The 54204-nt window shown below is 71.6% G+C and carries 59 protein-coding genes, 1 tRNA gene and 2 riboswitches (1 of these 62 only partly in view); of the genes, 24 read left to right on the top strand and 36 right to left on the bottom strand.

Annotated elements, in window-relative coordinates:
* A protein-coding gene (locus ADL08_RS22290) for an ROK family transcriptional regulator (protein ID WP_234352226.1) crosses the window boundary here: on the bottom strand, positions 1 to 937 show its 5' portion. Its footprint begins 131 nt before the window's first position; 937 of the gene's 1068 nt are visible here — the first part of the coding sequence; its start codon is at positions 935 to 937; the stop codon falls past the left edge of the window.
* 56 nt (positions 938 to 993) lie between these two features.
* Between ADL08_RS22290 and ADL08_RS22285 the strand changes: the two genes are divergently transcribed.
* Both ADL08_RS22285 and ADL08_RS22280 read left to right on the top strand, forming a co-directional pair.
* Complete coding sequence (locus ADL08_RS22285) at positions 994 to 2088, top strand: Gfo/Idh/MocA family oxidoreductase (RefSeq protein ID WP_053645721.1); 1095 nt, start codon at positions 994 to 996, stop codon at positions 2086 to 2088.
* Positions 2085 to 2567 (top strand): heme-degrading domain-containing protein, encoded by a 483-nt coding sequence (locus ADL08_RS22280; protein ID WP_053645719.1) that lies wholly within the window; start codon positions 2085 to 2087, stop codon positions 2565 to 2567. Before ADL08_RS22285 ends, ADL08_RS22280 begins: the two co-directional genes overlap by 4 nt.
* Here the strand turns inward: ADL08_RS22280 and ADL08_RS22275 are convergent.
* From ADL08_RS22275 to ADL08_RS22255, 5 genes are all read right to left on the bottom strand, one after another.
* Positions 2539 to 4299, bottom strand: a complete 1761-nt coding sequence (locus ADL08_RS22275; protein ID WP_053645717.1) for a choice-of-anchor A family protein — start codon at positions 4297 to 4299, stop codon at positions 2539 to 2541. The genes ADL08_RS22280 and ADL08_RS22275 overlap by 29 nt on opposite strands.
* Positions 4300 to 4452: 153 nt before the next feature.
* Positions 4453 to 5310 (bottom strand): fumarylacetoacetate hydrolase family protein, encoded by an 858-nt coding sequence (locus ADL08_RS22270; RefSeq protein ID WP_053645715.1) that lies wholly within the window; start codon positions 5308 to 5310, stop codon positions 4453 to 4455.
* A gap of 137 nt (positions 5311 to 5447) precedes the next feature.
* The gene (locus ADL08_RS22265) at positions 5448 to 6188 is read right to left on the bottom strand and encodes a YidC/Oxa1 family membrane protein insertase (RefSeq protein WP_053645713.1); all 741 of its coding nucleotides are present in this window, start codon (positions 6186 to 6188) and stop codon (positions 5448 to 5450) included.
* A gap of 98 nt (positions 6189 to 6286) precedes the next feature.
* The gene (locus ADL08_RS22260) at positions 6287 to 6601 is read right to left on the bottom strand and encodes a DUF6412 domain-containing protein (RefSeq protein ID WP_053645711.1); all 315 of its coding nucleotides are present in this window, start codon (positions 6599 to 6601) and stop codon (positions 6287 to 6289) included.
* A 100-nt stretch (positions 6602 to 6701) separates the two neighbouring features.
* Positions 6702 to 7226 carry a winged helix-turn-helix transcriptional regulator gene (locus ADL08_RS22255; RefSeq protein ID WP_078968337.1) on the bottom strand — a complete coding sequence of 175 codons (525 nt, stop codon included), beginning with the start codon at positions 7224 to 7226 and terminating at the stop codon, positions 6702 to 6704.
* Between the two features lie 100 nt (positions 7227 to 7326).
* Here ADL08_RS22255 and ADL08_RS22250 point away from each other — a divergent pair, with 100 nt between their 5' ends.
* From ADL08_RS22250 to ADL08_RS22235, 4 genes are all read left to right on the top strand, one after another.
* The gene (locus ADL08_RS22250; protein WP_053645707.1) at positions 7327 to 8727 is read left to right on the top strand and encodes an MFS transporter; all 1401 of its coding nucleotides are present in this window, start codon (positions 7327 to 7329) and stop codon (positions 8725 to 8727) included.
* Positions 8728 to 8895: 168 nt separating this feature from the next.
* The gene (locus ADL08_RS22245) at positions 8896 to 9894 is read left to right on the top strand and encodes an SEC-C domain-containing protein (RefSeq protein ID WP_053645705.1); all 999 of its coding nucleotides are present in this window, start codon (positions 8896 to 8898) and stop codon (positions 9892 to 9894) included.
* 118 nt (positions 9895 to 10012) lie between these two features.
* Positions 10013 to 10969 (top strand): NaeI family type II restriction endonuclease, encoded by a 957-nt coding sequence (locus ADL08_RS22240; RefSeq protein WP_053645703.1) that lies wholly within the window; start codon positions 10013 to 10015, stop codon positions 10967 to 10969.
* A gap of 14 nt (positions 10970 to 10983) precedes the next feature.
* Positions 10984 to 11505 (top strand): very short patch repair endonuclease, encoded by a 522-nt coding sequence (locus ADL08_RS22235; protein WP_078968335.1) that lies wholly within the window; start codon positions 10984 to 10986, stop codon positions 11503 to 11505.
* On the opposite strand, the gene ADL08_RS22230 is transcribed toward ADL08_RS22235, so the two are convergent.
* The 3 genes from ADL08_RS22230 to ADL08_RS22220 form a co-directional block, all read right to left on the bottom strand.
* Complete coding sequence (locus ADL08_RS22230) at positions 11506 to 12696, bottom strand: DNA cytosine methyltransferase (RefSeq protein ID WP_053645698.1); 1191 nt, start codon at positions 12694 to 12696, stop codon at positions 11506 to 11508.
* A 189-nt stretch (positions 12697 to 12885) separates the two neighbouring features.
* A complete protein-coding gene (locus ADL08_RS22225; protein WP_053645696.1) occupies positions 12886 to 13089 on the bottom strand; it encodes a hypothetical protein in 204 nt (67 codons plus the stop codon).
* A gap of 122 nt (positions 13090 to 13211) precedes the next feature.
* The gene (locus tag ADL08_RS22220; protein ID WP_053645694.1) at positions 13212 to 14042 is read right to left on the bottom strand and encodes a hypothetical protein; all 831 of its coding nucleotides are present in this window, start codon (positions 14040 to 14042) and stop codon (positions 13212 to 13214) included.
* 292 nt (positions 14043 to 14334) lie between these two features.
* Here ADL08_RS22220 and ADL08_RS22215 point away from each other — a divergent pair, with 292 nt between their 5' ends.
* From ADL08_RS22215 to ADL08_RS22205, 3 genes are all read left to right on the top strand, one after another.
* Complete coding sequence (locus ADL08_RS22215) at positions 14335 to 15024, top strand: hypothetical protein (protein WP_420709631.1); 690 nt, start codon at positions 14335 to 14337, stop codon at positions 15022 to 15024.
* A gap of 64 nt (positions 15025 to 15088) precedes the next feature.
* On the top strand, positions 15089 to 16510 hold the full coding sequence (locus ADL08_RS22210) for a hypothetical protein (protein ID WP_053645692.1): 1422 nt from the start codon (positions 15089 to 15091) through the stop codon (positions 16508 to 16510).
* Between the two features lie 2 nt (positions 16511 to 16512).
* Complete coding sequence (locus tag ADL08_RS22205) at positions 16513 to 18342, top strand: DEAD/DEAH box helicase (RefSeq protein WP_053645690.1); 1830 nt, start codon at positions 16513 to 16515, stop codon at positions 18340 to 18342.
* Positions 18343 to 18401: 59 nt separating this feature from the next.
* Here ADL08_RS22205 and ADL08_RS22200 read toward each other — a convergent pair whose 3' ends face one another.
* Positions 18402 to 18692 (bottom strand): hypothetical protein, encoded by a 291-nt coding sequence (locus ADL08_RS22200; protein WP_053645688.1) that lies wholly within the window; start codon positions 18690 to 18692, stop codon positions 18402 to 18404.
* A 29-nt stretch (positions 18693 to 18721) separates the two neighbouring features.
* Here ADL08_RS22200 and ADL08_RS22195 point away from each other — a divergent pair, with 29 nt between their 5' ends.
* The 4 genes from ADL08_RS22195 to ADL08_RS22180 all read left to right on the top strand — a co-directional run bounded on the left by ADL08_RS22195 (position 18722) and on the right by ADL08_RS22180 (position 21205).
* Positions 18722 to 19171, top strand: a complete 450-nt coding sequence (locus tag ADL08_RS22195; protein WP_078968334.1) for a creatininase family protein — start codon at positions 18722 to 18724, stop codon at positions 19169 to 19171.
* 25 nt (positions 19172 to 19196) lie between these two features.
* The gene (locus ADL08_RS22190) at positions 19197 to 19682 is read left to right on the top strand and encodes a TrmO family methyltransferase domain-containing protein (RefSeq protein WP_053645683.1); all 486 of its coding nucleotides are present in this window, start codon (positions 19197 to 19199) and stop codon (positions 19680 to 19682) included.
* Between the two features lie 174 nt (positions 19683 to 19856).
* Entirely contained in the window at positions 19857 to 20825 is a 969-nt protein-coding gene (locus tag ADL08_RS22185) for a hypothetical protein (RefSeq protein ID WP_053645681.1), read from the top strand.
* 77 nt (positions 20826 to 20902) lie between these two features.
* Positions 20903 to 21205: a hypothetical protein gene (locus tag ADL08_RS22180; protein ID WP_053645679.1), complete on the top strand. Its 303-nt coding sequence runs from the start codon at positions 20903 to 20905 to the stop codon at positions 21203 to 21205.
* 69 nt (positions 21206 to 21274) lie between these two features.
* On the opposite strand, the gene ADL08_RS22175 is transcribed toward ADL08_RS22180, so the two are convergent.
* The 4 genes from ADL08_RS22175 to ADL08_RS22160 are packed head-to-tail and all read right to left on the bottom strand — an operon-like array spanning position 21275 to position 25214.
* Entirely contained in the window at positions 21275 to 22543 is a 1269-nt protein-coding gene (locus ADL08_RS22175) for a DUF445 domain-containing protein (protein ID WP_053645677.1), read from the bottom strand.
* Positions 22544 to 22554: 11 nt separating this feature from the next.
* Positions 22555 to 23544: an ABC transporter ATP-binding protein gene (locus tag ADL08_RS22170; RefSeq protein ID WP_053645675.1), complete on the bottom strand. Its 990-nt coding sequence runs from the start codon at positions 23542 to 23544 to the stop codon at positions 22555 to 22557.
* Between the two features lie 4 nt (positions 23545 to 23548).
* Entirely contained in the window at positions 23549 to 24421 is an 873-nt protein-coding gene (locus tag ADL08_RS22165) for an ABC transporter permease (RefSeq protein WP_420709629.1), read from the bottom strand.
* Positions 24414 to 25214 carry an ABC transporter permease gene (locus ADL08_RS22160; protein WP_053645728.1) on the bottom strand — a complete coding sequence of 267 codons (801 nt, stop codon included), beginning with the start codon at positions 25212 to 25214 and terminating at the stop codon, positions 24414 to 24416. Before ADL08_RS22160 ends, ADL08_RS22165 begins: the two co-directional genes overlap by 8 nt.
* Before the next feature lie 150 nt (positions 25215 to 25364).
* On the opposite strand from ADL08_RS22160, the gene ADL08_RS22155 reads away from it, so the two are divergent.
* Positions 25365 to 27689, top strand: coding sequence for a transglycosylase domain-containing protein (locus tag ADL08_RS22155; protein WP_078968331.1), 2325 nt, complete (start codon positions 25365 to 25367; stop codon positions 27687 to 27689).
* Here ADL08_RS22155 and ADL08_RS22150 read toward each other — a convergent pair.
* The 3 genes from ADL08_RS22150 to ADL08_RS22140 all read right to left on the bottom strand — a co-directional run bounded on the left by ADL08_RS22150 (position 27683) and on the right by ADL08_RS22140 (position 28910).
* Positions 27683 to 28003, bottom strand: coding sequence for a DMT family transporter (locus tag ADL08_RS22150; protein ID WP_053645673.1), 321 nt, complete (start codon positions 28001 to 28003; stop codon positions 27683 to 27685). The two genes, ADL08_RS22155 and ADL08_RS22150, sit on opposite strands and share 7 nt — an antisense overlap.
* Positions 28004 to 28037: 34 nt before the next feature.
* Positions 28038 to 28112: riboswitch (guanidine-III (ykkC-III) riboswitch) on the bottom strand.
* A gap of 46 nt (positions 28113 to 28158) precedes the next feature.
* Complete coding sequence (locus ADL08_RS22145; protein WP_030210124.1) at positions 28159 to 28497, bottom strand: GroES family chaperonin; 339 nt, start codon at positions 28495 to 28497, stop codon at positions 28159 to 28161.
* 92 nt (positions 28498 to 28589) lie between these two features.
* Positions 28590 to 28910 carry a DUF3618 domain-containing protein gene (locus ADL08_RS22140; protein ID WP_053645671.1) on the bottom strand — a complete coding sequence of 107 codons (321 nt, stop codon included), beginning with the start codon at positions 28908 to 28910 and terminating at the stop codon, positions 28590 to 28592.
* 141 nt (positions 28911 to 29051) lie between these two features.
* Here ADL08_RS22140 and bcp point away from each other — a divergent pair, with 141 nt between their 5' ends.
* The 4 genes from bcp (at position 29052) to ADL08_RS22120 (ending at position 32318) form a co-directional block, all read left to right on the top strand.
* Positions 29052 to 29525, top strand: a complete 474-nt coding sequence (bcp, locus tag ADL08_RS22135) for a thioredoxin-dependent thiol peroxidase (RefSeq protein ID WP_053645669.1) — start codon at positions 29052 to 29054, stop codon at positions 29523 to 29525.
* 108 nt (positions 29526 to 29633) lie between these two features.
* Positions 29634 to 31130, top strand: a complete 1497-nt coding sequence (gene proP / locus ADL08_RS22130; RefSeq protein WP_053645667.1) for a glycine betaine/L-proline transporter ProP — start codon at positions 29634 to 29636, stop codon at positions 31128 to 31130.
* 153 nt (positions 31131 to 31283) lie between these two features.
* Complete coding sequence (locus ADL08_RS22125) at positions 31284 to 32159, top strand: HNH endonuclease (protein ID WP_234352225.1); 876 nt, start codon at positions 31284 to 31286, stop codon at positions 32157 to 32159.
* 75 nt (positions 32160 to 32234) lie between these two features.
* A tRNA-Leu gene (locus ADL08_RS22120) sits at positions 32235 to 32318 on the top strand.
* 51 nt (positions 32319 to 32369) lie between these two features.
* Here ADL08_RS22120 and rdgB read toward each other — a convergent pair.
* From rdgB to ADL08_RS22100, 4 genes are all read right to left on the bottom strand, one after another.
* Entirely contained in the window at positions 32370 to 32972 is a 603-nt protein-coding gene (gene rdgB / locus ADL08_RS22115; RefSeq protein WP_053645665.1) for an RdgB/HAM1 family non-canonical purine NTP pyrophosphatase, read from the bottom strand.
* 23 nt (positions 32973 to 32995) lie between these two features.
* Entirely contained in the window at positions 32996 to 33376 is a 381-nt protein-coding gene (locus tag ADL08_RS22110; protein ID WP_053645663.1) for a hypothetical protein, read from the bottom strand.
* Between the two features lie 98 nt (positions 33377 to 33474).
* On the bottom strand, positions 33475 to 34206 hold the full coding sequence (rph, locus tag ADL08_RS22105) for a ribonuclease PH (protein WP_053645661.1): 732 nt from the start codon (positions 34204 to 34206) through the stop codon (positions 33475 to 33477).
* A gap of 133 nt (positions 34207 to 34339) precedes the next feature.
* A complete protein-coding gene (locus tag ADL08_RS22100; protein WP_267889583.1) occupies positions 34340 to 34621 on the bottom strand; it encodes a PTS glucose/sucrose transporter subunit IIB in 282 nt (93 codons plus the stop codon).
* A gap of 186 nt (positions 34622 to 34807) precedes the next feature.
* On the opposite strand from ADL08_RS22100, the gene ADL08_RS22095 reads away from it, so the two are divergent.
* Positions 34808 to 36106 carry a PTS transporter subunit EIIC gene (locus ADL08_RS22095; RefSeq protein ID WP_053645657.1) on the top strand — a complete coding sequence of 433 codons (1299 nt, stop codon included), beginning with the start codon at positions 34808 to 34810 and terminating at the stop codon, positions 36104 to 36106.
* A gap of 323 nt (positions 36107 to 36429) precedes the next feature.
* The gene (locus ADL08_RS22090; RefSeq protein WP_053645655.1) at positions 36430 to 37695 is read left to right on the top strand and encodes a PTS transporter subunit EIIC; all 1266 of its coding nucleotides are present in this window, start codon (positions 36430 to 36432) and stop codon (positions 37693 to 37695) included.
* Positions 37696 to 37771: 76 nt separating this feature from the next.
* Here the strand turns inward: ADL08_RS22090 and ADL08_RS22085 are convergent, their stop codons facing one another.
* Positions 37772 to 38524 (bottom strand): MBL fold metallo-hydrolase, encoded by a 753-nt coding sequence (locus ADL08_RS22085; protein WP_053645653.1) that lies wholly within the window; start codon positions 38522 to 38524, stop codon positions 37772 to 37774.
* A gap of 200 nt (positions 38525 to 38724) precedes the next feature.
* Between ADL08_RS22085 and ADL08_RS22080 the strand changes: the two genes are divergently transcribed.
* Positions 38725 to 39210 (top strand): type II toxin-antitoxin system PemK/MazF family toxin, encoded by a 486-nt coding sequence (locus tag ADL08_RS22080; RefSeq protein ID WP_053645651.1) that lies wholly within the window; start codon positions 38725 to 38727, stop codon positions 39208 to 39210.
* A 16-nt stretch (positions 39211 to 39226) separates the two neighbouring features.
* On the opposite strand, the gene ADL08_RS22075 is transcribed toward ADL08_RS22080, so the two are convergent.
* From ADL08_RS22075 to clpS, 10 genes are all read right to left on the bottom strand, one after another.
* Positions 39227 to 40177: a PLP-dependent cysteine synthase family protein gene (locus ADL08_RS22075; protein WP_053645649.1), complete on the bottom strand. Its 951-nt coding sequence runs from the start codon at positions 40175 to 40177 to the stop codon at positions 39227 to 39229.
* Between the two features lies 1 nt (position 40178).
* Positions 40179 to 40457 carry a MoaD/ThiS family protein gene (locus tag ADL08_RS22070; protein ID WP_053645647.1) on the bottom strand — a complete coding sequence of 93 codons (279 nt, stop codon included), beginning with the start codon at positions 40455 to 40457 and terminating at the stop codon, positions 40179 to 40181.
* 105 nt (positions 40458 to 40562) lie between these two features.
* Positions 40563 to 40700, bottom strand: a complete 138-nt coding sequence (locus tag ADL08_RS37290; protein WP_159043107.1) for a putative leader peptide — start codon at positions 40698 to 40700, stop codon at positions 40563 to 40565.
* Between the two features lie 44 nt (positions 40701 to 40744).
* Positions 40745 to 41530, bottom strand: a complete 786-nt coding sequence (locus ADL08_RS22065) for an ABC transporter ATP-binding protein (protein WP_053645645.1) — start codon at positions 41528 to 41530, stop codon at positions 40745 to 40747.
* Positions 41527 to 42621: a FecCD family ABC transporter permease gene (locus ADL08_RS22060; protein WP_078968330.1), complete on the bottom strand. Its 1095-nt coding sequence runs from the start codon at positions 42619 to 42621 to the stop codon at positions 41527 to 41529. Before ADL08_RS22060 ends, ADL08_RS22065 begins: the two co-directional genes overlap by 4 nt.
* Positions 42618 to 43595 carry an ABC transporter substrate-binding protein gene (locus tag ADL08_RS22055; RefSeq protein WP_053645643.1) on the bottom strand — a complete coding sequence of 326 codons (978 nt, stop codon included), beginning with the start codon at positions 43593 to 43595 and terminating at the stop codon, positions 42618 to 42620. Before ADL08_RS22055 ends, ADL08_RS22060 begins: the two co-directional genes overlap by 4 nt.
* A gap of 59 nt (positions 43596 to 43654) precedes the next feature.
* A riboswitch (cobalamin riboswitch) is annotated at positions 43655 to 43729 on the bottom strand.
* Positions 43730 to 43760: 31 nt separating this feature from the next.
* Entirely contained in the window at positions 43761 to 44189 is a 429-nt protein-coding gene (locus ADL08_RS22050) for a Mov34/MPN/PAD-1 family protein (protein ID WP_053645641.1), read from the bottom strand.
* An 89-nt stretch (positions 44190 to 44278) separates the two neighbouring features.
* A complete protein-coding gene (locus ADL08_RS22045; RefSeq protein ID WP_053645639.1) occupies positions 44279 to 45706 on the bottom strand; it encodes an amino acid permease in 1428 nt (475 codons plus the stop codon).
* 329 nt (positions 45707 to 46035) lie between these two features.
* Entirely contained in the window at positions 46036 to 46626 is a 591-nt protein-coding gene (locus tag ADL08_RS22040; RefSeq protein WP_053645637.1) for a DUF2017 domain-containing protein, read from the bottom strand.
* Complete coding sequence (clpS, locus tag ADL08_RS22035; protein ID WP_053645635.1) at positions 46626 to 46931, bottom strand: ATP-dependent Clp protease adapter ClpS; 306 nt, start codon at positions 46929 to 46931, stop codon at positions 46626 to 46628. The genes ADL08_RS22040 and clpS overlap by 1 nt, the downstream gene beginning before the upstream one ends.
* A gap of 193 nt (positions 46932 to 47124) precedes the next feature.
* Here clpS and ADL08_RS22030 point away from each other — a divergent pair, with 193 nt between their 5' ends.
* Together ADL08_RS22030 and ADL08_RS22025 are read left to right on the top strand one after the other, a co-directional pair.
* Positions 47125 to 48453, top strand: a complete 1329-nt coding sequence (locus ADL08_RS22030) for a nicotinate phosphoribosyltransferase (RefSeq protein ID WP_078968329.1) — start codon at positions 47125 to 47127, stop codon at positions 48451 to 48453.
* 128 nt (positions 48454 to 48581) lie between these two features.
* Complete coding sequence (locus tag ADL08_RS22025; RefSeq protein WP_053645630.1) at positions 48582 to 49178, top strand: isochorismatase family protein; 597 nt, start codon at positions 48582 to 48584, stop codon at positions 49176 to 49178.
* A 16-nt stretch (positions 49179 to 49194) separates the two neighbouring features.
* On the opposite strand, the gene ADL08_RS22020 is transcribed toward ADL08_RS22025, so the two are convergent.
* Entirely contained in the window at positions 49195 to 49548 is a 354-nt protein-coding gene (locus ADL08_RS22020) for a hypothetical protein (protein ID WP_053645628.1), read from the bottom strand.
* A gap of 120 nt (positions 49549 to 49668) precedes the next feature.
* The gene (locus ADL08_RS22015) at positions 49669 to 52113 is read right to left on the bottom strand and encodes an immune inhibitor A domain-containing protein (RefSeq protein WP_053645627.1); all 2445 of its coding nucleotides are present in this window, start codon (positions 52111 to 52113) and stop codon (positions 49669 to 49671) included.
* A 325-nt stretch (positions 52114 to 52438) separates the two neighbouring features.
* Here ADL08_RS22015 and ADL08_RS22010 point away from each other — a divergent pair, with 325 nt between their 5' ends.
* Positions 52439 to 52717 (top strand): hypothetical protein, encoded by a 279-nt coding sequence (locus tag ADL08_RS22010; RefSeq protein WP_053645625.1) that lies wholly within the window; start codon positions 52439 to 52441, stop codon positions 52715 to 52717.
* Between the two features lie 31 nt (positions 52718 to 52748).
* Here the strand turns inward: ADL08_RS22010 and ADL08_RS22005 are convergent, their stop codons facing one another.
* A complete protein-coding gene (locus ADL08_RS22005; protein ID WP_053645623.1) occupies positions 52749 to 53483 on the bottom strand; it encodes an RDD family protein in 735 nt (244 codons plus the stop codon).
* A gap of 85 nt (positions 53484 to 53568) precedes the next feature.
* Positions 53569 to 54204 (bottom strand): RDD family protein (locus ADL08_RS22000; protein WP_199837060.1); only part of this gene is annotated, 636 nt, incomplete at its 5' end.

Raw genomic sequence — 54204 nt, 5'->3', positions numbered from 1 at the left:
CCTCCGGCGCGGCGAGCACCACCCGGCCGCCCAGGAGGACCTGGTCGATGTCGAGGAGCCGTACGAGATTGGCGGCGCCCGCGCCCAGGATCCGCGCGGCCCCGGCGAGTTCGCCGCGCGCGACCGCCGCCAGGCACAGGACCTCCAGGCAGCCGCGCCCGCCGCAGCCGCACGGCGGTCCGTCGAGCTGGACGGTCTGGTGGCCCAGCTCGCCCGCCCCGGTCCTGTCCCCGCGCAGCGGCGCGCCGCCGAGGACGAGGCCGGCGCCGAGGCCCGTGCCGAGGTGGACGTAGGCGAAGGAGGCGGGGGCGCCGGGGCGCAGGGCGAGGCCGAGGGCGGCGGCGTTGGTGTCCTTGTCGAGGACGACGGGGAGCCCGAGGCGCCGGGCCAGCTCCTCGCGGACCGGGTGGCCGGCCCACTCGGGGAAGCCCGTGACCCGGCCGGGCAGCCCGGCGCGGTGGTCCAGGGGCCCCGGCATGGCGACCCCGGCGCCGAGGACGGCCCGCTCCTCCCCGCCCTCCCGCAGCAGCGCCCGCACCTCCTCCGTCACCGCGTCCAGGACCGGCCCGGTCCCCGCCCCCAGGTCCACCGGGCGGCGGCGGAGGGCCACGGTCGTGCCCGCGAGGTCGGTCAGGAGGGCCGTCAGCTCGTCGCGGTCGAGGTGGACGCCGACGGCGTGCGCGGCGGAGGGCTCCAGGCGCAGGACCGTACGGGGCTTGCCGCCGGTCGAGGCGCGGTGGCCCGCCTCCGCCGCGAGGCCCTCGGCCCGCAGCCGCGCGGTGATCTTGCTGACGGCCTGCGGGGTGAGCCCGGTCCGCTCGGCCAGCTCCAGACGGCTGATCCCGGCCTCCCCCGCCCCGCGCAGCAGATCGAGCACGAGCGCGGCGTTGTGGCTGCGCAGCGCCGGTACGTTCACTCCACCCTGGTCCTTCTTCACTCCCCCATTGTCAGGGCGGCTTGCACTTCGGCAACAGCGTTGCTTAAGTGAGGCGCATGACTGGCACCGACTCCCCCCGCACCCCCCTCCGCGTCGGACTCGTCGGCTACGGCCTGGCGGGCTCCGTCTTCCACGCCCCGCTGATCGCCGCCTCCGGGGACCTCGCCCTCGCCGCCGTCACCACCGGCAACCCCGAGCGGGCCGCCGAGGCCCGCGCCGCCCATCCGGGCGTACGGGTGGCGGCGAAGCCCGAGGAGCTGTGGGCGCCGGGCGCGGAGGAGCTGGACCTGGTCGTCGTCGCCTCCCCCAACAAGACGCACGTCGAGGTCGCCACGGCCGCCCTGGAGGCGGGCCTGCCGGTCGTCGTGGACAAGCCGCTCGCCGGGACCGCCGCCGAGGCGCGCGGCCTGGCCGCCCTCGCCGAGGAGCGGGGCCTGCTGCTCTCGGTCTTCCAGAACCGCCGCTGGGACGGCGACTTCCGCACCCTGCGCCGCCTCCTGGACGAGGACGCGCTCGGCGAGGTCCAGCGCTTCGAGTCCCGCTTCGAGCGGTGGCGGCCGAAGCCCAAGGGCGGCTGGCGCGAGTCAGGGGCGCCGGAGGAGATCGGCGGGCTCCTGTACGACCTGGGCAGCCACGTCGTGGACCAGGCCCTCGTCCTCTTCGGCCCGGTGGTCTCGGTGTACGCCGAGTCGGACGTGCGCCGGCCGGGCGCCGAGGCCGACGACGACACCTTCCTCGCGCTCACCCACGCGAACGGGGTCCGCTCCCACCTGTACGTGAGCGCCACCACCGCCCAGCTCGGCCCCCGGTTCCGGGTGCTCGGGCGGCGCGCGGGCTTCGTGAAGTACGGCCTCGACCCCCAGGAGGCCGCCCTGCGCGACGGGCTGCGGCCCGGATCCGGGGGCGCCGCCTGGGGCGCGGAGCCGGAGGAGCTGTGGGGCCGGCTCGGCGCCGGCAAGTCGCCGCTGACCGGCGGCGGGACCCCGGTCGAGTCGCTGCCCGGCGACTACCCGGCGTACTACGCGGCCGTCGCCGCCGCCCTGCGCGGCACCGGCCCGAACCCGGTCACCGCGCACGAGGCCGCCGACGCGCTCGACGTCCTGGAGGCGGCGCGGCGGTCGGCCCGCGAGGGGATCACGGTGGCGCCGTGAGCGGCTCGGAGGTGGAGGAGCTGGCGGCGCAGGAGGCCCGGCTGGTCCTCCCCCGCTTCACGTACGAGGACGCCTGGACGCTCGGGACGCTGCTCGTCTCCCTGGCCCGGGAGCGGAAGGCGCCCGTGGCGGTCGACGTGCGGCGCGGGGCGCAGCAGCTGTTCCACTGCGCGCTGCCGGGGTCCAGCGCGGACAACGACGCGTGGATCGACCGCAAGCGGCGGGTGGTCGAACGGTACGGCGAGAGCTCGTTCCTGGTCGGGGCCCGGTTCCGGGCCAAAGGGACGACGTTCGAGGCGTCCTCGCGCCTCGACCCCGACCGGTACGCCGCCCATGGCGGGTCGTTCCCGATCGGGGTCGAGGGCGCGGGGGTGATCGGCTCGGTCACGGTCTCGGGGCTGCCGCAGGCCGAGGACCACGCCCTGGTCGTCGAGGCGCTGGAGCGGCTGCTCAGTTCGTGCGGCGCCGACGCCGGCTGATCATCACGAGGACGCCGCCGCCGAGGGCGAGGACGACCGCCATGGCACCCATGACGATCTTCCCGTTGCCGGCACCGGTCTCGGAGAGCTCGCCGTTCGCACCGTGGTGGTTGCCGCCGGAGTCGCCGTAACCACCGGTGGAGCCGTGCCCGCCGGAGCTGCCGGTGCTGCCGGAACTGCCGTGCCCGCCGGTGCCGTTGGAACCGCCGGAGGCACTGTGGCCGCCGGGACCGCCAGATCCGCCTGATCCGCCGGGACCGCCGGTACCACCGGAGTCACCGTGCCCGCCGGACCCGTTGGAACCGCCGGTGTCGTCGCCGTAGCCGCCGTCACCACCACCGCTCGTGTGGTCGGTGGGGGTCGGGGTCGGGTCGGTCGGGGTGGGCGTCGGGTCCGTGGGCGTGGGAGTCGGATCCGTCGGCGTAGGCGTCGGATCCGTAGGCGTCGGGGTCGGATCCGTGGGGGTCGGCGTCGGATCCGTCGGCGTGGGAGTCGGGTCCGTCGGGGTCGGCGTCGGATCGGTCGGCGTAGGTGTGGGATCCGTCGGAGTCGGCGTCGGATCCGTGGGGGTCGGGGTCGGATCGGTCGGCGTAGGCGTCGGATCGGTCGGCGTAGGCGTCGGATCCGTCGGCGTAGGCGTAGGCGTGGGCGTCGGCGTCGGGTCCGTGCAGGACGGCAGGTCCCCGTTGAACGGGTAGGCGTGCATCTCCTGTCCACCGCCGCCGGTCGTCTCCGACGCGTGCGTCAGGTTGCCGGTGGCGAAGAAGCGGCCGTTCGTGCCCGGCATGGTCACGGTCGCCGTGCTGGCCTGGTTGCCGATCAGGACGCTGCCCGCGAACTGGGCGGTCCCCTCGAACTTCACCGCCGTGGCGTCCGGGAAGTTCCACAGGACCCGCTCGCGCAGGCCGTTCGGCAGCTGGTTGATGTACGTGTCGACGGTGCGGTCGGCGCCGTAGACGTTGACGAGGACGGTCGCCCCGGCCGGGACGCCCTCGAAGCGGATGTTCTGCTGCCCGCCGCTCGCGGACTCCAGGTCGAAGCCGACGTCGAAGACCTGGAGGTCCGAGGTGCCGTCGCCCGTGAAGAGGGTCTCCATGCCGCTGTTGGCGGCGGTGCCGGTGGTGGCGCGGTGGGCGCCGCCGACGTAGGCGTAGCACTGGCTCGCGTCGCTGAGCCGGTCGCGGAGCGAGACGTACGGGGCGGCCGCGTCGTCGTCCTGCACCGGGTCCGGGAGCACCGTGCCGGAGAGCGCGCCCCCGTAGCGCGTGACGCCGCTGACCGTGCCCTCGCTGGTGAGCAGGCGCTGCCCGGCGGCGACCGTCACGTCCTCGCCGACGGTGAGGAAGTCGGTGCCGTTGACGGGCGGGACGCGGGACCCGGCGCCCACGATCCCGACGTTGTAGACGGCGGAGGCACCCACGCGCTTGTTCATGTCGAAGCCGCCCAGGACCACGACCTTGCCCTCGGCCTCGGCCGCGGCCTCGCGGACGAGGAAGTCGCCGCCGACGAAGATGTTGATGTTGTTGTCCCGGTACTGGACGGGAGCGCTGTTGAGGTCGGGGTACGCGGCGGGGCAGTTGCCCGGCAGGCAGGGACCGAGGCCGCCCGGGAGCGGGTCGGCGTGGCCGGTGACGGCCAGGGTGCCGACGAGGGCGGTGGCCGCGACCGTGGACGCGGCGATGAGGGCGAGGCGGCGCCGATCCCGCCCTCGCGCGTGCGAAATTCGTTCCATATCGGGCAATATGCAAAATAGGTATGAAAATGGCGACGCCCCACGCGGGGCGCCGCCCATTTCACAACGGAAGGGCCCAGGCGGGGACCCTTTCTGACGGTCTCGCAGCCCCCGTCACCCCCGCGACCCCGCGGCCCCGTCGCCCCTGCGGCCTCAGGCGCTCTTGAGCTCCTGGCGCTGCCTGCCGAGCCCCTCGACCTCCAGCTCGACCACGTCGCCGGGACGCAGGTACGGCTTGGGATCCGGCTGCCCCATGGCGACGCCGGCGGGCGTGCCGGTGTTGATGACGTCGCCCGGGTGCAGGGTCATGAACCGGCTGACGTACCGGACGACTTCCGCGACCGGGAAGATCTGGTCGGAGGTGTGGCCGTCCTGCTTCAGCTCGCCGTTGACCCAGAGCCGGAGGGAGAGCGCCTGCGGGTCGGGCACCTCGTCGGCGGTGACGAGCCAGGGGCCGAGCGGGTTGAAGGTCTCGCAGTTCTTGCCCTTGTCCCAGGTGCCGCCGCGCTCGATCTGGAACTCGCGCTCGGAGACGTCGTGGGCGACGGCGTACCCGGCGACGTGCGCGAGGGCCTGCTCGTCGGTCTCCAGGTAGCGGGCGGTGCGGCCGATGACGATCGCGAGCTCCACCTCCCAGTCGGTCTTCACCGAGCCGCGCGGTACGAGCACGGTGTCGTCCGGGCCGACGACGGTGTCGGCGGCCTTGAGGAAGACGACGGGCTCGGCCGGGGTGGCCTGGCCGGTCTCGGCGGCGTGCCCGTGGTAGTTCAGCCCGATGCACACGACCTTGCCGATCCGGCCGACGGGCGGGCCGACGCGCAGCCCGGTGGCGTCGAGCGGGGGCAGCACCCCGGCACCGGCCGCGGCGCGGATCCGGTCGAGGGCCGCGGCGTCGGAGAGCAGGCCGCCGTCGACGTCGTCGACGAGGGCGGAGAGGTCGCGGAGGGTGCCGCCCTGGTCGAGGAGGGCGGGACGCTCGGCTCCGGGCGGGCCGACACGCAGCAGCTTCATGGTCTTCTCCCTGTGGTCGAGGTGGGCCCGGGAGGGGCCCTGAGGTGCCCCGGCCGATGGAGTGCGGCCATCGGAGGATTGGTCGATCCTCCAAGAGAACGGGCCGCTCTGCAAGACCCCGCCCACGCAGTGGACCCTTACGCACGAGTAGCAACGGCGCCGCCGGACGTCTCGTCGGCCCGTACGCGGAAGAGGAGGGCCCGCTCGACGACGGTCCAGGCGGTGCTGGTGACGACGTAGAGGGCGGCGGCGAGCGGGACGACGGCGACCGTGATCAGGGTGGCGAAGGAGAGCAGCGGCATCACCTTGGCGATCGCGCCCGCGCCGGGGGTGGGCTGCCCGAGGTCGAGGGGCTGGGCGGCGAGCTGCCGCCTGGTGTGGCGGTAGCCGAAGGCGGCGACGGCGGTGACGAGCGCGAACAGGACGAGGTAGACCTGCCCGGCCGGGCCGAACGGGCCGCCGTGGGAGAGGGCGTCGGCCCAGCGGTCGCCGAGCGGGGCGGCGAAGAGGGCGTGCCCGGCCATCCGGTCGCCGGCGAACAGGTGGTACATGAGGAGGAAGGCGGGGGCCTGGAGCAGGCTGGGCATGATGCCGGCGAAGGGGGAGACCTTCTCCTTCGCGTGCAGGTCGAGCATCGCCTTCTTGAGCCGCTCGGGGTTCTGGGCGTGCTTCTCGCGGAGCGCGGCGAGCTGCGGGGCGATGCGGGTGCGGGCCTTCTGGCCGCGGGCGGCGGCCCGGGAGAGCGGGTGGACGGCGAGCCGTACGAGCGCGGTGAAGAGGACGATCGCGGCGGCGGTGGCGGTGGTGGCGAAGAGCGGCTGGAGCAGCTCGGCGAGCCGCTCGACCAGGGCGGCGAAAAGGGACATGAGGTCGGACATGGGGGAGCCCTCCGTGGGGTCTCGTCGTGCCGGGGAGAGGTGCGTTTCTCGGCATGACGGATCCGCGCGGGGGATTTCCGGGGGTGTGCGGGAGCTCCCTACGCGGCCGTCGGGAGGGGACGGCCGGGAGCCCGGGGTCTGCGGCGGCCCGCGGCGTCGGGGTCGCGCTGCGGCAGGAAGGCGGTGCGCCGCTCGCGGTCGCGCAGGGCGGTGCGGACGGCGGTGGGCGGCACGGCCGGAGCCGTACGGGCGCCGGTCAGGGCGCGGACGAGGGTGGCCGCGGCCAGGGCGAAGGCGGCGGAGACACCGGCTCCGGCGAGGGCGCCGGCCCCGTCGGACAGGAGCAGTCCGGTGAGGGCGAGCAGGAAGAGCAGCGGCGCGAAGACCCGTGGGGCCGGGATCCTGCCCGTCATCCCGTCACCTCCTCCGTACCGCCGGCTTCCCTGGCATGAAGACGCACGGCGGAACGGGGAAGTTCCCGCGGTCTCCCGCCCCGTACCCGACGTCCCGCGCTCAGGCGGTCTCCAGGGGTACGAGAAGGCGCCGGGGCTTCAGGAGGGCGCGGCCGACGGGGTCGGCGGGGTCCGGGTCGAGCCCGGCGCCGGGCCGCATCTCGACGTCGGCGGGCGGGACGGGGAGGCGGCAGGCGGGGCACGCGCCGTGCGGGTCGAGTTCGGTGCCGCAGTCGGCGTGGTGGAAGCGGCGCATCGGCAGGGTGCCGGGGAGCTCGGTCCGGGCCCAGGAGCCGAGCGACCACAGGACGGGCCAGAGGGCGAGGCCGCGCCCGGTGAGGACGTACTCGTCGCGCGGGGGCGACTCCCGGTAGCGCCGCCGTTCGAGGACGCCGACCTCGACGAGGGCCTGGAGGCGGGCGGCGAGGACGGCGCGGGGGGCGCCGAGGTGGGCGAGGAAGTCGCTGTAGCGCCGGACGCCGTAGAAGGCGTCGCGCACGACGAGGAGGGTCCAGCGCTCGCCGACCACTTCGAGGGCGCGGGCGATGGAGCACTGCTGCTGGGCGTAGTCCTTGCCGAGGGCCATGGGATCCATCGTACCGAACGGGGTTCGCTGAACGAACCGACCTGATACCTTTAGTTCGTTCACCGAACCGACTGATCGGCCGACAGGTGGAGGCCCCGCCGTGCCCCGACGAACGCCCTACGCCCCCACGTCCCCTCCCTCCCCGCCCCCCGAGGGGCGGGCGGGCGCCGCCACCCTGGCCGTGACGGCGACGGCGACGGCCGTGGCGCTGATGAACTACACGGCCCCGATGCCCACCCTCCCCGCCGTGGCGGCCGCCTTCGGGACCCCTCCCTCCGCCCAGGCCTGGCTGCTCAACGGCACCCCGCTCGGCCTCGCGGCCCTCCTTCTGATGGCCGGCGGCCTCGCCGACGCGTACGGCCGGCGCCGGGTCTTCCTCCTCGGCACGCTCGCCCTCGGCCTCACCACCGCGCTCGGCGCGCTCGCCGGGTCCACGCTCGCCTTCACGGCGGCCCGGATCGCCCAGGGCGCGGCGAGCGCGGCCGTCCTGGCGGCCAGCCTGGGCCTCCTCGCCCACGCGTACCCGGCGGGCCGGGACCGGATCAGGGCGACGGGCACATGGGGCGCGTCGGTCAGCGGCGGCATCGCCCTCGGCCCCCTCCTGGCGGGCGCGCTGAGCCTGGCGGACTGGCGACTGGCGTACGGAGCACTCGGGGCGGGCGCCCTGGTGACGGCGGCGGCGGGAGCGCGATGGCTGCCGAAAACGACGACGGCGACGACGACGGCGGCCACGGGCAGGGCCGGGACCCCCCGCCCGGACGTCACGGGGGCCTTGGTCCTCGGCCTGGCCCTGGCGGCGCTGCTCACGGCGCTCACCCTGGGCAGGGACGGCTGGCTGCGCCTCCCGGTGGCCCTCCTGCTCCTGGCCTCGGCGGCCCTGACGGCCCTGTTCGCGGCGGTGGAGACCCGGCGGAAGAACCCCATGATCGACCTGGCGCTGCTGCGGCGGCCGGTGTTCCTGGCGTCGACGCTCGGGGCGCTCTTCACGGGCCTGGCGGTGATCGGCCTGTTCAGCGTGGTGCCGACGCTGCTCCAGGCCGGCGCCGGGATGACACCGCTGGGCACGGCCTGGCTGTTCCTGCTCTGGTCGGGAACGTCGTTCGTGGCGGCCCTCCAGACCCGCCGCCTGGCGGCCCGGCTCTCCGCCGCGCACCAACTGACCCTGGGGTTCACCCTGTCGGCGGTGGGAGTACTGACGTTCCTGGGGGCCCTTGAGGACCACGCGGGCGCGTGGCGCCTCCTCCCGGGCCTGCTGGTGGCGGGCGCGGGCAGCGGCCTCCTGAACGCGGCGCTCCCCCGGCTCGCGGTCGACTCCGTACCGCCGGAGCGGGCGGCGATGGGCTCGGGCGCCAACAACACCGCCCGCTACATCGGCTCCTCGGCGGGAGTGGCCCTGACGCTCGCCCTGGCGACGGCGGGCCCGGACGCGGCGCTCGTGGCGTCGGCGGCGCTGGCGCTGACGGGAGCGGCGCTGACGCTCGTCCTGGCGGGGAGGAGGTAGGCGCTCCGAAAGAGAGATCGCCCACTCCCGGCGAGGGGATACCGGCCGGAGGAGGGAAACCCCGCAGGTGAGGCCGGACGGCCGCACGGCGCCTCCCCCTCCCTCCGGGGGCACGACAAACGCCGACGCGCCAACTCTCCGGGGCCGTACAGCAGTACGGTGGGACGCATGCGCCCCGACACGCCTGCCGCCCACACCGCCGAAGCCGAGCGCCTGCTGCGCACCGCCGCGCAGTACCCGGGCGACCGGGAGCCCCTGTACCTCCGGGCGGCGGCCCACCTGGAACTGGCGGGCGACCGCCCGGGCGCGACGGCCCTCTACGACGACCTCCTGTCGTCCGAGCCCGTGGACCCGCACCTGATCAGGGCGCTGAAGGCGGCGAACCTGTGGGAGTACGGGCACGAGGCCGAGGCCCGGGCGATCATCGAGGGCCTCCGGGGCGCCCGGCCGTCGGACGCGGCGCCGTGGCAGATCGCGGCGGAGACGCTGGAGGCCCACGACGAGCTGGAGGCGGCGGAGTCGACCCTGACGGAAGCGGCGAGACTCCTGCTGACCACCCCGGACGACCTCCCCCACGCGACCCGGTCCCTGATCACGACCCGGCACCGGGTCCGCCGCATGCTGGCGCTGCCGCACGACGACTGGGACGCCCTGGCGGACCGGCTGCACACGGCGGCGGTCCCGCTGGACGAACTGCACGACCCGAAGCGCCTCTGGTCCCTCGGCTCGGAGGACCCGGCGGAGCTGCGGGCCGAGATCGCCCGCCTCCGCTCCGAACTGGGCACCTACCGCACCGCCCTCTCCCGCCCCTTCCCGGTCGCCGTCCTCCACTGGCCGGAACCGGAACTGGACGAGCTCCTCGCGGCCTACCCGGAGCTGGAGACGGAGTACCCGACGTACGAGGCACACCTGACGGACATCGAGGCGTCCCTGCGCGAACTGGCGAGCGCCGGCACCCCCAACCTGGGCATCGTCCGCGCCACGGTCCCCTCCTACGAGGCCTTCGCCGCCTCGGAATCCACCCGCCCCTCCAACGCGGACCTCCTCCCCCAGTACGCCACCACCCTGGCCGCCCGAGGCCGCGCCACGACGTGGCCGCCGGCACGGGGGGCGGAGTGCTGGTGCGGGTCGGGGGAGACGTACGGGAAGTGCCACGGGTCGGAGTGACGTCCGACCGGTCCGGCAGAATGCAGGTGCGGCTCGGAACGGGGGTACGGGGAGTGCCACAGTGCGGAGTGATCCGGGTCGCGCATCGGGCGCGGACACATCCGGGGAGCTGACAGCAGTGCAGGAATCCTTCCTTCCTTTCGACATCGCGGCCGCGCAGAACGTGGGAACCCGGCTCAGCCGCTCCTCGGAACCTGACGCCGCTGTCTCCGAGGTGGCCGCCTGGCTGGAGCAGCGCCAGGCGGCCCAGGTCATAGGAGACTCGATCCGGCAGGCATTCGACGAAGTCCTGGACGGTCAGCGCACCGGCCGCTTCGACATCGACACGCTGGAGAAGACCGAGAAGACCTACCTCGGCACCAAGGTGGAGATCATCCTGAGGAGCGCCTTCGGCCTGGGCCGCGGCCGGAGCATGGACTACGTGATCGCCGGCCATGAGGTCGACTCGAAGTTCACCGTCGGGCAGAACTGGACCATTCCGTCAGAGGCCGACCGGCACATCTGCCTTCTCGTCTCCGCCAACGACCGGAAAGGTGAATTCGCCGCGGGGGTCCTGCGCATCAGCGACGACGTGCTGAACCCCGGCAGGAACCGGGACGGCAAGCGAACGCTTTCGGCATCGGGGCGGAATGCCGTCCTCTGGATCGCCAACCGGGCGAAGCTCCCGGAGAACATCCTTCTCCACACCAGCCAGGCCGACCGGGAAGCAATCTTCGGAGCTGGCGGGGGAAGAAGCGGACAGCTGCGTACCGACGAGCTGTTCCGGCGGGTTCAGGGACGAGTCATCAACCGGAACACCGTTCTCACCGTCGCCCGACAGGACGACAGCCCCAAGCGGGTCCGCGACGCCCGGACCAAGCTGCGCTCTGAAGGCATCGCCGTCCTCGGGCACCTGAATCCGCACCCGCAGATCGCCCAGGCACTCGGCCTCGACATTCCGGGAAAGGGATCGTGGCTCTCCACGCCCCTCACTCAAGTCGGCCCCGAAAGCAGCCGGGCCAAGGCCGAAATCAACGGACTCTTCTACGCTGTCCCCCTCCCTGGGGAACAGCCGACCGTCCCCGCGCCGCTGTAGGGGCCGCCAGCACCATGGACGATCCGCGCCAGAAGGACACCCGCCCGCCGGCCGGGGAGCCGGAGCTCCCGCCGGGCTCCTGGGCCTCATCCGCCGCCCGCCGACGCAATATGCAGGCCATCCGCAGCCGCGACACGAAACCGGAGCAACTGGTCCGGAGGCTGCTGCACGCCCAGGGGCTGCGCTACCGCGTGGCCGCCAGGCCGGTGGCCGACCTGCGGCGGACGGCGGACATCGTCTTCCGGCCGGTGAGGGTCGCGGTGTTCATCGATGGGTGCTATTGGCATGGATGTCCCGAGCATTACGTGCCGCCCAAGACGAATCCTGGCTACTGGTCGGACAAGGTCGCCGGCAACATGGCCCGCGACCGGGACACGGACGCGCGGCTGCTGGAGGCGGGATGGACCGTCCTCCGCTTCTGGGAGCACGAGGCACCCGCCGAGTGCGCCCTCCGGATCGCCGCCGAAGTGGAGAAGCGCCGTGCCTGTGCCCGTGCGGAGAAAAAGGGCACGGACACAGGCATGGACACGCCTTGATCAGGACTGCTGCGCGTCCCGCTCCCGGGCGGCCTTGAGGACCTCCATGATCGAGCGGCCCACGGCCTCGGCGACCGGCGGCGGGAAGGCGTTGCCGACCTGCCGGTACTGAGCCGTCTTGCCCCCGTCGAAGATCCAGTCGTGCGGGAAGCCCTGGATGATCGCGGCCTGCTCGACCGTCAGCATCGGGCCGTCCGCGCCGAAGAGGTCACGGTCCGCCGAGTTCTTCTTCTCGGCGGTCTCGGCGTCATTGGCGACCCCGAGGCCCGACACGCCCAGCTGCTTCCAGGCCGCCTTGGCCCGGCTCGGACCGAGGTCAGCACCGCCGTGCTTCTTGGAGCCGCCCACGAGCGTGGGCGCGATGCCGGCACTGCCCTTGGCCCTGAGCTCCGCGTGCCGCTCCGACGCCTTCCGGTGCCACTTCTCCAAGGCATCCCGCGCTTGCTGCTCACGGACGCCGCCGTAGTGGGCGGCATACCGCGCCTCCATCGACGCTTTCAGCGCCTCCGCGACGCTGAACGGCTCCTCGTGCGTCGACGTGGGCCACTCGTACTTCACGTCCTTCAGGACGTCTTCCCGGATGGCGACGAGAATCGCACGCGGCCGGAGCTGCGGGACCCCGAAGTTACTGGCCTCCAGAAGACCCCAGTGACAGACCCGGTAATCCATTCCCTCGTCGGTGACGACGGTCCCATCTACCTCGCGGTATGAGCCTCCCGCGAGCCTGGCCCTAATGTAGTCCCGGTAGTCCTCGAATTTGGGGTCCAGAATGCCCCGTACGTTTTCAATCATGACCGCCCGGGGCCGGAGCTTTTCCACGAGATAGAGCATGCGAGGGAAGAGATCCCTCTCGTCGTCCCTGCCGAGCTGCTTCCCGGCGTGCGAGAACGGAGGGCACGGTACGCCGCCGGCCAGGAGGTCCAGCTCACCCGGCTGGAGCGGCACCCCGTCCCGGCTGATGGTTTCGAGAGGCTCGAAGTCCGTCACGTCCGAGTGTCGGAGGTCACAGTGGCGTAGCTCCCACGCCCAGTCCGGCCGCGTCTCGATGTTCCGCCGCAGCGTCTCCCTGGCGTGCTTGTCGATCTCCACGAGTGCGAGGTGCCGGAAACCCGCGCGGTGCAGGCCGATGGCCTGTCCGCCGGCTCCAGCACAGATCTCGATCGAGGTGAACTCCGATTCAGTGCTGGCCATGCACCCTCCTTCGTACGCGAACCCCGGCTGGCGCCTTGTGCCACCAGCCATCACAGAGGGTGACAGACCCCACTGACAATGCGCCTCACTAGCCGACAGCGCCCACATAAGTGTGCGGCATCAGGCACGGGTGTCTCACCCTGCCCAGGCGGATCGGGAGCGTACTCCTCGTGCAGCGCCCACGGTCGGCTAACCCGGCGTCCCCCTGAGCAGAGTGAGGATCAGGATGCCGAGGGTGAGCGCGCAGGCGAAGGCTCCGGCTCCCCGGCGGACCGACACGGACACCGTCTGCCCGTCACCCCTGGCGAGGGCGAAAGCGCCGGCGGCGATAGCGGCCGAGAACAAGACGGCGAAGCCGATCCCAACGATCAGGGCCAGCGAAATGTGCAGCATGAAGGGACTCCTGTACGGCGTGAGTGAGGAGGCGGTCCGGAACCGGGCGCCACAGAGACCGGAGCGGCGACTTCGCCCTACTCCGTGCTGGTGTTCTTCGGAGATGCCCCGAGGGCTGTCGGCTACCGCACCAGGCTGGCCTCCGCGGGAAGGCTGGCGCGCATGACGAGCTCGGCGGAGCTGCCGAGACCGGCGCCCATCAGGGCCAGGGCGAGCCGCATCGTGGCGTCCGGGCCGCGCTGTCCGTCGGCGAGGAGCAGCGCCTCGGCCAGGTCCGTGTCGCCGGTGGCGTGGAGCGCGGCGACGGCGGCGCAGAACTCGGCCTCGCTGAAGGTCCTGCTGGCCGACCAGGCCGTACCGACGAGGTGCCGGAGGTCCTCCGACGCCCGTGCCGCCCGCAGGATTCCCAGGGTTTCACCCACCGCGCCGCTCTCGGCGATCTCCGGCTTCTCCTGGTCCCTCCGGTCAAGCGAGTTCCCCGGCGTCTCCGGGTTCTCCCCGTTCTCCAGCGGCCCGGCGTTTCCGGTGCTCTGCCGGTCCTGCGCCGGTCCCGTTGCCGGAACGGTGCCGGGGGCCGGGGCGTCCGTACCGGACACCTGCATCCCGTCAGGCAGTCTCCAGATGACGGATGCGGCGTGGGAGTCGCGGCTGAGCCGGTTCAGCCGCGCATACGCGCGCAGCTTCTCAAGAGCGGCCAAGGTCACCGGCTCGTCACCGGCTGAGTACTTCCGTGCCGCCGCGAAGAGGGCATGAAGGCGTGCCTGCCAGGGGATACGGCGGCCGATCCAGTAGTTGGACAGGGTGCTGGGCGCGATGCCCAGCTGCCGTGCGCGGACATGCTGCTTGGGGGACGTCATCGCGTTCACCAGCGCGCGGAACTCCGTGGCGAACTTGATGTCTTCGGGCGTGCACCCTTCCCAGAACGTTTCCCGCACTTGGCCCAGAGCGGCCATCGAACCTCCAGAGACGAACGTATTTGTCGAGCATTCAGTCTGACGCGATCATGCGCAGGCACAACCAGGAAGCAGGCGTTCCGCTGATCCGGGTGTTTGCGTTGAGGCAGGCTCCGTCTTCCGGTGTTTGCGTTTTCGCCGACCCCCGACGCCACGTGTTTGCGTTGGGCCGCAAACACCCGTAACAGCTTGATCTACTGGTCGGCGCCCGCTTCCAATGGGAGGCAAACGGATCCGGGCGCCGGCGTCCGTACGCGGACGCAGACCCCTGGTCGGCCTTAAGGAGATCATCGTGGTGGACACCGACATTCCCTCGTGGCGGACCAGCACGCAGGGGACCATGGTCCGCTGCGCGCTCTGGCTCGTCACCGAGGTCGGCGTGGGTTCGGTCTTCACCAAGACCCAGCTGCGCGAGGCGTTCCCGGAGACCTCGCAGATCGACCGCCGCATGCGGGACCTCCGGGTGCACGGCTGGGTGATCGCGACCAATCGCGAGGACCCCACCCTCTCCCCGCACGAGCACCGGTTCGTCGAGCGGGGAGCCGAGGTCTGGAAGCCCGGCCAGGCGCGGGTCAAGCCGGCCGCCGCCGGCATCAGCGCTCCGCAGCGCCGTGAGATCCTCGACCGGGACGACCACCTCTGCCGGGTGTGCGGCATCGCGGCCGGCGAGGCGTACGACGGCGGAGTCGAGACCGCCCAGCTGGACATCGCCCGGCGCGAGGTGCTGAAGCCGGGCGGGAAGACCGTCGAGCTGGTCATCGAGTGCCGGCGGTGCAGGATCGGCGGCCGGGGCCGGCAGACCGACGTGACGGACATCCTCGGCCGGCTGGCGAAGATGAGCGGTGTGGAGCGCGAGCTCTTCGCGCAGTGGGTGGCGGCCGACCATCGGGACTTCAGCACCATGGAGCGGCTGTGGGGTGAGTACCGCAGTCTGCCGGCGGAGTCCCGCGAGACGGTCCGCGCGGCGGTCAGACGGCCGTAGTGCACCGTGGCGGAGAGCTGGAAGGGAAACGGGCCGAGGCCCGGAGTTGAGGAGAATCGTGGGAATGCTGGCATTCGCTCTTCCGCCGAAGGGCCCGGAGAACACCGAGTTGGTCGCACGGCGGCTCCATGAGTCCACCGAAGCGAACAAAATTAGCGAGACCGTCACCGTGGAGTGGAACGGCCGTCCGATCCACGTCGGTGTCATCGACATGCCACTGCGCGACGTCTACTACAACCCGGCGACTCACCGCATCAGGGCCCAGCGCGACCACGACCCCGACCTCGCCCGCGGGCTGGAGTCGGATCCCTGGAGCGTGGAAAGCCAGGAATACCTCGACCGGCTGCTGAGGGGAAAGCCCGCCAACCCGGACGAGACGGACCCGGACTTCGAAGCGCTGCTGGAAAGCCTGCGCTCCGTCGATCAGCAGGAACCCGGGCTCATGACGCACGAGGGCATCCTCGTGAACGGCAACACGCGTGCCGCGGCCTTGCGCCGACTGGGGCGCGCCTCGATCCGGGTCGGCGTCCTTCCCTCTTCCTTCACCTGGGACGACATCAACGCGGTCGAGCTGACCCTTCAGCTGCGCCCCGACAAGCGCCGTGACTACTCCTACATCAACCGCCTGATCGCCATGGAGGAGCAGGAGCTGATGGGCCGGGAGGAGGCCGACATCGCCCGCGACTTCCACATCCAGCTCAAGACCTTCCGGCAGGAGCGGTGGATCCTCGGAGTGATCCGGGACATGATCGAGCGCAGTGCCACGCCGGAAGGCGCCCAGCTCGGCCTCTCGGACTTCGAGGGCCACCAGGAGAACCTGAAGGAACTGCACCGTACGTACGAGAAGGTGCGGGCTTCGAGCCAGGAAAAGGCCGAGCGGGTCAAGGAGAACCGGATCGCGGCCATCATCCTGGACTTCGCCAAGACCAGGACCCGTGTCATCGGGGAGGACTTCCAGGGGACCTACCTGGAGGGAAGCCTGCCCACGCTGTTCGAGGCCGCTGGTTCCAGCGGGAAGAGCACGGCCGAACCGGCCGGAATCTCCATCCCCGGTCTGTCCGTCACCGTAGCCCCGCCCTCGGACCCGGTCATCCGGGCCCGGGCCGTGACCGACCAGATCCTCCAGGCCCGCGCCACCTGGTCCTCCCGCAACGTTCCGGACACCGTACGCGAGGCCGCCCAGCGCGAGATCGCCGAAGCCCGCAAGGGGATGCGCCGCGCGCTGGACGAGGCGGAGCGGGACGACCGGCTCAGGAAGGTCAGGCAGACCACCGCGGAGCGTCTCGACGACGCGCGCGCGTCGATCGACCAGAGCGTGAGCGATCTGGTGCAGGCGCTCGGCAGCAACAGCCTCGACGAGGCGAGTTTCGACAGCGCGCTGCTCAGGGTCCGGAGCAGTCTCGCGAAGCTGGCCCGCCAGGCCAGCCGTGGTGTCAGCACGCGCGGCGAGGGCGTCAGCTGGCTGATCAAGGCGAGCGAGGACTGAGCGTGGCCGGCACCGAAGAGCCCTCGCTCAGAATCAGCTTTGACGAGACCCGTACGAAGGTGGTGTTCCGGAGCCTCGCGGACGGCCAGGCGCATCTCGTACGGTTCATTGCCCGGTATGGCAGCGGGAGTCAGCGCGGTCCTCAGGCGGCGGAGGTGGACCTGGAGGAGTTCCTCGCCCAGCTGCCTCTGCTGACCCACTGGCACGACCCACAGGGTGTCGTCTTCTCGCCCGGTCTGAAGGCGCTTGCCGAAGGGTCGGTACGGGATTCACAGGCGGTGGAAGCCCGGCTGGAGGCGGGGCAGCGCGGCGAGCAGGTACGGGGAGAGGTCTCGGCCTCCGACGTCCCCGCGCTCCTCGGCCCGGCCTGGACGGCTCCGCTGACCAGTTTCCAGCAGCGCGACATCGCGAAGCTGCTGTCCCTCACGCACGGCGCCAACTTCAGCGTCCCCGGGGCGGGCAAGACCCGCGCCGCCCTGGCGGTATACGCGGCCCTCCGACAGGCCGGCAAGGTCCGGCGGCTTCTGGTGGTCAGCCCGAAGTCCGCGTACGAGGCGTGGACCGACGAAGCTGCCATGTGCTTCTCCGTGCCCCCCGTTCTCCGCGTCTTCCAGCGGTCGGAGGACAGCGGTGCGGAGATCCTGCTCGTCAACTACGAGCGGCTGAGCCGACAGCAGTCCCAGCTCGCCGAGTGGCTCTCGGCAGCCCCGGCGCTCATGGTCCTGGACGAGGCCCACCGGATGAAGCTGGGCGTCCGGGGCACGTACGGCGCCAGCTGCATGGCGCTGGGACCGCTGGCCGCGCACCGCCTCATCCTCACCGGGACCCCGGCGCCGAACGGTGCCAAGGACCTGGAGAGCCTCCTCTCGTTCGTCTGGCCCGGTCACGGGCGGCGAGCCGTGGACCGGGCGGTGGCGGGCGGGGACCTCGCGCACGCGAGCCGGGTGCTGAGACCGCTCTTCACCAGGACGACGAAGAACGAACTCCAGCTCCCTCCGGTGGACATACGGGTGAAGTACGTCCAGCTTCCTGAGGCGCACCGCCGCCTCTACGCCGCGCTCAAGAACCAGCTCACCGACCTCCAGGACCGCGAGCAGGAGGAGTTCGCCCGGCTGGGCAAGGTGCTCGTGTACCTGATGATGGCCAGTACGAACCCCGCCCTGCTGGAGTCCGGCTCGGACCGGTACCAGCCCCTGCCGCTGTTCGCGGCCCGGCGCCCGGCGGACCCCGGCCTCCCTCTGCTGGATCTCATGCGGGAGCTTCCGAGCTACGAGCTGTCCCCGAAGTACGAGGCCGTTCTGCGGATCGTGACGGAGAACGCCCGCGCGGGCCGCAAGACGCTCGTCTGGTCGACGTTCGTCAGGAACCTGACCACGCTCGCGGCCTCTCTCGATGCGCTCCGCCCAGCGGTGGTCCACGGCGCCACCCCGGACCGGGACGAGCAGATCCGCAGGTTCCGCGAGGACCCGGACTGCATGGTGCTGCTCTCCAACCCGGCCACGCTGGGCGAGGGGATCAGCCTCCACCACGTCTGTCACGACGCCGTCTACCTCGACCGCGACTTCGCGGCCGGCCGCTACCTCCAGAGCCTCGACCGGATCCACCGGCTCGGACTCGCCCCGGGTACGGACACCCGCGTGACGGTGCTCGTCGCCGAGGGGACGATCGACGCCGTCGTGCACGAGCGCCTCGGACGCAAGCTGGAGTTCATGGGCCAGATCCTCGACGACCCGGTCGTACGGGAACTGGCGGACCCGGAGGAGGACCTCACTCCGTGGGGAATGGACTCCGCCGACCTCCATGCGCTGCTCGGTCATCTGCAGCAGCCGTGAGCACTGGCCTCTCCCCGTGGACAGCCCGCCGCTAACCCCGTCACCCCGGCCAAGGACCCTCACGGTCCGAGGTCGAACCGCGTCTGTGCGGCGTCCAGGATGTCGTCGGCGTCGTAGCCGTGAGCGTCCGCCCACGCGAGCAGGTCGACGGTCAGCTCGATGACCGCTCTCGTCGCGGTGCCGGGGGTGAGGCGGGTCGTTCGTGCCCCGTGGGCGGACGCCGCCGCTTCGTAGAGGGAAATCATGGCCTCCGCCCGGGTCACGCGGATGCCGCCGCCATGGCCGTGGGGTGTGGTGAGGTCGGTGGCGATCTCACACCAGGTGGCCTTGAAGTCGGGGCCCTCCCGCACACCCCACCGTTCCGCGTAGCCTCTCCGGTATCCACAAGCTGGTGATCGTCAACGGCCACGGCGGGAACTACGTGCTGTCGAACCTGGCGCAGGAAGCCAACGTCGACGGCCCCGCCGTCTCGCTCTTCCCCCTCGGCGCCGACTGGGACCGGGCCAGGGACGACGGTGGCCTGGTGTCGGACCGGCACGCTGACATGCACGCCGGTGAGATAGAGACGTCGATCCTGCTGCACGCCGCTCCCGAGCTGGTGGGAGAGGGGTACGCCGACGCCGACCACGACGGTGGCGACAGGTCGCACCTCCTCGTGCACGGTGTGGGGCCCTACACCCGGACCGGGGTGATCGGGTTTCCTTCCCATGCCACGGCCGACAAGGGGAAAGCGGTGCTGGAGAGCCTCCGGCAGAGTTTCGATCAGCACCTCACCGCGCTGGGCGAACAGGCGGAGGCCGGGTCGCGGGGGCTCCCTCGCCAGAAGTGACAGGAAGAGGAGAGGAGACGAGAACGTGTCCGGTGAGTTCATCGAGGTGCCGGTCATCGCCGACGTCGTCGGGGGTCACAGCGGGAAGCTCGACGACTTCAAGGGCGGGGTGGAGTCGATCATCCGGCTGAGGCCGGAGTTTCCCGTGGAGACGCTGCGGGGGATCGAGGAGTTCTCCCACCTCCAAGTCACGTGGTTCTTCAACCTCGGCTCCCCGGACGACGTCGCCCTCCACGCCCGCAGCCCCCGGGACAACCCCGCCTGGCCGGCGACCGGGACCTTCGTGCACCACAACCACCGGCGACCGGCCCGGCTCGCGACCTCTTTCCCCAGGCTGCTCAAGGTCGACGGGCTCGATCTGTACGTCACGGACCTCGACGCCGACGAGGGGACCCAAGTCGTCGACCTCGTGGCCGTGTTCCAGGAGATGCTTCCCCGGGGGCCCGTCGCCCAGCCGGCGTGGCCGGGCGAGATGCTGGCGGACTACTGGCGGGACGCCTCCGAGCGTTGAGGAGACGTGCAGGTGCCGTAGTGGTGCCGGGGCCCTGAAGATCACCCACACAGGTGATCTTCACCCGGTGTGTCCACCTTGACACTCTGCGTGCTGTACGGTCGCGTAAAACGGCCCCCGTCGACGGTTGCACCCGTCAGCGAGGGCCTGAACCACCAGTGGACAGGACCCACAGTGATCTACCGCAACGTTATCGCGCCCTCCCGCGCCTTCGGCCAGTACTCGCACGAGATCATCCGGCACCCCCGCCTCAACTCCGACGCCGTGCGTCTTCTCACCTGGCAGCTGTCGCTTCCCCGGGGAGCCCGGGAATCGCTCTCCCGGACCGCCGAGCGTGCCCGGATCGGGGCGCGTGCCTTCGGGCGCGCCAAGCGGCAGCTCAAGGCGGAGGGGTTCGTGCACGAGCGGCGGGTCCAAGGGGCCGGTGGGCATTGGATCACCCAACAGCTCGTCTCCAGCACCCCCTTGACCGCCGACGAGGCCGCCAAGATCCTCGCCGGGACACCCCTCTCCACCTGCGAGGACCGGGTGTTCCCGCAGGTCGCACCGAGTCCTCGGAATCGAGCCGTCGGTGTACCGGCCGCCGGTGCACCGGAGACCCCGTCGACCGGCGGTCATCCAGAGAAAGAACCCGTAGAGAACACCTCCAACCTTCCGTCGGTGGCCGACGAGCCGGGCGACGAGCCGGGCGACAGGCCGGGCGACGAGCCGGGCGACGAGCCCGTACGCGTCGCCGGCCCCCGGCAGGAAGAGGCCCGCGCGCTCGTCGGCGCGCTGCCGCTCCTCTCCCCCGCCCTGCGGAACATCCCGCCCGGCATGCGCGACGAACTCGCCCGGCTCGCCGCGCGCTGGCTCGACGCCGGGCACACCTCCGTCGACGTCCACGAGCACGTCCTGCGCGGCCTGCCCGGCGCCGGGACGCCCGTACACCGGCCCGGCGGGCTGGTCCGGTACCTGCTCCGCGACGTGCCGCCCCGCGTCCTACCCCAGCTCGTGTCACCGCCGTCCGGACCCCGGCTGTCCCCGCGGCTCGAAGGCGCGCGCGAGTGCTCCGGCGACCACGTCCAGCCGATGCTGTTCCGGCCCGTCGGGGACGAGAAGCTGTGCGCCCGGTGTGCCGCCCGTACCCCCGTCGCGTCCTGACCCCCCGCAAGGGCCCCGCCCGCACCTCGTAGGCTCGGAGGACGAACCGTCGACCCGCCGAACCGAAAGGCCCCGCCATGCCCCGCATCCCCTCCCCCCTCACCGCCGCCGCCGGACTCGTCGGCGGGTACGCCGTCGCGCGGTGGACCAAGAAGCGGCCGCTCGGCGGGGCCGTGCTCGCCGTGGCCGGCGGGGTGGCCGCGCGGGAGTGGCAGCGGGTGGGCGGGGCGAAGGCCTCCGTGGGGCTGACGTCCGCCTACGTCGCCGCGTTCGCCGGGTCGCACCCGCTCGCGAAGAAGGTCGGGGCCTGGCCCGCCGTGTTCTCCGTCGCCGGGGCCGTCGCTGCCGCCTCCTGGGCCGTCACCCGCGACAAGGGCTGAGACGACCGCGCGGGGCACGGGCTGGGGCCCCGCACGGCAAGGGCCGAGCCCGCACCACGGCGAAGGGGCTCAGCCCCCCAACCCGTGGCTCACCGTGTAGATCAGCAGCCCCGCCAGCGCTCCCACCACCGTCCCGTTGATGCGGATGAACTGGAGGTCGCGGCCGATGTTCGCCTCGATCTTCTTCGAGGTCTGGGTGGCGTCCCAGCTCGCGACCGTGTCCGTGATCAGGGACGTGATCTCGTCGCGGTAGGTGGTGACGAGGTACGCCGCCGCGTCCTCCGCCCAGCCGTCGACCTTCGCCCGGAGGCGGGCGTCCGAGGAGAGGCGCCGGCCCAGGGAGATCAGGGAGGCGCGGGCGCGCAGGCGGAGCTGGCTGTGGTCGTCCTCGGCCGCCGCGATGATCAGGGAGCGGACCGACGCCCACGCGGAGGCGATGACGTCCTGGACCTCCGGGCGGGCCAGCAGGTCCGACTTCAGGCGCTCGACGCGGACCCGGGTGTCCGTGTCCGACTGGAGCTCGATCGCGAAGTCCGCCAGGAAGCGGTCGATCGCGCCGCGCGCCGGGTGCCCCGGCATGTCCCGCATCTCCGTGACGAAGCGGAGCAGTTCCTTGTAGACGCGCTCGCCGATGCGCTTGTCCACGAAGCGCGGGGTCCAGCCCGGCGCCCCGCCCTGGACCGCGTCCATCACCGAGTCCCCGTGGGTGACCAGCCAGTCGTGGGCCCGGGTGCAGACCAGGTCCACGGCCCGGCGGTGCGCCCCGTCGTCGACCACCTTCTCCAGCGTCTTGCCCAGCGGCGGCGCGATCTCCACCGCCTCCGCCCTGCGGGTGATCGCCTCTCCCACCACCGCCTGCACGTCCGAGTCCCGCAGCACCGTCAGCGCGCCCCGCAGGGCCGTGGACAGCTCCGCGATCACGCGGTCGGCGTGGGCGGGGTCCGCCAGCCAGGCGCCCAGGCGGCCGCCGATGCCCAGGGCGGTCAGCCTGCCCCGTACGACGTCGGCGGAGAGGAAGTTCTCGCCGACGAAGGTGCCGAGCGACGTGCCCAGCTGGTCCTTCTTCTTCGGGATGATCGCCGTGTGCGGGATCGGCAGCCCCAGCGGGTGCCGGAAGAGGGCCGTCACCGCGAACCAGTCCGCGAGCGCGCCCACCATGCCCGCCTCCGCCGCCGCCGCGACGTACCCCGCCCAGGCTCCCGCCCCGGAGTTCCGCGCCCACGTCGCCAGTGCGTAGACCACCGCCACGAAGAGCAGCAGGGACGTCGCCAGCGCCTTCATGCGCCGGACGCCTCTGCTCTTCTCCTCGTCCGCGGCCGTGTACGAGAAACTCACCATGCGTCGACCTCCTACCTCAGGGACTCCCGGCGCTCCTCCCGAGTTCCCCCGTACATCTTCGCGATCACCGCCTCGATGTCCGGTTCCCGCACCGACAGGTCGACGAGCGGATGCGCGGCCGCCACCGCCGCGACCAACGGCGCCGCCGATTCCGTCGCCGGGAAGGCGAGCCACTGGCGGGGTCCCTCCGCCCGTACGAAGCGGGCCCCGGGCACGTCGATCGGGGGGAGTTCGCGCTCCAGGTCCACCACCAGGAGCCGCTCGCTCTCGCCCACCTCGTGCAGGCCGGACAGTTCCCCGTCGTACATCAGGCGCCCGTGGTCGATGACCATCACCCGGGAGCAGAGCTGCTCGATGTCGGTCAGGTCGTGGGTGGTCAGGAGGACCGTCGTGCCCCGCGCCCCGTTCAGGTCCTTCAGGAACTCCCGCACCTTCGCCTTCGACACCACGTCCAGGCCGATCGTCGGCTCGTCCAGGTACAGCACCTCGGGGTCGTGCAGCAGCGCCGCCGCGACGTCGCCCCGCATCCGCTGGCCGAGCGAGAGCTGCCGCACCGGCACGTCGAGCAGTTCCCCCAGGTCCAGGAGGTCCACGCAGCGGTCGAGGTTCTCGCGGTAGCGGGCGTCGGGGATGCGGTACATGCGGTGCATCAGCTCGTACGAGTCCCTCAGCGGCAGGTCCCACCAGAGCGTGGTCCGCTGGCCGAAGACCACCCCTATCCGCCGGGCGAGGCGGGTGCGCTCGCGGGACGGGTCGATGCCCGCGACCCGCAGCCGGCCCCCGCTGGGGGTGAGGATGCCGGTCAGCATCTTGATGGTGGTGGACTTCCCGGCCCCGTTGGGGCCGATGTAGCCGACCATCTCGCCGCGCTCCACCCCGAACGAGATCCCGTCGACCGCCCGGACCTCCCGTTTCTCCCGGCGGACCAGGCCCGCCCTGCGGCGGACCGTGAAGGTCTTCTCCACCCCGTCCAGGTGGATGAAGGGTTCGGTCGGAGTCATGGCCTCAGCTTCCCGTCGATCGGTACGAGCGGACTCCCGCCCGCCAGGCGAGGCCCGCGACCCCGCAGCAGACGAGCGCCACCAAGGGCGACGCGAACGCCGCCCAGTCCGGCACCCCCGCCGGGGCCGGCCGGCCGAGCACGTACAGGGCGGGCAGCCAGCTCACGAACGCCAGCGGCACCACGTAGACGACGCCCCGCACCAGCTCCTGCGCGAAGACCGTCGGCGGGTACTGGAGGAGGGTGTTCCCGCCGTACGTGAAGGCGTTGGTGACCTCGGCCGCGTCCTGGAGCCAGAAGAGCGCGGACGCGCCGATCACCATCACCGCGCCGAAGATCACCGCCCCGCAGACCACCGTCACCGGCAGCAGCACGGCCTTCACCGGCGTCCAGTCCACGTCGAGCAGGAGCAGGCCCCAGACCAGGACGATCAGCGCCTGCGCGACCCGGCCGAAGCGGCGCAGCGCGAACTTGTCCGCCGCGACCTGCGCGAGCAGCGGCGCCGGGCGCATCAGGAAGGTGTCGAGGGAGCCGTCCCTGACCCGCCTCCCCATCCGCTGGAGCGAGCCCATCGTCAGGTCCGCGATCCCGAAGGCGGTGCCGGCCGTCCCGTACAGGAAGGCGACCTCCGCGAAGGAGAAGCCGCCGAGCCCCTTCACCCGGCCGAACATCAGGAGGATGACGACGAAGTCGAAGAAGGTGACGCAGAGGCTGTTGAAGAGCGTCAGGGCGAAGGAGAGGCGGTACGTCATCGTGGAGCGGATCCACATGGCCGCCACCATCCGGTACGTACGGAGGGAGTCGCCGAGGCCGTCGTGGGCGCGGGACGGGTCGTCCCCCGTGCCTGCGACGGTGGTCGCGGTCGTCGTCTCAGCCACCCTGCACCACCACCTTCCGCGTCGCCATCGCCTGCACCGCCCGGCCCGTGCCGAGCAGCGCCAGGGCCCAGCAGCCCTGGAAGGCGTACGCCCCCGCCAGCTCCCAGCCCTCGTACCTGCCCAGGTAGACGTCGGCCGGGACCTGGAGCAGGGAGGCCCAGGGCAGCATCCGGGCGACCTCGCCCAGGGCGCCCGGGAAGACGTTCAGCGGGAGCAGCATCCCCGAGAAGAACAGGCCGCCCAGCCAGGCCACCTGCATCACGCCCTGGCCGTCGAGCAGCCAGAACGCGCTCATCGCCACCAGGTACCAGAGCGCGAAGCCGACCACCGAGCCCAGGACCACCGCGAGCAGGAACGCCGCCCAGCCGCCGGGCCCGGACGGCAGGGTGAAGCCGAAGACGAGCGCGCCGAGCGCCATCGGGGCGACGCCCCGGCCGAGCAGCTGGAAGCCGGCCCGGCCCGCGTTGGCCGAGAACCACCAGGCCTGGAGGTCGGCGGGGCGGTAGAGGTCGACGGCGATGTCCCCGGTCCTGATCCGTTCGATCAGCTCCTCCTCGAAGCCGCCGCCCATCAGGCCGCAGACGGTGAGCAGGGCCTGCCCGATCCACACGTAGGCGAGGGCGTCGTCCATGGAGTAGCCGCCGAGGTGCGGCCGTTCGTTCCAGAGGGCGATGTACGTGTAGGAGAGGACGAGGCCGAAGACGCTGTTGGTGAAGACGCCCGCCGCCGTCGCCACCCGGTAGGTGGCGTAGCGCCGGAACCCGCCCGCGGCCACCGTCGCGTACAGCCGCAGCATGGGGCTCCCTTTCCGGGGGGTGAGCGGAGACGAAGCGCACGACCCTAGCGGGGGCGCGGTGTCCGCCGCGACCCGTTTTCACGTCACATGCGAGATATTCGAGTCGCGTTCAGGACTTTTCGACCATTACCGGCAATATGGGATGCCATGTCCCCTTCCCCGTCCCCTTCCCCCGGTACGAACCCGGGTACGAGCCCTGGTACGAGCCCGGGTGCGAACCCCGGCGCGGGCTCCGGCACGAGCTTCGACCCGGGCGGCACCTCCCGGACGCCCCGCCGGGGCTGGGACCCGAGGGATCCCACCCTGCACCCGCCCGGACGGACGACGGCCGCCGCGGCCCGCCGGCACTCCCGCCGACACCGCCGTCGGGGCCCCTTCCGGCGCTTCCTCCGCCGCCTCCTCGGCACCCTGCTCCTCGGCGGCCTGCTCCTCGCCGGCGCCTTCGCCGCCGGATACCTCCTGGTGGAGATCCCGCCCGCCAACGCCACCGCCGTCGCCCAGTCCAACGTCTACCTCTACCGGGACGGCACCCCCCTCGCCCGCGACGGCGAGGTCAACCGCGAGAGCGTCCGGCTCGACCGGATCCCGCTCACCCTCCAGCGGTCCGTCCTCGCCGCCGAGGAACGCGACTTCTCCACCTCCCGCGCCGTCGACCCCAAGGCGATGGTCCGCGCCGCCTGGAACACCGCCACCGGCAAGGGCCGCCAGTCCGGCTCCACCATCACCCAGCAGTACGTCAAGAACTACTACCTGGGCCAGGAGCAGACCCTCAGCCGCAAGGCGAAGGAGTTCTTCATCGCGATCAAGCTCGGCCGCGAGAAGAGCAAGGCGGAGATCCTCCAGGGCTACCTGAACACCAGCTACTTCGGACGGAACGCCTACGGCGTGCAGGCCGCCGCCCGCGCCTACTACGGCAAGGACGTCGAGCGGCTCGACACCGCCGAGGGCGCCTACCTCGCCGCCCTCCTCAAGGCCCCCAGCGCCTACGACGTCACCACCCACCCCGAGAACCGCGCCAAGGCCGTCGCCCGCTGGCACTACGTCCTCGACGGCATGGTCACCGAGGGCTGGCTGGACCGGGCCGACCGCGCCGCCCTCCGCTTCCCCGACCCGCAGACCGCACGCGCCGTCACCGCCCTGTCCGGGCAGCGCGGCTACGTCGTCCAGGCCGTCGAGGAGTACCTGACCGGCCGCGGGATCGTCGACGAGAAGACCCTCGCCGGCGGCGGCTTCCGGATCACCACCACCCTGGAGCCCGCCAAGCAGGAGGCCCTCGCCGAGGCCGTCGAGGACCGGGTCGTCTCCCGGCTCGCCCCGGACCGCAACCCCGCCGACCGCTTCGTGCGCGTCGGAGCGGCGGCCGTCGACCCGGCGGACGGCCGGGTCCTCGCGATGTACGGCGGGATCGACTACACCCGGCAGTACGTCAACAACGCCACCCGCCGCGACTACCAGGTCGGCTCCACCTTCAAGCCCTTCGTCTTCACGGCGGCCGTGCAGAACGGCGCGCAGACCCAGCGGGGCCGCCCCATCACCCCGTACACGCTGTACGACGGGACCAACCGGCGCCCGGTGGAGGGCTGGAACGGCGGCCCGTACGACCCCGCCAACGAGGACGACGCGAGCTACGGCGAGATCCCCGTCGGCACCGCCACCGACCTGTCGGTGAACGCCGTGTACGCCCAGATGGCCGTCGACGTCGGCCCCGCGCACGTGCGCCGGACCGCGATCGCCCTCGGCGTGCCCGGCTCCACCCCCGACCTCACCGCCTCCCCCTCCATCGCGCTCGGCGCGGCCACCGCCAGCGTCCTGGACATGGCCACGGCGTACGCGACGCTCGCCGCCCACGGCAGACTCGGCGCGTACACCCTGGTCGAGGGCGTCAGCCGGGGCGGCGAGCAGCTGGCGCTGCCGGCCGTCCGGCCCCGGCAGGCCGTCAGCCGGGAGGCCGCCGACACCACCACGTCGATCCTCAGGAGCGTCGTCGAGGCGGGCACCGGAACGGCCGCGCAGACCGCCGGACGCCCGGCGGCCGGCAAGACCGGCACGGCGGAGGACGACAAGGCCGCCTGGTTCGCGGGCTACACCCCGGACCTCGCCACGGTCGTCGCGCTGATGGGCCAGGACCCCGAGACGGGACACCAGGAACCCCTGTACGGGGCGCTCGGCTCGCCCCGGGTCGCCGGGGGCGGGGAACCCGCCGAGATCTGGGGCCGGTTCACCCGGGAGGCCCTGGCGGGGACACCGCCCCGGGACTTCGAACTCCGGCTGATGCCGGGCGCCGAGCCCGAGGAACCGCCGTCCGCGTCACCGGCGCCGGACGGCCCGGAGGAGTACGTGACCGGGGAGGCGGGCCCGGAGGCGGTCCCGGCCCGGAACACCGGCCCGGACGCGGGCCCGGAGCCCGACGCCTCCGCCGTCCCCCGTACCGCCGAACGGGTCGCGCCCGGCGACCGGCGGGACGGTCAGTGACCCGAGGTCGCCTTCAGACCCACCACGGCCACGAGCAGCAGACAGACGAAGAAGACGCGGGCGGCGGTCGCCGGCTCCCCCAGCACCACCATGCCGAACACCGCCGCGCCGGCCGCGCCGATGCCGACCCACACGCCGTACGCCGTACCGATCGGCAGCGTCTTGGCGGCCTGCGACAGCAGCAGCATGGAGGCGACGATCCCGGCGCCGGTGAACACGCTCGGCCAGAGACGGGTGAACCCGTCGGTGTACTTCATCCCGATCGACCAGGCGACTTCCAGCAGACCCGCGACGACGAGCAGGATCCAGGCCATGACGACGGCACCTCCGTGAGACGGAACAACAAGGGGTGCGTCGTCTTGTCGTGTACCCGGTACGGCGCGTCTCGTCGGGGTCCTTCCAGGCTAGCAAAGAAAGGGCGGAGGCCCCGGTGACCATGGTCACCGGGGCCTCGTGGAGGTTCGTCCGCCTACAGGTAGAGCCCGGTCGAGTCGGACGTCCCCTGGAACCGGTCCGCCGCCACCGCGTGCAGGTCGCGCTCCCGCATCAGGACGTACGCGACGCCCCGCACCTCGACCTCGGCGCGGTCCTCGGGGTCGTACAGGACCCGGTCGCCGGTCTCGACGGTACGGACGTTCTGACCGATCGCGACCACCTCGGCCCAGGCGAGGCGGCGGCCGACGGCGGCGGTCGCCGGGATCAGGATGCCGCCGCCGGAACGCCGCTCCCCCTCCGGGGAGTCGGTACGGACCAGGACCCGGTCGTGGAGCATCCGGATGGGCAGCTTGTCGTGCGTGTTCTCGCTCACGGGGTGAACCTACCCGCCCGGGCGTGTCGCCCGTGCACGGAACCCGTGCGCGGACGCCGCGCCACCGGCCGCACCAGGGGGGCCCGGAGCCGTCACCCCTTGCCCTTGCGGCCGACGACGGTGATCAGCCCGACGACCGCGACGACCGCGAGCGCCGCCGGCACCACCCGCTCCAGGCGGGGCGCGCCGTCCGCGTGGGTGAAACGGGCCTTCACGTCCGAGACGACCCGGTTGACGGCGACGAAGGCGCGGCCGGCGGTCTGGTCGACCGTCGAGGCCACCTTCGCCTTCGCGTCGCCGATGATCGTCTTCGGGTGCACCCGAATGCCGATCTCGTCGAGAGTGACGGCGAGCTGCTCGCGTCGGCGGACGATGTCCGCCTCGATCTGCGCAGGGGTCCTGGCGTCCGACACCGCACTGCCTCCGTAGTCGTGATCGCCGTGATCGTCGTGATCCGGTCGTTGACGGACAGTCTGTCAGTTCCGCCGCCGAAGGGTCGCCCCAGACCCCCATTAGGCTCTGCACGCGTACGCGAACGTTTCCCGAGGAGAGCCATGAGCGAGCGACTGCAGCCCGGCGACACCGCCCCCGCCTTCACCCTTCCCGACGCGGACGGCGACGAGGTCTCCCTCGCGGACCACCGGGGCCGCAAGGTCATCGTCTACTTCTACCCCGCCGCCCTCACCCCCGGCTGCACCAAGCAGGCCTGCGACTTCACCGACAACCTGGAGCTGCTCGCGGGCGCGGGGTACGACGTCATCGGCGTGTCCCCGGACAAGCCGGAGAAGCTGGCGAAGTTCCGCGAGAAGGAGGACCTGGAGGTCACCCTGGTCGGCGACCCGGAGAAGAAGGTCCTGGAGGCGTACGGCGCCTTCGGCGAGAAGAAGCTGTACGGCAAGACGGTGACGGGCGTGATCCGCTCCACCGTCGTCGTGGACGAGGAGGGCAAGGTCGAGCGCGCCCTCTACAACGTGAAGGCCACCGGCCACGTCGCCAAGATCATCCGGGACCTGGGCGTCGAGGCCTGACACCCCCCGGAACGTGACGGGGATCGCACTCCGGACGATCCCCGTTTGCGAACGGCACGACCGCGCAGGAGAGCCTCTTGTGTGTTTCCGGAGAGAGGACGAACGGTCATGCCGGCCACCGATCACGACCCCGCGGCCGACCCCGGGGCCCTGAGACGCCACCCCCGGCTCTTCAGGGCCGTCAACCGGCGCAAGCAGCCCCGGCTGCGGCGGACCGACATCACGGTGACGGACGAGGCGGCGGTCAGGCGGGCCGTGCGGGCGGCCTCGCTCGGCAACGCCATGGAGTGGTTCGACTTCGGGATCTACGCCTACCTCGCCGTCACCCTCGGACACGTCTTCTTCCCGTCCGGGAACGACACGGTCCAGCTCCTGTCGTCGTTCGCGACGTTCGCCGTCGCCTTCCTGGTCCGCCCGCTCGGCGGCATGTTCTTCGGCCCGATGGGCGACCGGCTCGGCCGCAAGAAGGTCCTCGCGCTGACCATGATCCTGATGGCGGCCGGCACCTTCGCGATCGGCCTGATCCCGTCGTACGCCTCCATCGGCTTCTGGGCGCCGGTCCTCCTGATCTCCTTCCGGATGCTCCAGGGCTTCTCGACCGGCGGTGAGTACGGCGGGGCCTCGACCTTCATCGCCGAGTACGCGCCCGACCGGCGCCGGGGCTACTTCGGCAGCTTCCTGGAGTTCGGCACCCTGGCGGGGTACGTCGGCGCGGCCGGCCTGGTGACGGCGCTCACCGCGTGGCTCGGCTCCGACACGATGGAGGCCTGGGGCTGGCGCGTGCCGTTCCTGGTGGCGGGGCCGCTGGGCCTGGTCGGCCTCCACCTGCGGATGCGGCTCGACGAGACGCCGGCGTTCCAGCGCCTGGAGTCCGACGCGGCGCACCCCTCGGAGGCGGCGGACGCGGTGGAGACCACGACCAAGGGCGACCTGGCGAAGATCTTCCGGCGGCAGTGGCCGATGCTGCTGCTGTGCGTCGCGCTGGTGGGCGCGTACAACATCACCGACTACATGGTCCTGTCGTACATGCCGACGTACCTCTCGGACGAGCTCGGCTACAGCGAGACCCACGGCCTGCTGATCCTGCTCCTGGTGATGGTGCTCCTCATGCTGGTCATCACCCGGGTGGGCAGGCTGAACGACCGCTTCGGCCGCAAGCCGGTCCTGATGGCGGGCATGCTGGGCTTCCTCTTCCTCTCCCTCCCGGCGTTCCTGCTGATCGGCCGGGGCGGGATCCCGGCGATCACGGCGGGCATGCTGATGCTGGGCCTCTCCCTCGTCTGCATGCTCGGCACCATGTCGGCGGCGCTCCCGGCCCTCTTCCCCACGGACGTCCGCTACGGCTCCCTCTCGGTGGGCTACAACCTCTCCACCTCCCTCTTCGGCGGCACGACCCCCCTCGTGATCACGGCCCTGATCGGCGCGACCGGGAACAACCTGATGCCGGCGTACTACGCGATGGGCGCGGCCCTCGTCGGCGTCATCGCCGTGGCCTGCATGAAGGAGACGGCCCAGCAGCCCCTGGAGGGCTCGCCCCCGTCGGTGGAGACCCACGAGGAGGCGGCGGAGATGGTGATGGCCCGGGCACCGGAGCCGAAGTTCTGACCTCTCCTCTTCGACGAACGGCCCGCACCGGTTTCGCTTCCGGCGCGGGCCGTTCGCCTTTCCCGCCGGTTGCGATATTCGTACGCGATATGACGTGACCGTCCGATATTCGGCTCGTTGATCTGTACGAGATCCGTACAAGGAGGGGGCCGGATGGGGACGAGCGCGTACACGCGGGAACGGCTCGGCGCCGCCGTGGCGGAGTCGAGGGGGTGGGCGGATCTGATGCGGCGGCTCGGGGTCGCCGAGAGCGGTGGGCGACGCCGGGCACTGCAGTCGAAGGTCGCCGAGTACGGCATCGACACCAGCCATTTCAAGCAGCGCAGCCCTTGGCGCAAGTACACGGACGACGCCATCGCCGAAGCCGTCGCCACCTCGACGACGCTGCGCGAAGTCGTACAGAAGCTCGGGGTGCCACCGGCGACCGGAACCCTCTCGCACATCCGGCGCCGTATCGCGGCGGCCGGAATCGACGTCGGTCATTTCCCGGGGCTGAACCGCTCGACCACGGATCTGCCGTTCACCACGGACGAGCTCCGGACAGCGGTGGCAGCCGCACTCGGCGTCAGAGAGGTGGCCCGCCTGTTGGGCGTGGCCGACGACAGCCGGTCCCGTGCCGCGCTCAGGCACATGCTGCACGAGCGGGGCATCGACATCGCCCACTTCACCCACAGGCGTGCCCATGTGCCCGAGGAGAGTCTGCGGGCAGCGGTGGACGGGGCCACCAGCTTCGCCGACGTGATGCGGGCCCTCGGGCTCCCGGTGAGCGACCAGAACCACCGGCGGGTCAGGCGGTGGGTGGCCGGGCTCGGCCTCGACACCTCGCACTTCAAGCGGCGGACGTGGGGTGCGGTGCGGGCCACCGCGCCCTCACCGAGGTGGGCGTTCCGTACCGCTGCGTCGAGTGCGGGAACGAAGGTGAATGGCGGGACCGGCCCATCACTCTGCAGATCGACCACATCAACGGTGACTGACTCGACAATCGCCGGGAGAACCTTCGTTATCTCTGCCTCAACTGCCACTCGATGACTGAGACGTGGTGTCGCGGGAAGCATCGCCGTCCCCCGCAAACGAGCATCAAGTGACCGCTACCATGTCAGGTAGGCGGCCGTAGCCAAACTGGTATCGGCGGGTGTTTTAGGGGCATCTGGGAGAAATCCTGTGTGGGTTCGAATCCCACCGGCCGCACTCCCTGTGGCCTGCGAGTCGAAGGCTTGATTCGCAGGCCACAGTCATGCCTCAGCCCAGCAGCTCCCGCACCACCGGCACCAGCGCCCGGAACGCCTTGCCGCGGTGGCTGATCGCGTTCTTCTCGGCCGGGGTCAGTTCCGCGCAGGTGACGTCGTGGCCCTCGGGCTGGAGGATCGGGTCGTAGCCGAAGCCGTTGGTGCCGACCGGGGTGTGGCGGAGGGTGCCCGGCAGGGTGCCCTCGACGACGCGTTCCGTGCCGTCCGGGAGGGCGAGGGCGGCGGCGCAGGCGAAGTAGGCGCCGCGGTGTTCGTCCGCGATGTCGGAGAGCTGGGCCAGGAGCAGGTCCAGGTTGGCGCGGTCGTCGCCGTGGGTGCCGGACCAGCGGGCGGAGAAGATGCCGGGGGCGCCGTTGAGGACGTCGACGCAGAGGCCCGAGTCGTCGGCGACGGCGGGCAGGCCGGTGGCCCGCGCGAGGGCGTGGGCCTTGAGGAGGGCGTTCTCCGCGAAGGTGACGCCGGTCTCCTTGACGTCGGGCACCTCCGGATACGCGTCCGCGCCGACGAGTTCGAGGTCGAGGCCCGCGTCGGCGAGGATCGCGTGGAGTTCGGTGATCTTTCCCGCGTTGCGGGTGGCGAGGATCAGACGGGTCATGCCCTTGATTATCCCGGGAGCGGTCAGCCCGGTGTGCAGACCTTCGTGACCTCGCCCGCCGCGTTCGTGATCGGCGTGACGTCCGGGGTGGTGTCGCCGTTCTTGACCGCCGTGCGGACGGAGTCGACGCCCTTGTTCAGGTCGTCGACGGCCTTGGAGAGGTCCGCGTTGTCGGTGGTGTTCTTGAGGTTGCCCAGTTCGGTGGAGATCGAGGTCAGGGCCTCCTCGATCTGCGTCGGGTCGTTCGAGGCGCTGGAGACGGCCTGCTGGAGCTTGCTCACCGAGGTGGCTATCGCGTCGGCGGTCTTGACGCAGTCCATGGCGGTGTCGAGGGCCGCGCAGCCGCTCAGGACGGTGGTGAGCGTGGCGGCCGTGGCCACGGCGAGTGCGATGCGGCGCTTCAAGGTGGGTCCTCCCCCTGGGTGGGACGGGCGGGCGGGCGCACGGATCGTATCCGCGCGCCCGTTGTCCGTCAGGACGCCGTGGCGCCCCGCAGGGTTCCTCAGAGGGTTCCTTCGAGGGCCTTGCGCTGGAGTTCGGCCAGGTCGGCGCAGCCGCCGGAGGCGAGGTCGAGGAGGGCGTTGAGCTCCTTGCGGTCGAAGGGCTCGGCCTCGGCGGTGCCCTGGACCTCGACGAAGCGGCCGTCGCCGGTGCAGACGACGTTCATGTCGGTATCGGCGCGGACGTCCTCCTCGTAACAGAGGTCGAGGAGGGGGACGCCGTCGACGATGCCGACGGAGACGGCGGCGACGGTGCCGGTGAGGGGCTTGCGGCCGGCCTTCACCAGCTTCTTGGACTGGGCCCAGGCGACGGCGTCGGCGAGGGCGACGTACGCGCCGGTGATGGCGGCGGTGCGGGTGCCGCCGTCGGCCTGGAGGACGTCGCAGTCGAGGACGATCGTGTTCTCGCCGAGCGCCTTGTAGTCGATGACGGCGCGCAGGGAGCGGCCGATGAGGCGGGAGATCTCGTGGGTGCGGCCGCCGATCTTGCCGCGGACGGACTCGCGGTCGCCGCGGGTGTTGGTGGAGCGGGGGAGCATGGAGTACTCCCCGGTGACCCAGCCCTCGCCGCTGCCCTTGCGCCAGCGCGGGACGCCTTCGGTGACGGAGGCGGTGCAGAAGACCTTGGTGTCGCCGAAGGAGATGAGGACGGAGCCCTCGGCGTGCTTGCTCCATCCGCGTTCGATGGTGACGGGGCGGAGCTGTTCGGGGGTACGGCCGTCGATGCGAGACATGGGTCGAGCCTAGCGGGACACGGGGAGGGGCCCGTTCCCCGCCGGGCGCCCGGGTGCCCGGGTACGGCGAAGGGCCCGTTCCCCTGCCGGAACGGGCCCCTGCCGATGCGAGTCGGTCGCTCGCATCAGGTCCTCACATCAGGTCTTCGATCTCCGCGGCGATCGGGTCCGCGTCGGTGCCGATGACGACCTGGATGGCGGTGCCCATCTTCACGACGCCGTGGGCGCCGGCGGCCTTCAGGGCGGCCTCGTCGACGAGGGCGGCGTCCACGACCTCGGTGCGCAGGCGGGTGATGCAGCCTTCGACCTCTTCGATGTTCTCGATGCCGCCGAGCCCGGCGACGATCTTCTCAGCCTTGGTGGCCATGTGTTTCTCCCTGTCGTTCCGTTCGCGAGGACGCGAATCCCGGCGCACCTGCGGTCCGCTTTGCCACGGTAACCCACGGTTGGCCCAACTTCGCGAGCGAGTGCCGCCGTTCTGCCGAATGATGACGATCACCGGCGGCCTGTCCCCAGCGGGCTCCCGGAGCCTACCGCAACTGGTCTACACCAGTGTGCAACGAGACGCGCACCCGGCTTGTTCCGGGCAGGGAGGACGCCCATGAGTAGCGACAGCGCCGCGGCCGCGCCGAAGAAGTCCTGGGGCAGCGGTCTCTTCCAGGGCCTCCAGAAGATGGGCCGCAGCCTCCAGCTCCCCATCGCCGTCCTGCCGGCCGCGGGCATCATCAACCGGCTCGGGCAGCCGGACGTCTTCGGCGCCGACGGCCTCGGCTGGGACAACGTCGCCAAGGTGATGGCGGGCGCGGGCGGCGCGCTGCTCGACGGCAGCCTCGGCCTGCCGCTGCTGTTCTGCATCGGCGTCGCGATCGGCATGGCGAAGAAGGCGGACGGTTCGACGGCGCTGGCGGCCGTGGTCGGCTTCCTCGTCTACTACACGGTGCTCCGTCAGTTCCCGAAGGACTGCCCCGAGGGGACGCGGGACATCGTGGGCGGCTGCCTGGGCGCGGACGACTCCTTCGCGGGGTACACGTACCAGAACCCCGGCGTCTTCGGCGGCATCCTCATGGGCCTGTTCACCGCGTACCTGTGGCAGCGCTACCACCGGAAGAAGCTGGTCGACTGGCTGGGCTTCTTCAACGGCCGCCGTCTCGTCCCGATCATCATGACGTTCGTGGCGATCGCGTTCGCCGCGCTCTGCCTGTGGATCTGGCCGCCGATCGGCGACGCCCTGGAGAGCTTCAGCGACTGGCTGGTCGGGCTCGGCGCGTGGGGTTCGGGCATCTTCGGCGTGGCGAACCGGGCGCTGCTCGTCATCGGCCTCCACCAGTTCCTCAACGTGCCGATCTGGTTCCAGTTCGGCACGTACACGAAGCCGGACGGCACGGTGGTCCACGGTGACATCCCCATGTTCCTGGCGGGCGACCCGAACGCCGGGCAGTTCCTGACGGGCTTCTTCCCGATCATGATGTTCGCGCTGCCGGCGGCGGCGCTCGCGATCACCCACTGCGCCAGGCCGCACCGGCGCAAGGAGGTCGGCGGTCTGATGCTGTCGGTGGCCCTGACCTCGTTCGTCACCGGCATCACCGAGCCGCTGGAGTACTCGTTCCTCTTCATCGCCCCGGTGCTGTACGCGATCCACGCGGTGCTCACCGGCGTCTCGATGGCGGTGACCTGGGCGCTCGGCGTGAAGGACGGCTTCAGCTTCTCGGCCGGTCTGATCGACTACGTGATCAACTGGAACCTCGCGACCAAGCCGTGGCTGATCATCCCGATCGGGCTGGGCTTCGCGGTCGTGTACTACGTGATCTTCCGGTTCGCGATCACCAAGTTCAACCTCCCGACCCCCGGCCGCGAGCCGGAGGAGGTGGAGGCGGAGATGGAGCGCGACAACGTGAAGTGAGCCCGCCGCACCCCTCGCGCCAGCCCCGCCGCACCTCCTGCGGCAGCCCGCCGCACCCCTCGCGCCGACCCCGCCGCGCCTCCCCCGGCGGGGCGCTCCCAGGCCCCCGGACCCCACGGTCCGGGGGCCTTTCCGTGCCCGCTACGGAGCGTGTCCGATCGGGTGAGAATTCACAGGTTCCTTATCTAAGTCGCGCGTGCTAAAACTGGTCTACACCACTCATTGGTGTAGACCACGCGGTCCAGACCACCGCGTTCCACGAGACGCCGCCGTCACCCCCTTTCCACTTCTCTGGCGGCGCCTTGCCTTACTGGAGGAAGTTGATGAGTACGGCCACCGCCCCGGCCGCCGCTCCCGCCAAGAAGCGCGGATCCGGCCTGTTCCAGGGCCTGCAGAAGGTCGGTCGCAGCCTGCAGCTGCCGATCGCCGTCCTGCCGGCCGCGGGTATCCTGCTCCGTCTCGGCCAGCCCGACGTCTTCGGCAAGGACGGACTGGGCTGGGACAAGGTCGCCTCCGTGTTCGCCACGGCCGGTGACGCTGTCTTCTCGAACCTGCCCCTGCTGTTCTGCATCGGCGTCGCCATCGGCTTCGCCAAGAAGGCCGACGGCTCGACCGCCCTCGCCGCCCTCGTCGGCTTCCTGGTCTACAGCAACGTCCTCAAGGCGTTCCCGGTCACCGACGCCGTCGTCAACACCACCGCCAACAAGGGTGTCGACGTCGCCGCGACCTACAACAACCCGGGTGTCCTCGGCGGCATCCTCATGGGTCTGATCGCCGCCGTCCTGTGGCAGAAGTTCCACCGCACCAAGCTGGTCGACTGGCTCGGCTTCTTCAACGGCCGCCGCCTCGTCCCGATCATCATGGCCTTCGTCGGCACCCTCGTCGGCGTGGTCTTCGGCCTGGTCTGGGAGCCCATCGGCAACGGCATCTCCAGCTTCGGCGAGTGGATGACCGGCCTCGGCTCGGTCGGCGCCGGCCTCTTCGGCCTCATCAACCGCGCGCTGATCCCGGTCGGCATGCACCAGTTCGTGAACACCGTCTCCTGGTTCCAGATCGGTGACTTCACCAACGCGGCCGGCGAGGTCGTCCACGGTGACCTGAACCGCTTCTTCGCCGGTGACCCGAGCGCCGGAATCTTCATGTCGGGCTTCTTCCCGATCATGATGTTCGGCCTCCCGGCCGCCGCCCTCGCCATCGCGCACTCCGCCCGCCCGGAGCGCCGCAAGGCCGTCATGGGCATGATGGTCTCGCTCGCGCTGACCTCCTTCGTCACCGGCATCACGGAGCCGATCGAGTTCACCTTCATGTTCATCGCGCCGCTGCTGTACGCGATCCACGCGGTCCTCACCGCCGTGTCCATGGCCGTGACCTGGGCCCTCGGCGTGCACGCGGGCTTCACCTTCTCCGCGGGCTTCATCGACTACGCGCTGAACTGGAACCTCGCGACCAAGCCGTGGCTGATCATCCCGATCGGTCTCGTCTTCGCGGCGGTCTACTACGTGGTCTTCCGCTTCGCGATCACCAAGTTCAACCTCACCACCCCGGGCCGCGAGCCCGAGGAGGAGATCGAGGACCTCACCAAGGCGTGAGTCCCGCCCCCGCAACGCCGAAGGGCCCCGGAACCGTACGGTTCCGGGGCCCTTCGCCCGTACTCGGGCCCGTACGTCAGACCTCGTACACCGCGCCCGATCTCGCCAGCTCCGACGGCCCCGCGTACACCTCGCGCGCGTCCGCCAGGTTCCGCTCGCCGTCCGTCCACGGCGGGATGTGGGTGAGGACGAGGCGGCCCACCCCGGCGCGGGCCGCCTGGGCGCCGGCCTCGCGGCCGTTGAGGTGGAGGTCGGGGATGTCCTCCTTGCCGTGGGTGAAGGAGGCCTCGCAGAGGAAGAGGTCGACGCCCTCGGCCAGCTCGTCCAGCGCCTCGCAGGCGCCGGTGTCCCCGGAGTACGCGAGGGAGCGGCCGCCGTGCTCGACCCGGATGCCGTACGCCTCGACCGGATGGCACACCTTCTCCGTGCGGACGGAGAACGGGCCGAGCTCGAAGCCGGCCGACTTCAGCGTGTGGAAGTCGAAGACCTCGCTCATCGCGGTGGGCGACGGCGTGTCCGCGTACGCCGTGGTCAGGCGCTGCTCGGCGCCGTCGGGGGCGAAGACGGGGATCGCGTCGCAGCGTCCGCCCTCGTGCCGGTAGTAGCGGGCGACGAAGTACCCGCACATGTCGATGCAGTGGTCGGCGTGCAGATGGCTGAGGAAGATCGCGTCGAGGTCGTACAGACCGATGTGGCGCTGCAACTCGCCCAGGGCGCCGTTGCCCATGTCGAGGAGCAGCCGGAAGCCGTCGGCCTCGACGAGGTAGCTCGAACAGGCCGAGTCCGCGGACGGGAACGACCCCGAGCAGCCGACGACGGTGAGCTTCATGGAGCGTGAACCTCCGTGGACGGGTGCGGGAAGGCGCAGGGGAGGGGAGGCTGTGCGGTCTGTCGAGCGTAAGGCGCACCGGGGCCCGTCGCTCCTTCGCGGTGGCCGGTTGTGGGCGAACTCACGGGCTCTGTCACCGGTTCGGATGGATGGCGCCCCGCCACGGCGCAGGGAACCGCGCGCCGGTACCGTCGTGCGGTATGGACACGTCGTGGTGGCCCGCGCTCGTCGCGGTCGTGGTGCTCGCACTGGTGGTGGCGCTCGTCGGCGGGTGGAGGCGGTCGCCGCGCCGGCCCTCCTCCTCCCGCCGTCCCCCGGGGCGGACCCGGCCCCCGGCGCGGCCGTCGGCCCGGCCCGCGGAGCCGCGCAAGGGACGGGGCCCGAAGGCGGGTGAGATCTGGTGGGCGGACGTGCCCTTCGAGGACGGGCCCGGGTCCAAGGACCGGCCCTGCCTGGTGCTCTCGGTGCGCGGGAGCGGCGCGCTCGTCGCCAAGATCACCAGCAGGCACCACGAGGAGCGGCCCGGGGTGATCGCGCTGCCGCCGGGGGTGGTGGGCGACGCGCGGGGGCGGCAGAGCTTCCTGGAGACGGACGAGCTGCGGAACGTGCCGGTGGCGGACTTCCGGCGCAGGGTGGGAGAGGTGGACCCGGCCCTGTGGGACCGGGTCCGTCATCTCGCGCGCTGAGGACCGCGGGAGCGGCTCAGGCCCAGAGCTGGCCCTGGACCGTCTCGATGGCCTCTTCCGTCGTGGCGGCCGTGTAGAGGCCGGTCGACAGGTACTTCCAGCCGCCGTCGGCGACGACGAAGGCGATGTCGGCGCTCTCCCCCGCCTTGACGGCCTTGTTGCCGACGCCGATGGCCGCGTGCAGGGCCGCGCCGGTGGAGACGCCCGCGAAGATGCCCTCCTCCTGGAGGAGTTCGCGGGTGCGGGTGACGGCGTCGGCGGAGCCGACGGAGAAGCGGGTGGTGAGGACGGAGGCGTCGTACAGCTCCGGTACGAAGCCCTCGTCGAGGTTGCGCAGGCCGTAGACGAGGTCGTCGTAGCGCGGCTCGGCGGCCACGATCTTGACGTCGGGCTTGTGCTCGCGCAGGTAGCGGCCGACGCCCATCAGGGTGCCGGTGGTGCCGAGCCCGGCCACGAAGTGGGTGATCGAGGGCAGGTCGGCGAGGATCTCGGGGCCCGTACCGGCGTAGTGCGCACCGGCGTTGTCGGGGTTGCCGTACTGGTAAAGCATCACCCAGGACGGGTTCTCGGCGGCGAGCTCCTTGGCGACGCGCACCGCCGTGTTGGACCCGCCCGCCGCGGGGGACGGGACGATCTCCGCACCCCACATGGCGAGCAGCTGGCGCCGCTCCTCGCTGGTGTTCTCGGGCATGACGCAGACGATGCGGTAGCCCTTGAGCCTGGCGGCCATGGCGAGGGAGATGCCGGTGTTGCCGCTGGTCGGCTCCAGGATGGTGCAGCCGGGGGTGAGCCGGCCGTCCTTCTCCGCCTGCTCGATCATGTGGAGCGCGGGGCGGTCCTTGACCGAACCGGTGGGGTTGCGGTCCTCCAGCTTCGCCCAGATGCGGACGGAGTCCGAGGGCGAGAGCCGGGGGAGGCGGACCAGCGGCGTGTTGCCGACCGCCGCCAGCGGGGAGTCGTAGCGCATGTCAGACCATGCCGCCGGCCACGGCCGGGAGGATCGTGACGCTGTCGCCGTCGGAGAGCTTGGTGTCGATGCCGTCGAGGAAGCGCACGTCCTCGTCGTTCAGGTAGACGTTGACGAAGCGGCGGAGCTTGTCGCCGTCGACGATGCGGGCCTCGATCCCGGTGTGGCGGGTCTCCAGGTCGGCGAAGAGCTCGGCGAGGGTCCCACCGTTGGCCTCGACGGCCTTGGCGCCGTCGGTGTAGGTGCGGAGGATGGTCGGGATGCGGACCTCGATGGCCATGGCGTGGGCTCCTGTCGGAAGTGGCGTGATGGGCGCGCGCTGCTGGGGCCCCGCGCGGAGGGGATCGTACGGTGGGGGACGCCCGGCCGGTCGCCGCCGGCCGCTTCAGAGCGCGGCGCGGACCGGGCGGGCCGCCGTCCCGCTCGTACAGATCGCACTGGCGAGGCGGCCCAGGTCGACGTGCAGGCGTGCTACGAGCAGCGGTGTGCCCGGAGTCTCTTCGCTCACGTCGTGGGAAACCATGGGCTCATCGTATCGATTCCCGGTCCGGGTTCCGGAATGTGATCTCACATGGTGGATGCTTCCTGACCGCCTGCCGGACCGTGCAGGTAGACGACGGTCGGGCTGCCCGTTCTGGGGTGCGGGACGACCTCCGCGTCCACCCCGTAGACGGCGTCGAGGAGGGCCGGGGTGAGGACCTCGGCGGGGGTGCCGCCGGTGACGACCCGGCCCCGCTCCAGGACGTAGATCCGGTCGCAGTACGCCCCCGCCAGGTTGAGGTCGTGCAGGGCGAGCAGGTTGGTGGTGCCCAGGGTGCGGACGAGGCCGAGGACGTCCAGCTGGTGGCGGATGTCCAGGTGGTTGGTGGGCTCGTCGAGGACGAGCAGGGCCGGTTCCTGGACGAGGGCGCGGGCGACCAGGGCGCGCTGGCGCTCGCCGCCGGAGAGGGTGGGGTAGGGGCGGTCGGCGAAGCCGGTGAGGCCGACGCGGGCGAGGGCGGCGTCGGCGTGCTCGCGGTCGGGGGCGGTGTCGCCCTCCCAGAAGCGCTTGTGCGGGGAGCGGCCGAGGGCGACCAGTTCGCGGACGGTGAGCTCGAAGTCGGTGCCGCTGTCCTGGGGGACGGTGGCGACGCGGCGGGCGCGGGCCTTGGGGCCGAGGGCGCGCAGGTCGTCGCCGTCGAGGAGGGCGCGTCCCGCGGTGGGGGCGAGGGTGCCGTAGACGCAGCGCAGGAGGGTGGTCTTGCCGCTGCCGTTGGGGCCGATGAGGCCGACGGTCTCGCCGGGGCGGACGGTGAGGTCGACGGAGCGGAGGCGGTCCTCGTACGCGAGGCCCTCCAGGCGCAGTTCGGTCACAGGGGCGTTCCTTCGGGGCGGCGGCGCATCAGCCAGAGGAAGAACGGGCCGCCGACGAGGGCGGTGAGGACGCCGACGGGGAGGTCCTGGGGTGCGATGAGGGTCCGGGCGCCGAGGTCGGCGAGGACCAGGGCGAGGGCGCCGCCGAGCGCGGCGACGGGCAGCAGGCGGCGGTGCGGGGCGCCGACGGCGAGCCGGGCGGCGTGCGGGGCCATGAGGCCGATGAAGCCGACGGCCCCGCTCGCGGAGACCATGACGGCGGTGACGAGGGAGACGAGGACGAAGACGGCGGCGCGGAAGCGGGCGGTGTCGAGGCCGAGGACGGTGGCGTCCTCCTCGCCGACGAGGAGCAGGTCGAGCGGGCGGGCGAGGGCGAGCAGGACGCCGAGGCCGAGGACCAGGACGGCGGCGGGCAGGACGAGGGTGTCCCAGCGGGCGCTGCCGAGGCCGCCGAGGGACCAGTACAGCGCCTCGCGGAAGTGCTCGGGGCGGCCGGCCGCGGCCAGGATCAGGGTGGTGAGGGCGGAGAGGATGTACGAGACGGCGACGCCGGCGAGGACGAGCCGGGGGCCGGTCATGGTGCCGCCGCGCCGGGCGAGTCCGTAGACGAGGACGAGGGAGACCAGGGCTCCGGCGAAGGCCCCGGCGGGCAGGGCGAGGGTGGTGGTGATCCCTCCCCCGATGCCGACGACGAGGACGAGGACGGCTCCGGCGGAGGCGCCGGAGGAGATCCCGAGGAGGAAGGGGTCGGCGAGCCGGTTGCGGACGAGGGCCTGGAGGACGGTGCCGACGACGGCGAGCCCGGCGCCGACGACGACGCCGAGCAGGAGCCGGGGCAGCCGTACGTCGAGGACGATCGTCCGGTACGGGGAGGGCCCGGCCCGGCCGGTCAGGGCGTCGACGACCTGGCCGGGCGGGACGCGGACGGAGCCGAGGGCGAGGGAGGCGAGGCAGGCGGCGGCCAGGGCGAGCAGGAGCCCGGCGACGACGGCCGGGTGGCGCAGCCGGCCGGCCGGGGGCCGGGGGCGCGGGACCCGCGCCGGAACGGTCCGCTTCTCCGTGGTGCCGGGGGCGCGGGTCCCGGTGCTCATCGGCCGGCGGCCGGGTGGAGCTGGGCGGCCAGCTTCTCGACGGCGGCGGGGACGCGGACGCCGAGGACCGCGTCGGAGAGCGGCATCACGGCGAAGCGGCGGTTCTTGATCGCGGGGACGTCCTTGAGGGCGGGGTCGTCCAGGAGCCGCTTCTTCTTCTGCTCGACGGTGGTGGAGCCGTAGTCGTAGATGACGACGACCTCGGGCCTGCGGGCGACGACCTGCTCCCAGGCGGCGTCGCCGAAGGCCTTGTCGAGGTCGGAGAAGACGTTGCGGCCGCCGGCGCGGGTGATCAGTTCGTTGCCGATGCCCTTGCCGCCGGCGGTGAAGGCGGTCTTGTCGCCGCTGTCGTAGACGAAGACGGAGACGGGCGCGACGCCCTTGAGGCGCTTCTCGTTGGCGGCGACGGTGGCGCGGGCCTCCGTGATCCACTTCTCGGCGCGGTCGGGGACGCCGAAGGTGCGGCCGACCTCGCCCACCTCCTGGTAGAGGTCGTCCACGGAGGTCTTGCCGGAGGGGCAGTACTCGGTGTTGAGGCGGGTGGATATGCCGGCCTTCTTCAGGTCGTCGCGGCCGCGGCCGTCCTTGGCGTCGAAGGCGGAGGCGTAACCGCCGTAGACGAAGTCGGGGTTCGCGGCGAGCAGGGCCTCCTTGGAGGGGTACTCCTTCGCGAGGACCGGGACGGAGTCGTAGGCCTTCTCGTAGGCGGGCAGGACCTGGTCGTCGAGGTAGGCGGTGCCGACGAGGGACTTCTCCAGGCCGAGGGCGATCATGATCTCGGTGACGTGCTGGTTCATGGTGACCGCGCGCTTCGGCGGGGCCTGGAAGGTGCTCTTCACGCCGCAGTTGGTGACGGTGTACGGGAATCCGGGGGCGGCCTTCGCCGCGGGCGCCTGCTCCGCGGGGGCCGAACAGCCGGCGAGCAGGGGGACGAGGGCGGCTGCGGGCAGCAGGACGCGGCGGGGCCGGGACATGGCGGTGTGCCTCCTCCGGGGATTTCCACGTCCCCGTTCGGTGGTGGGAGGCGGCAGGCCAGTTCCTGGCTCCCGGCGTCCTGGGGACGCCGGTCACAGTGGCGGGACCGTGCCGGATTCGCACCGGCTTCCTGGGTCCTGCCGCCCGGGTTCCGGGTCAGTGTCTCAGGCGTCGTACGCCGCGACGACCTCGACCTCTTCCTCGGTGACGACGCCGTCGACGATCGCGTAGGAGCGGAACTGGAAGGGTCCGGCGCCGTCGGTGTCGGCGGTGGAGACGAGGACGTAGTGGGCGTGCGGCTCGTTGGCGTACGTGATGTCCGTGCGGGACGGGTAGGCCTCGGTCGCGGTGTGCGAGTGGTAGACGACCACGGGCTCCTCGTCCCGGTCGTCCATCTCGCGGTAGAGCTTGAGGAGGTCCGCGGAGTCGAACTCGTAGAAGGTGGGCGAGCGGGCCGCGTTGAGCATGGGGACGAAGCGCTCGGGGCGGCCGGTGCCGGCCGGGCCCGCGACCACGCCGCAGGCCTCGTCCGGGTGGTCGGCGCGGGCGTGTTCCACGATCTGGTCGTACAGGGCCCGGGTGATGGTCAGCATGGCGACAGGATAAGCAGAGGGGCCCTCCCGTACCGAGGAGTGGTACGGAAGGGCCCGCATGCTGGGACGGGTGCGGTTTTCGCCCGGGATCAGGAGCGCTTGGCGAAGGCCGCGCCCTCGGGGTCGCGGGACTTCAGGACCAGGTAGGAGACGCCCAGGATCAGGCCCCAGACCGGCGCGCAGTAGAGCGAGACGCGGGCGCCCTCGTCGATGCCCATCATCACGATGACCATGCCGATGAAGAGGAGCGCGAACCAGCTGGTGTACGGGGCTCCCGGGGCCTTGAAGGTGGACTCGGGCAGCTCGCCGCGGTTCGCCTTGGCCCGGTAGCGGATCTGGCAGACCAGGATCATGATCCAGGCCCACATGCCGGAGATGGTGGCGAAGGAGACGACGTACTCGAAGGCCTTGCCGGGGGCGACGTAGTTGATCCAGACGCCGACGAGCATCAGCGAGGCCGAGAAGGTCAGGCCGAGCAGCGGGGTGCCGTTCTTCGTCAGCTTCGTGAAGACCTTCGGGCCCTGGCCGTTGAGCGCGAGGTCGCGCAGCATGCGGCCGGTGGAGTACATGCCCGAGTTGCAGGAGGAGAGGGCCGCGGTCAGCACCACGAAGTTGACGATGGCGGCGCCGACGCCGAGGCCCATCTTCTCGAAGGCGGCGACGAACGGGGAGACGCCCGGCTGGAACTCGGTCCACGGCACGACCGACAGGATCATGATCAGGGCGCCGACGTAGAAGACGGCGATGCGCCACGGCACGGTGTTGATGGCCTTGGGCAGGACGGTCTTCGGGTCCTTGGACTCGCCCGCGGTGACGCCGACGAGCTCGACGGCGAGGAAGGCGAACATCACGATCTGGAGCGTCATCAGCGTGCTGCCGACGCCGTTCGGGAAGAAGCCGCCCTGGTTCCACAGGTGGGCGACGGTCGCGGTGTCACCGGCGTCGGAGAAGCCGACGGTGAGGATGCCGACGCAGATCAGGATCATGCCGATGATCGCGGTGACCTTGACCATGGAGAACCAGAACTCCAGCTCGCCGAAGAGCTTCACGGAGATCAGGTTGGCGCCGTAGAGGACGAAGGTGAAGACCAGGGCGGAGATCCACTGCGGGATGTCCCACCAGTAGGTCATGTAGGTGGCCGCGGCGGTGACCTCGGTGATGCCGGTGACGACCCAGAAGAGCCAGTACGTCCAGCCGGTCACGAAGCCCCAGAACGGGCCGAGGAACTCGCGTGCGTACTCCGCGAAGGAGCCGGACACGGGGCGGTACATGAGCAGCTCGCCCAGGGCCCGCATGATGAAGAAGATGACCAGGCCCGCGATCGCGTAGGCCAGGATGAGGCTGGGGCCGGCCTTGTGGATGGCCTTGCCCGCGCCGAGGAAGAGTCCGGTGCCGATGGCACCGCCGATCGCGATCATCTGGATCTGCCGGGCGCCGAGGCCACGCTGGTAGCCCTCGCCGCCGCCCACGGCCCCGTCGGTGCCGTCGTGCTGCTTGTCGACCTGCACAGAGGTCATGGTGGTGCGCCTTTCTCCATGCTGATCCGCGCGACTGCGAGTGCGTCTGCCGCGGATCAGATCCTGATCCCCCCGGATGTGGATGGAGTGCCACCGGCGGTCAGCCGGCCCGAGCGCCCTCGGGAACAGGGGTGGCGTCCCCGAGCGGTCGTGAAGATTTATCACGGGGTGGGAGGTGATCGAGGGAGTTGCGCGTGGTGCGGGTCACATAAAAATACGGACGTACCGGATTCAAGAGGGTCAAGCGGACGCTCTGATAACGCATTCGTTATCCGGATTTGAGCGTCCGCTGAGCGAACAGTCCGCGTCGGGGACCCCCGGGGGGTTCCTCAGGAGGAGGACAGCAGGGTCTCCACGAGGGACTCCTGGAGCGCCCCCAGCCAGAGGTACGCCATCACCATCGGCTTGCGCGGGTCGGAGTCCGGCAGCCGGTACAGCCGCTCGCTCTCCTCGTCGTCCGCGACCTCCAGACGGGTCCCGATGGTCAGCCGGAGGTCGTTGAGCGCGCCGAGCCAGGCCCGGGCCTCGTCCGGGGTGAGCTTGAGGACCGCGCCGCCCTCCCCCGCCGCCTCGGCGGAGAGGGAGTCCAGGGCGCGCACCACCACGAGGGCGTCCTCGCGCTTGCGGGCCCGCAGGTCGTTCTCGGTGTAGCGGCGGAAGTCGGAGGCGGCCGCCCGCAGCTCCTCGGTGTCGTCCCCGTACGCGTCGGGGAAGAGCCGCCGCAGGGCCGGGTCGGAGGGGGGCTCGCTGGGGCCCTCGGCGAAGAGCGCGGCCAGCGGGTCCGCGTCGGCGGCGGGCTCGTCGCCCGGTCCGATCAGCTCCATGAGCTGCACGGAGAGGGAGCGGAGGATGGAGATCTCGACGTCGTCGAGGGCGACGGCCGCGCCGCCGCCGGCCAGGGCCTCGAAGCGGCCGGCCATCAGCCGCGGTCCTGGGAGAGGGTCGCCCAGAGGCCGTAGCCGTGCATCGCCTGCACGTCCCGTTCCATCTCCTCGCGGGTGCCGCTGGAGACCACCGCGCGGCCCTTGTGGTGCACGTCGAGCATCAGCTTGTGCGCCTTGTCCTTGGAGTATCCGAAGTACGACTGGAAGACGTAGGCCACGTAGCTCATCAGGTTGACCGGGTCGTTGTGCACGAGGGTCACCCAGGGCACGTCCGGTTCGACGACCGCCGATACCTCCTCGGCCGGTTCCGTACGTTCGATCTCGATAGGCGCGACGCTCACTCACCCCATGCTGCCACCCCGGGGGGCCCCTCGCACAAACGGGCCACGCCTCGGGAACGGACGCGGGACGGAAGCGGGACGGACGCGGGCACGGAAGCGGGCACGGAAGCAGGATGGGCGCGGGCACGGACGCGGGCACGGATGCGGACCTAGAAATCGTCACTCTGACGATTTCTGCGCTAGCATCGCCGACATGAACGCTGCGGACCTTGGGCTGCCGGTGGACGTGCCGTCGACCGCGCTCTTCACCGATCAGTACGAGCTGACCATGCTCCGGGCGGCCCTCGCGGCCGGCACCGCCGACCGGCGCTCCGTCTTCGAGGTCTTCACCCGGAGGCTGCCCGAGGGGCGGCGCTACGGGGTCCTCGCGGGCGTCGGGCGCGTCCTGGACGCCGTCGAGAACTTCCGCTTCGACCCGGCCGTCCTGGAGTTCCTGCGCGAGCGCTCCATCGTCGACGGGCCGACGCTGGAGTGGCTGTCCCGCTACCGCTTCTCCGGGGACGTCTGGGGATACCCCGAGGGCGAGGTGTACTTCCCCGGCTCCCCCGTCCTGCGGGTCGAGGGCTCCTTCGCGGAGTGCGTGCTCCTGGAGACCGTGATCCTCTCGATCCTCAACCACGACTCGGCCATCGCGGCCGCCGCCTCCCGCATGTCGGCCGTGGCCGGCGGGCGGGGCCTGATCGAGATGGGCGCCCGGCGCACCCACGAGCTGGCGGCCGTCGCCGCCTCCCGCGCCGCCTACGTCGGCGGCTTCGACTCCACCTCGGACCTGGCGGCCGGCTTCCGCTACGGCATCCCGACCGTCGGCACCTCCGCCCACGCCTTCACCCTGCTGCACGACAGCGAGAAGGACGCCTTCCGGGCCCAGGTGGAGACCCTGGGGCGCGGTACGACCCTGCTGGTCGACACCTACGACGTGGCCGAGGCCGTCCGGACCGCCGTCGAGGTGGCCGGGCCGGAGCTCGGGGCCGTCCGGATCGACTCCGGGGACCTGCTGCTCGTCGCCCACCGGGTGCGGGCGCAGCTGGACGAGCTGGGCGCCCGGGACACCAGGATCGTGGTCACCTCGGACCTGGACGAGTACGCCATCGCCTCGCTGGCGGCGGCCCCGGTCGACGCGTACGGGGTGGGCACGCAGCTGGTGACCGGCAGCGGCCACCCGACCTGCTCCATGGTCTACAAGCTGGTCGCGCGGGCCGCGTCGGCCGACCCGAAGGCGCCGCTCGTGCCGGTGGCCAAGAAGTCCCTGGGCGGCAAGGCCTCGGTCGGCGGCCGCAAGTGGGCGGCCCGCAGGACCGGCGCGGACGGCGTCGCCGAGGCGGAGGTCGTGGGCACCGGCCCCGTCCCGGCGGACCTCGCCGACCGGCAGCTCCTGGTCGAGCTGGTCAAGGGCGGCCGGGTGGTGGGCCGCGAGCCGCTGGAGGCCGCCAGGGCCCGGCACGTCGCGGCCCGCGCCGGGCTGCCGATGTCGGCGGTCCAGCTGTCGCGCGGCGAGCCGGTGCTGCCGACCGAGTACGCCTGACGTCCGCGCGGTACACGCGTACACAGGACGGCGTAGCCGCCGTAGTGGCCCGGGGCGCCCCCTCCCGAAGGGGAGGGGAAGTCTCTAGGCTCGATCCCACCCCCTCCGACGCCCTAAGGACACCCGCCATGCACCGCGCATTGATCGTTGTGGACGTTCAGAACGACTTCTGCGAGGGCGGCAGCCTCGCGGTGCGGGGCGGGGCGGACGTCGCCGCCGCCATCACCGACCTGGTCGGCCAGACGGCGGGCACCTCCTACCGGCACGTCGTCGCCACCCGCGACCACCACGTGGACCCGGGGGCGCACTTCGCCGCGCCCGGCGAGGAGCCGGACTACGTCACCTCCTGGCCCGTGCACTGCGTGGCGGGCACGGAGGGCGTCGGCTTCCACCCGAACTTCGCGCCCGCCGTCGCCAGCGGGGCGATCGACGCGGTCTTCGACAAGGGCGCGTACGACGCCGCGTACAGCGGTTTCGAGGGCCGGGACGAGAACGGGCTCACGCTCGCGCGGTGGCTGCGCGAGCGGGACGTCGCCGAGGTCGACGTGGTGGGGATCGCCACCGACCACTGCGTCCGGGCGACGGCCCTGGACGCGGCCCGGGAGGGCTTCCGGACCCATGTGCTGCTCGACCTGACGGCGGGCGTGGCGGAGGGGACGACGGAGCGGGCCCTGGAGGAGCTGCGGGCGGCGGGCGTGGAGCTGACCGGCAAGCCGGTGGTCTGAGGGGCCCGGGCGGGTCCTAGGCGGCGCGGCCCCGGGGCACGGCCGCCGCGGGCGCTTCGCGCACCGCCGGCTCCCTGGGCAGGGAGCGGGCCGGGTGCCAGAGCTCCTGGGCGGCGCCCGGGGTGGATCTCCACAGCAGGCCGTCGGGGTGGTGCAGGACGGCGGTGACCTCGTCCGGCGTGGGCGGCTCGGTGTTCCCCCGGAGGTAGACCGCGCGCAGCCCCAGGTTCCGCAGCCGGGTCAGGGCGCGGGCCCGGTTCGCCGCGTGGACCAGGAAGCGGACCGTGGCGCCGTCGCCGGCCGGGCTGGGCAGCCCTATGGCCACGACCACGCTGCCTCCCGGCAGCTTGCAGAACCCTCCGTTGGGCATGCGGAACCACTCCCCCGTGGTCGGTGTCAATAAGAAAAGCGTCAGACGCACCTAAACACGATCGGCCGCCGCCCGCTAGGGGGCGACGGCCGATCATGCTTTGACCTGCTGTTCTACCGATTACTTCGTGGACGGGCCCACGCGGACCGTGATCGTCTCGCCGCTCTTCGGCTCCTTGACGACCTCGATCTTGGTGTTGGTGTCAGTTACCTGGACACCGGCGCGAGCGGTCTCCTGGAACCAGTAGGTGCCCTTGCGGTCGTCGAAGACCGGGTTGCCCTTGAGCGACGGCACGAAGGTCGCGACGTCCGCCTTGTGGAGCTGGAGGGCGTCCGTCTTGTAGGTGCCGAAGGTGGAGTCGTACGCCTGGACGCGGTTGCGCATCAGGGTGCCGTCCTTCCACTTCAGCGGGGACGGGTGGGCGTCGACCGGAAGGATCAGACCCTGGCCCGGGTGGACCGCGGTGTTGTTGTCCTTCTGGGAGAGGTCCCACTTCCAGACGAGCAGGCCGTTCTGGTACGGGTAGTGCTCGACCCAGCTGGCCTTGTCGCCGGTGAACCCGAAGTTGTACGGGCCGACCTTGAGGGTCTTGTCGTACGAGACGTACTGGCGGTTCTCGGCGATGTAGTACTGCTCGTACGACTTGGTGAAGCCCTTGCCGACGCGGGAGAAGCCCTTGGCGGCCCAGCCGTTGTCACCGTTCTCGACGTTGTCGGAGAAGACGGCGGCACCGTCGGCGGTCACGGTGATGGCGTCGGCGGTGAAGCCCTTGCCGCCCGCGCCGCCGTCCGTCTGGTAGCGGAAGCGGAGGTCGAACTTCTTGCCCGCGTAGGCGGACAGGTCGTAGACCAGCTTCTTGTGGGCGCCGGAGACGTCGGTCAGCGCCGGGGCGCCGCTGGCGTCGCGCGGGATCTGCTTGCCGTCGGCGGTGCCGTCCAGGGCGGTCCAGTTGGAACCGTCGGTCGAGACCTCGGCGTACAGGTAGTCGTAGTCGAGCTCGATGTCGTACCAGCCCTGGAGCTCCAGGGAGGCGGACTTCTTGCCGGTGAGGTCGACCGCGCGGGTCAGGGTGTTCTTGAGGTCGTCACCCATGCCGCTCCACCACTGCGTGCCGCCCTCGGCGGGCGCGACGATGTCGGTGGTGACCGGCTTCTTCGGCAGCTCGACGACGAGCGCCTGCGGGTTCTTGGTGTTGTACTCGGCGACGCCCAGCTTGTGGGTGGAGTTCCACTTGCGGGCCTCGTTGGCGACCTTGGTGTAGTTCAGCCAGCCGAGCTGGAGCTTGTCCCAGGCGTTCATGTCGCCGGGCAGGTCGCCGATGGCGTCCTTGCCGCGGCCGAGCCAGGAGCCGGAGGACATGAGCGACCAGAAGCCGGTCGAGTTCTCGGCGCCGGGGAGGCCGGAGGTGTCGTACAGGTCCGGCAGACCGAGGTCGTGGCCGTACTCGTGCGCGAAGACGCCGAGGCCGCCGTTCTCCGGCTGCATCGTGTAGTCGCCGACCCAGATGCCGGAGTCGCCGATCTGCGTGCCGCCGGCCTTGTTGTTCGCCGGGCCGGTCTTGCCCGCGTTGGTGCCGTAGGCGTACCAGCGGTGGGCCCACAGGGCGTCGCCGCCCTGGGCGCCGCCGCCCGCCGACTCGTCCTCGCCCGCGTGGACGATCTGGAAGTGGTCGATGTAGCCGTCGGCCTCGTTGAAGTTGCCGTCGCCGTCGAAGTCGTACCGGTCCCACTGGTCGTACTGCGCCAGGTCGGCCTTGATCTGGGCGTCGGTGCGGCCCTTGGCCTTCTGGTCGGCGGTCCACGCGGTGACGCCGTCGCGGACGGCGTCCCAGACGTTGGCGCAGTTGCTGTTGCCGCAGTAGTTCGAGCCGTAACGGGCCTCGTTGTACTCGACCTTGACCCAGTCGGAGACGCCGCCCTCGACCGAGTAACGGCCGGACGAGGTCTTCTCGTAGTAGGTCTTGAGCGACTCCTTGGGCTGTCCCTTGGCGTCCTTGCCGGTGCCGAAGTACAGGTCCTGGAAGTGCTTCTGGTCGTAGTCCTTCTGCCAGGCCGTGGAGTTGTCGTTCTTGCGGTCCGGCTTGGCTATCTGGTTGTGCAGCGGGCCGGGCGTGCCGCCGAACTTCGGCTTCGGCTCGGTCGTGTCGTCGTCGGCGCGGTCGACGAGGGTGGTGTTGTCCACCTTGTCGCCGAACTCGACGAGGATCGTGAAGATCTTGTCGGTCTTCTCGCGGCCCAGCTCGACGTACTTCTTGCTGTCGAGCTTGACGACCTGGGAACCACCGCGGCGCTCGACCTTCTTCTTGCCGCTCAGCACCTGCTCCAGGGCGGCCTTGCGCTGCTGCGCCTGCTGCTCGCTGTAGGGGCCTTCGAGGTCGTGGTCGACCGCCGTCTTGTCGATGCCCGCACCGGGCGCGCCGGGCGCCGGGTCGTGGCGGACGTCGGCCGGCGTGACGTTGCCGTCGTTGTTGGCCCACGCGGTGGTGAACGTCGAGGCGGTGGCGGCGGTGGCCGCGAGCGCCACGACGACTGCGGACGTTCTGATCGCCCGTCGTCTGTTGGTCACTTGATGTAGTCCTCCCCGGCGCCCGCACTCACGGACCGGAGGTGGGGTGTCCGCCCGGCGGGTCGCGCGTCACAAGTGACGACATTCGACCGGAGTGAGACGAGAAAAGACAGATCTTGACTTGCACATACCAACTGCACTATGCAGGAGCCGATTTCCGGTAATCGGACACCCGGCGGACGTGCCATGAAGAAGTTTTGACGATCACGTGACCCTGTGCGCCCCCCGTGCACCGGCACCGGACGGGATCGGGCTTACCCCTCGTTCCCCGCGGGCATCCACCTTCGTAGAGTCGAACCGATGTCTTGAGGGGCGGGTACTCGTCATGCAGCGTCCGAACGCCGCACAGCTCACCTGTGGTTCGGCCACCGTCGTCCTCGCGACCGTCGCCCTGCTGCTGCTCTCCGGTACGACGACGATCCCCGGCATCCTCGCGGCCTGTGCCGTCGGGCTGCTGCTCGGGATCCTCGTGGCGGTGACGATGCCGGGGCGGACGGGGTCCGTCAAGACCCCGGCACCGACTCCCTCCGCTTCCGGAGACGAGTCGATCCGGGTGCCGGCCGCCCGCGTGGGCGGGAGGACCGGGACCCGGATCGGTTCGTGACGCCGGTGGCGCGGGTTACCACCGCGGGCTCCTACTGCGGGGTGGAGACCACCACCGTCTTCGCCGCCTTGTCGTGCAGACCCTGCTTGTAGGGCTTGTCGACCAGGATCAGGATCAGCAGGAGCAGCGGCCACAGGCAGGCGCAGCAGATCAGCGCGGGCAGCCACAGCACGACGGCGCGCAGCAGCGACTGGCTCATCGGGGGCGTCGAGCCGTCGTTGAGCATCGCGACCCGCAGCTTCATCAGCTTCTTGCCGAGGGTCCGGCCGTTCCTGGCCGTCAGGACCGTGTCGTACGCGACGAACGCGACGATCGTGATGAGCTGGAAGACCAGCTGGCCCCCGCCGTTGAAGCTGGTGACCGCGTCGCCGAAGTCGTCGTCGGTCGTCACCCGGTCGTAGACCTTGAACGGGATGCCGATGATGGCGAGCGGCACCACGACGATGACCCAGTCGATGAGCCGGGCGAGGATGCGCCGGCCGGAGTCGGCGAGCGGCGGCATCCCGGCGAGCGGGTCGGTCCCGCCGTACCCACCGCCGTAGCCGCCGCCGTACGGAGGCGGGGGCGGGGGCGCGTTGTCGTACGGGGAGCCGTACGGGTTCCCGGGCGGCGGGCCGCCGGGGGGCGGGCCGCCGGGTGGCGGGCCGCCGGGGGGCTGGCCGCCGGGTGGCGGCTGGCCGCCGGAGGGCGGCGGGGGCTCCTGGGGCCTCTTGCGGAACGGGTCCTCGTCGGGGGGCGGACCGGGCGGCGGCTGGTCGGTGCTCATGGGGGCAGTGCATCCCGGGCGAGGCGCCCCCGCAAGGAATCGCCGCCCGTTCGGGGGACCCGGCACCGGCCCGGTCCCCGCGGGCTCAGCGCGCCACGAAGGTGCGGGCGGCCTTGTCGTGCCAGCACTGGCGCCAGGGCCGGTCGAAGACGCACCACAGGACGTTGAGGACGCCGACGGCCAGGAGGCCCAGGACGCCGTACACGAGCCAGCGCTTCAGGGACCCGCCGAACGTCGGCGGCTCGTGCGCCTCGATGTCCCGCACCTGGATCCCGCAGAGCTTCTTGCCGAGGGTGCGGCCCCACTTGGCGGTCGGCAGCACCTCGTACAGGATCCCGACGACGACGAGGGCGGCGAGCGCGATGCCGAACTGGACGGAGGTCGTCGAGTCCACCAGCCAGACCTGGACGGTGGTGCCGGACTGCCTGGCCGCCTCGATCTTGCCCTCGATGTGGTCGAGGGCGGCGGTCAGGAAGGGGAGGGCGGCCGCGCCTGCGAGGGCGCCCGTGACGGCGGAGTCGATCAGACGGGCGAGCAGGCGCCTGCCGAGCCCGGCGGGGCGCGCGGAGGCCTGCGCGCGGGCCGCCTGGAGGAACGGGTCCTCGACCGGGGGCTTCCAGGGGACGACCGGGGGTTGGGGCTGCTCCTGGGACGGGGAGGGGGACGGGGGCTGGGGCTGCGGCTGCGGCTGCGGCTGTGCCTGCGGCTGGGGCTGGGGCTG

Source organism: Streptomyces sp. NRRL F-6492, assembly GCF_001280125.1.
In the GTDB taxonomy this organism is placed as follows: domain Bacteria; phylum Actinomycetota; class Actinomycetes; order Streptomycetales; family Streptomycetaceae; genus Streptomyces.
Note: the sequence above shows the minus strand (reverse complement) of the source record. Positions and strands in the feature narration are given on the sequence as shown.

Bases quoted from the DNA above. Each gene is read 5' to 3' on its own strand.
- ADL08_RS22285 (WP_053645721.1), top strand. From the start codon at position 994: ATGACTGGCACCGACTCCCCCCGCACCCCCCTCCGCGTCGGACTCGTC.
- ADL08_RS22275 (WP_053645717.1), bottom strand. From the start codon at position 4,299: ATGGAACGAATTTCGCACGCGCGAGGGCGGGATCGGCGCCGCCTCGCC.
- ADL08_RS22270 (WP_053645715.1), bottom strand. From the start codon at position 5,310: ATGAAGCTGCTGCGTGTCGGCCCGCCCGGAGCCGAGCGTCCCGCCCTC.
- ADL08_RS22265 (WP_053645713.1), bottom strand. From the start codon at position 6,188: ATGTCCGACCTCATGTCCCTTTTCGCCGCCCTGGTCGAGCGGCTCGCC.
- ADL08_RS22260 (WP_053645711.1), bottom strand. From the start codon at position 6,601: ATGACGGGCAGGATCCCGGCCCCACGGGTCTTCGCGCCGCTGCTCTTC.
- ADL08_RS22255 (WP_078968337.1), bottom strand. From the start codon at position 7,226: ATGGCCCTCGGCAAGGACTACGCCCAGCAGCAGTGCTCCATCGCCCGC.
- ADL08_RS22245 (WP_053645705.1), top strand. From the start codon at position 8,896: ATGCGCCCCGACACGCCTGCCGCCCACACCGCCGAAGCCGAGCGCCTG.
- ADL08_RS22235 (WP_078968335.1), top strand. From the start codon at position 10,984: ATGGACGATCCGCGCCAGAAGGACACCCGCCCGCCGGCCGGGGAGCCG.
- ADL08_RS22230 (WP_053645698.1), bottom strand. From the start codon at position 12,696: ATGGCCAGCACTGAATCGGAGTTCACCTCGATCGAGATCTGTGCTGGA.
- ADL08_RS22225 (WP_053645696.1), bottom strand. From the start codon at position 13,089: ATGCTGCACATTTCGCTGGCCCTGATCGTTGGGATCGGCTTCGCCGTC.
- ADL08_RS22220 (WP_053645694.1), bottom strand. From the start codon at position 14,042: ATGGCCGCTCTGGGCCAAGTGCGGGAAACGTTCTGGGAAGGGTGCACG.
- ADL08_RS22210 (WP_053645692.1), top strand. From the start codon at position 15,089: ATGCTGGCATTCGCTCTTCCGCCGAAGGGCCCGGAGAACACCGAGTTG.
- ADL08_RS22180 (WP_053645679.1), top strand. From the start codon at position 20,903: ATGCCCCGCATCCCCTCCCCCCTCACCGCCGCCGCCGGACTCGTCGGC.
- ADL08_RS22175 (WP_053645677.1), bottom strand. From the start codon at position 22,543: ATGGTGAGTTTCTCGTACACGGCCGCGGACGAGGAGAAGAGCAGAGGC.
- ADL08_RS22170 (WP_053645675.1), bottom strand. From the start codon at position 23,544: ATGACTCCGACCGAACCCTTCATCCACCTGGACGGGGTGGAGAAGACC.
- ADL08_RS22155 (WP_078968331.1), top strand. From the start codon at position 25,365: ATGTCCCCTTCCCCGTCCCCTTCCCCCGGTACGAACCCGGGTACGAGC.
- ADL08_RS22150 (WP_053645673.1), bottom strand. From the start codon at position 28,003: ATGGCCTGGATCCTGCTCGTCGTCGCGGGTCTGCTGGAAGTCGCCTGG.
- bcp (WP_053645669.1), top strand. From the start codon at position 29,052: ATGAGCGAGCGACTGCAGCCCGGCGACACCGCCCCCGCCTTCACCCTT.
- proP (WP_053645667.1), top strand. From the start codon at position 29,634: ATGCCGGCCACCGATCACGACCCCGCGGCCGACCCCGGGGCCCTGAGA.
- ADL08_RS22125 (WP_234352225.1), top strand. From the start codon at position 31,284: ATGGGGACGAGCGCGTACACGCGGGAACGGCTCGGCGCCGCCGTGGCG.
- rdgB (WP_053645665.1), bottom strand. From the start codon at position 32,972: ATGACCCGTCTGATCCTCGCCACCCGCAACGCGGGAAAGATCACCGAA.
- rph (WP_053645661.1), bottom strand. From the start codon at position 34,206: ATGTCTCGCATCGACGGCCGTACCCCCGAACAGCTCCGCCCCGTCACC.
- ADL08_RS22095 (WP_053645657.1), top strand. From the start codon at position 34,808: ATGAGTAGCGACAGCGCCGCGGCCGCGCCGAAGAAGTCCTGGGGCAGC.
- ADL08_RS22090 (WP_053645655.1), top strand. From the start codon at position 36,430: ATGAGTACGGCCACCGCCCCGGCCGCCGCTCCCGCCAAGAAGCGCGGA.
- ADL08_RS22085 (WP_053645653.1), bottom strand. From the start codon at position 38,524: ATGAAGCTCACCGTCGTCGGCTGCTCGGGGTCGTTCCCGTCCGCGGAC.
- ADL08_RS22080 (WP_053645651.1), top strand. From the start codon at position 38,725: ATGGACACGTCGTGGTGGCCCGCGCTCGTCGCGGTCGTGGTGCTCGCA.
- ADL08_RS22075 (WP_053645649.1), bottom strand. From the start codon at position 40,177: ATGCGCTACGACTCCCCGCTGGCGGCGGTCGGCAACACGCCGCTGGTC.
- ADL08_RS22070 (WP_053645647.1), bottom strand. From the start codon at position 40,457: ATGGCCATCGAGGTCCGCATCCCGACCATCCTCCGCACCTACACCGAC.
- ADL08_RS37290 (WP_159043107.1), bottom strand. From the start codon at position 40,700: ATGGTTTCCCACGACGTGAGCGAAGAGACTCCGGGCACACCGCTGCTC.
- ADL08_RS22060 (WP_078968330.1), bottom strand. From the start codon at position 42,621: ATGAGCACCGGGACCCGCGCCCCCGGCACCACGGAGAAGCGGACCGTT.
- ADL08_RS22055 (WP_053645643.1), bottom strand. From the start codon at position 43,595: ATGTCCCGGCCCCGCCGCGTCCTGCTGCCCGCAGCCGCCCTCGTCCCC.
- ADL08_RS22050 (WP_053645641.1), bottom strand. From the start codon at position 44,189: ATGCTGACCATCACCCGGGCCCTGTACGACCAGATCGTGGAACACGCC.
- ADL08_RS22045 (WP_053645639.1), bottom strand. From the start codon at position 45,706: ATGACCTCTGTGCAGGTCGACAAGCAGCACGACGGCACCGACGGGGCC.
- ADL08_RS22040 (WP_053645637.1), bottom strand. From the start codon at position 46,626: ATGGCCGGCCGCTTCGAGGCCCTGGCCGGCGGCGGCGCGGCCGTCGCC.
- ADL08_RS22030 (WP_078968329.1), top strand. From the start codon at position 47,125: ATGAACGCTGCGGACCTTGGGCTGCCGGTGGACGTGCCGTCGACCGCG.
- ADL08_RS22025 (WP_053645630.1), top strand. From the start codon at position 48,582: ATGCACCGCGCATTGATCGTTGTGGACGTTCAGAACGACTTCTGCGAG.
- ADL08_RS22020 (WP_053645628.1), bottom strand. From the start codon at position 49,548: ATGCCCAACGGAGGGTTCTGCAAGCTGCCGGGAGGCAGCGTGGTCGTG.
- ADL08_RS22010 (WP_053645625.1), top strand. From the start codon at position 52,439: ATGCAGCGTCCGAACGCCGCACAGCTCACCTGTGGTTCGGCCACCGTC.
- ADL08_RS22005 (WP_053645623.1), bottom strand. From the start codon at position 53,483: ATGAGCACCGACCAGCCGCCGCCCGGTCCGCCCCCCGACGAGGACCCG.